Genomic DNA, 56,404 nt, shown 5'->3' on the forward strand with positions numbered 1-56,404 from the left:
GACTGCTCCGCGGCGGCCGCGACTTCGCTCGCCTTGCCGAGCACCGCACGTGTCGACGCCGAGCTGCGCAACGCCTGCTCGCGCAGCATATGCCCCTCGTCGGTCGCGGTCTCGACCATCGCCGCGATGCCGTCGCGGAACTCCGCCGCCAGCGTGTCGCGCGCGACCTGCGCGGTATGCATCTGGTACCGGTTATAGATCGCAACGGTGATCTCGCCCTCCAGCGCCGACAACCGCATCAGCGTGTCGATGAACACCGGCAGCTTCGGATCCGACCGATCGACCCGCCGCATCAACACGTCCAGTGCGGCACGATCGCTCGCGCTGATCATCGACAGCAGCGCCATTGGCGATACGTCGGCGACATACGCCGTCGCGACCGACCGCTCGATCGATTCGATCCAGGCGCGTCCACTCGTGTCGAGGAAGCGATTGCGCAGGAACGTGCAACCGATCTCGATCATCTGGTCGGTTTCGTGCGGCGCCCAGATCCGTTCGTCGGAAAAACACTGCAGCCATTGTTCCCAGAACGCCCTGGACACATGCGTGATCTCGGGCGCCAGCGCGGCCCAGACTTCGCGGCTCGCGCCGGTCAGCGATCCGTCGAAATCGAACACCCGCAGCCGCGCCATCAGGTCGACGGAGGCCGCGATCGAGCCGGGGGCCGGCAGGTCGTTGGTGGTCAAGACGGTGAACTCCGGATCGAATGTACGACGCCATCGCTACACGCCATGTCTTAAGGGCTGGTTAGGGATCGACGTCACGTCACGTGCATGGCCATCGTGTCCCGCACGGCATCACGCGCGCGGTGTCATGGGTTATCGGACCGGCCCCAATGGGTTGCATCGCAGCACGCGGTGGCTAATAGGTCGCCCAATCTATATATTCTGGACCAAGCTGTTCTTGGTTCGTCATCTTCTGGTTCGAGGACTCCGCCCTTGGCATCGCGCAATCCGGCACGCCCGCTTTCTCCCCATCTGCAGGTCTATAAATGGGGCCCGCACATGTTGGTCTCGATCCTGCACCGCGTGACCGGCAGCGGGATGGCGACCGTCGGCAGCCTGCTGCTCGTCTGGTGGCTCGCCGCGATCGCGTCGGGCGATCAGGCGTACGCGACCTTCGTCGACGTGTTCACCACCGAGACGGGCCGGCTCAACATCCTCGGCTATATCGTCGCGGTCGGGCTGACACTGTCGCTGTTCCAGCACATGATGACCGGCATCCGCCATTTCGTGCTCGATACCGGCGCCGGCTACGAACTGAAGCGGAACAAGATGGGCGCGCTCGCGACGATGGTCGCGTCTGTCGCGCTGACGGTCGTGTTCTGGCTCTACATGGGGATCAAGTAATGGGTTCGGGTACGGCAATCGGTCGCGTCCGCGGCCTCGGCAGCGCCAAGCACGGCGCGCATCACTGGTGGCAGCAGCGCCTGACGGCGGGCGCCAACCTGTTCCTCATGCTTTGGCTCATGATCTCGGTCGCGCGGATGCCCGGCTATGACTATGCCGCGGTCCATCTGTGGCTGCAATCGGCCTGGGTCGCGGTGCCGATGGCGCTGTTGATCCTGTCGGTCTTCTACCACTTCCGTCTCGGTCTGCAGGTCGTGATCGAGGATTACATGCACGACGAAAGCCGTGTCGTGACGATGATCCTCCTCAACCTGTTCACCTTCACGCTGGGCGGCATCGCCCTGTTCGCGATCCTGAAGGTCGCCTTCTCCGGAGCCCCCGCCTGATGTCTGCCTACAAGATCATCGATCATACCTATGATGCGGTCGTCGTCGGTGCCGGCGGCTCCGGCCTGCGCGCGACGATGGGCATCGCCGAGAGCGGCCTGAAGACCGCGTGCATCACCAAGGTCTTCCCGACCCGCTCGCACACCGTCGCTGCACAGGGCGGCATCGCAGCCAGCCTTGGCAACAACTCGCCGGATCACTGGACCTGGCACATGTTCGACACCGTCAAGGGTTCCGACTGGCTCGGCGACCAGGACGCGATCGAGTATCTCTGCCGCGAGGCCCCGCAGGCGGTCTACGAGCTCGAACACGCCGGCATGCCGTTCAGCCGTAACGAGAACGGCACGATCTATCAGCGTCCGTTCGGCGGTCACATGCAGAACATGGGCGAGGGCCCCCCGGTCCAGCGCACCGCCGCCGCCGCCGATCGCACAGGCCACGCGATGCTCCACGCGCTGTATCAGCAGAGCCTGAAGTACAACACGGACTTCTTCGTCGAGTATTTCGCGCTCGACCTGATCATGGAAAACGGCGTCTGCCGCGGCGTCATCGCGCTGTGCATGGAAGACGGCTCGATCCACCGCTTCCGCAGCCACCAGACCGTGCTCGCCACCGGCGGCTACGGCCGCGTCTATTTCTCGGCGACCTCGGCGCACACCTGCACCGGCGACGGCAACGCGATGGTGCTCCGCGCCGGCCTGCCGCTCCAGGACATGGAGTTCGTCCAGTTCCACCCGACCGGCATCTACGGCGCGGGCGTGCTCATCACCGAGGGCGCACGCGGCGAGGGCGGGTACCTGACCAACTCCGAGGGCGAGCGCTTCATGGAGCGCTATGCCCCGTCGGCGAAGGACCTCGCCTCGCGCGACGTCGTCAGTCGCTCGATGGCGCTCGAAATGCGCGAAGGCCGCGGCGTCGGCAAGAACGGCGACCACATCTTCCTGCATCTCGATCACATCGATCCCAAAGTGCTCGCCGAGCGCCTGCCGGGCATTACCGAGACCGGCAAGGTCTTCGCCGGCGTCGATCTCACGCGCCAGCCGCTACCGGTCACGCCGACTGTGCATTACAACATGGGCGGCATTCCGACCAACTTCCACGGCGAAGTCGTCAACCTCGTCGACGGCAACCCCGACGCGGTCGTCCCTGGCCTGTTCGCAGTCGGCGAAGCAGCGTGCGTTTCGGTCCACGGTGCCAACCGCCTCGGTTCGAACAGCCTGATCGATCTCGTGGTGTTCGGCCGCGCGACCGGCCTGCGGATCAAGGACACGCTGAAGCCCGGCACCGCGCACGCGCCGCTGCCCAAGGGTTCGGAAGACCTCGCGCTGACGCGTCTCGATCATTTCCGCAACGCGAGCGGCGGGTCGCCGACCGCGCAGATCCGTCTCGACATGCAGCAGACGATGCAGAAGCATTGCGCGGTGTTCCGCGACACCGAGCTGCTCAACCAGGGCGTCGAGAAGATGGCCGGGATCTACAGCCGGATGACCGACGTCGCCGTGAAGGATCGCAGCATGATCTGGAACACCGATCTGGTCGAGACGATGGAACTCGACAATCTGATCGGCCAGGCGGTCGTCACGATGAACTCGGCGGCCAACCGCACCGAGTCGCGCGGCGCACACATGCACGAGGATTTCCCCGAGCGCGACGATGCGAACTGGATGAAGCACACCATCACCACCTTCAATGGCTGGGGCGGCAAGGGCGGCGAGACCAAGATCGATTTCCGCCCGGTCCACGACTACACGCTCACCGACGACATCGACTACATCAAGCCCAAGAAGCGAGTATACTGATGACGTGGGCCATCATCGCGATCGGGTTCCTCGTGCCCGTCGCGGTGGGGCTCCTGACGCGTTTCCAACCGATGATCGCCGGCTTCCTATGGCCGGTGGTCGTCGCGGTAGTGACCGCGATCTACGTCTTCGCCATCGAACCCCGCGGTGTGGGCGAAGAACCCCAGAAGATCGCGATAACCTTCTACGCGCTCTTCTCGCTGGTGGGCGGCGTCCCCGGCGGCTTGGTAGGCTGGATCCTCCAGCACAAGCGCCTGACGCGAGACGCGTAACACCGTCTGCCCCTCCTTGTTCTCCCGCGAAGGCGGGAGCCCAGTCTGGATCCCCGCCTTCGCGGGGAAACAAGCGTCAGGCGTCCCCAAGGACAAGACCGTCGGCCATATACACCTCGCGCTAAACCGCGAACATCTCCCCAAGCACCTCCAGCACCGCGCGAAGAGTCCGCGCATCGATCCGCCCCATCCGCTTGATCAACCGCCCGCGATCAATCGTCCGCATCTGATCCGGGAGCACCAGCCCGCTCGTCCCCTTGAACGTCACCGCGACCCGAAACGGCGCGGGGTGGCTCCCCGTCGTCAACGGCGCGACGATCGCGGTCCGCAGGTGATCGTTCATCTCGTCCGGTGAAACGACCAGGCAAGGCCGCGTCTTCTGGATCTCGCTCCCGACCGTAGGATCGAGCGCAGCGAGCCAGATCTCACCCCGCTTCACGCGTAGGTCACCACGTCAGTTTCGCATCGTCGGCAATGCCAAGGCCAAGCCACTCCAGTTCCTCACCGGTCGCCGCAAGGCCTGCCGCGGCCTCCGCCCAACCATCGCGCGCAACGCGTTCGGCGGGCGTCACGATCAGCTTTCCATCCTCGACGCGCAAATCCATTGCCGCCCCGGTTGTGGCGCCGATCGCCCCGAGGATCGATCGGGGGACAATCATCCCAGTGGAGTTGCCCATCTTCCGCAACGACGTCCGCATCTTCAGCTCCTCTTCACCACGAAGATACCACCGCTGAACCGTACTAACAATGTTCGAACACGTGCCCCGAAATATTGATGTGCCGCAACTCATCCGGAACCCACTCCCCCCGCAAAAGTTTGCCGCGGCATGACCGACACATCCCCCGCCTCGAACGCCCGCAACTATCCGCTGCTGGCCGCCCCACACATCCACCTCCACGGCCCCGTCGACGACGCGATGTACGACACTTTCAAGTCGCAACTCGTCGCCGCCCCCACCGAAGGCCCGCTGGTCGTCTCGATCACCACGCTCGGTGGCGACCCCGAAGTCGCGCGCGCGATGGGGGACAACATCCGCCTGCTCCGCGAATATACCGGCCGCGAGACGCTGTTCCTCGGCAAGGTCGCGGTCTATTCCGCCGGCGCGACCTTCATGTCCGCCTTCCCTGTCGACAGCCGTTTCCTCACGCGCAACAGCCGCATCATGATCCACGAGCGCCAGATGCAGAGCACGATCGAGCTCAACGGCCCGCTCAACACGCTATCCTACACGCTCAAGGCGAAGCTCCACGAGATCGAGGACTCGATCAACATCCAGGAGGAAGGCTTCCGCGCGATCGTCGAGGGCTCGAAGGTGTCGCTCGAGGACCTCAAGAAGAAGGCCCCCTCCAACTGGTACATCGAAGCCGAGGAAGCGCGCGACCTCGGGCTTGTCCTTGACATCATCTGACCCGGCGCGAGCAGGCAACGCGACAGCGGGTGTGACGCATGTTGCACCCGCGAAGCTAAGGATTTGCGGGGAGGGCCCCTGTCATGTATCGGCTCTGACAACCTATAATCACACCACGGACGGACCGCTCGCAATGGCCGAATTCTCGCTCCCGAAAAACAGCGTCGTCAAGAAGGGCGTCAAGCACGCCTCGACCAGCGGGGGTAAGCGTCTCAAATCGTTCAAGGTCTATCGCTACGATCCGGACAGCGGCGAGAACCCGCGCTACGATAATTTTGAGCTCGATCTCGACGACACCGGCCCGATGGTGCTCGACGCGCTGATCAAGATGAAGAGCGAGCAGGATTCCTCGCTCACCTTCCGCCGGTCGTGCCGCGAGGGCATCTGCGGCTCGTGCTCGATGAACATCAACGGCAAGAACGGCCTCGCCTGCACCACCGCGATCGAGGATTGCAAGGGCGAGGTCCAGATCACCCCGCTGCCGCACATGGACGTGATCAAGGACCTGGTCCCCGACTTCACGCATTTCTACGCGCAATATTCGTCGATCAAGCCGTGGCTGCAGACCGTCACTCCCCCGCCCTCGGGCAAGGAGCGCCTCCAGTCGCCGGAAGACCGCTCGAAGCTCGACGGCCTGTACGAGTGCATCCTGTGCGCGTGCTGCTCGACCTCGTGCCCGAGCTACTGGTGGAACGCCGACAAGTTTCTCGGCCCCGCGATCCTGTTGCAGGCCTATCGCTGGCTTGCCGACAGCCGCGACGAGATGACCGGCGAGCGCCTCGACGAGCTCGAGGATCCGTTCCGCCTGTATCGCTGCCACACCATCATGAACTGCGCGAACGCGTGCCCCAAGGGGTTGAACCCCGCCAAGGCGATCGCCGAGATCAAGAAGATGGAAGCCGAACGGATCGTCTGATCCCTTCGGTTGGGGGAGGGGCCTACCTTTCCCGACTTTTTTGGGGGGGGGTAAGACCTGCCTTCCCCCCACCCCGTTCGTGCCGAGTAGAGATCGAGCGTAGTCGAGAGCTCGTATCGAGGTACATGTCCTTCGATACGCCATCTCGACAAGCTCGATGCCTACTCGGGACGAACGGAATTTATGACTGACAAGCCCCATTTCGTAGAAGCCGAAGACCCCTCCAACCCCGGCTGGCGCAGCTGGTCGCTCTCCGACCCGACCCGCTTCAACACGCTGCTCGGCCCCATGCTCTACCGCGTCGACGGCCACACTGTCCGCGTCCGCATCACCCCCGAGCATCGCCATTCGAACCTCCAGAACAACGTCCACGGCGGCGCGCTCCTCGCGTTCATCGACGTCGCCTTGTTCGCAGCCGCAAGAGGCTTCGGCCTGATCACCGCCGGCACCGCGGTCACGCTCGATCTCAACACGCAGTTCATCGGCGGCGGCCGCATCGGCGAGCCGATCGAGGCGCAGGTCGAGGTGCTCAAGGAAACCGGCCGCCTCTTGTTCCTCCGGGGCCTCGTGGTGCAAGGGGACGACGAAACGAAGATCGCCGCCTTCTCGGCCACGATCCGCAAGCCGACTGCCAGATAGCACCGGCATTTCTCTGTTCTCCCGCGCACGCGGGAGTCCAGGAGCCACACATACAACGCCTGGGGGCCTGGGCCCCCGCCTGCGCGGGGGAACGGAAATGACGGTACTCAAAGCCTACGAAGCGCTCGTAGCGTCAGGCGAACTCCGCCCCGACCCCGAACAAGCCGCCGCCGCCGCGCGCCTCAACACCCTCGCGACCGAACTCGCCACCCCCAAATCCACCGGCTTCTTCGCGCGCTTCTCCAAGAAACCCGACCCCCGCGGCGTCTACCTCTGGGGCGGCGTGGGCCGCGGCAAGTCGATGCTGATGGACCTGTTCTTCGCCAACGCCCCAGTCGACAAAAAACGCCGCGTCCACTTCGGCGAGTTCATGCTCGAGGTCCACGCGCGCATCGCCGCCGAGCGCCGCAAGGAAGTCGGCGACCCGATCGTCCCCGTCGCCACCGCGATCGCCGACGAGACCCGCCTGCTCGCGTTCGACGAGATGATGGTCACCAACAGCCCCGACGCGATGATCCTGTCGCGGCTGGTGACCTCGCTGCTCGATTCCGGCGTGACGATCGTCACTACATCGAACCGCCCGCCCGCCGATCTCTACAAGAACGGCCTCAACCGCGAGCATTTCCTGCCCTTCATCGCGACCATCGAACAGCGCCTCGACGTACTCCCGCTAAACGGCCCGGTCGACTATCGTCGCGACCGTCTCGGCAGCCAGGACACATGGCTCGTCCCCAACGGCCCCGAGGCGACCGCGCAACTCTCCGCGGCGTTCTTCCGCCTCACCGACTTCTCGACCGACGACAGCGAGCACGTCCCGGCCGAAGACCTGATCGTCCAGGGCCGCACGCTGCGGGTGCCGAAATCGCTCAAGGGCGTCGCGGTGTTCAGCTTCAAGAAGCTGTGCGGAGAAGCCCGCGGCGTGGCCGACTACCTTGCCATCGCGCGGAAATTCCACACCGTCATCCTCGTCGGCATCCCCAAGCTCGGCCCCGAGAACCGCAACGAGGCGGCGCGCTTCGTCGCGCTGATCGACGCGCTGTACGAGCACAAGGTCAAGCTCCTCGCCGCCGCCGATGCGCAACCCGGCGACCTCTACGAAAGCGGTGACGGGCGCTTCGAGTTCGACCGCACGATCAGCCGCCTCGAAGAGATGCGCTCCGAGGATTATCTCGCCGAGGGCCACCTCTAAGGCTCTGCCGTCATCCTGACGAAAGTCAGGATCCAGAGCCACAGGCGATGTCGTTCGTTACTCTGGATCCTGACTTTCGTCAGGATGACGAAGCAGGTAGGCCTTATTGCACATGCGAACGAGTTGCAATAACAACCCGCTTTTGTCCTTTTTGCGGTTGCCGTAGCGGGATAATGCGCGTAACCGGCGTCACCAATCACCCCGCACATCAGACGGAGACGGATTGGAATGGCTCGCAAGAAGATCGCGCTGATCGGCGCCGGTAACATCGGCGGTACGCTCGCGCACCTCGCAGCACTCAAGGGCCTTGGCGATATCGTCCTGTTCGACGTCGCCGAGGGCATCCCCCAGGGCAAGGCACTCGACCTGTCGCAGTGCGGCCCGGTCGAAGGCTTCGACTCGCAGATCACCGGCTCGAACGACTACGCCGACATCGCCGGCGCGGACGTCATCATCGTCACCGCCGGTGTGGCCCGCAAGCCCGGCATGAGCCGCGACGACCTGCTCGGCATCAACCTCAAGGTCATGAAGGCCGTCGGCGAGGGCATCAAGGCCAACGCCCCGAACGCGTTTGTGATCTGCATCACCAACCCGCTCGACGCGATGGTGTGGGCACTCCGCGAATTCTCCGGGCTGCCGCACCACATGGTCGTCGGCATGGCCGGCGTGCTGGATTCTTCGCGCTTCAGCCACTTCCTCGCCGACGAGTTCAAGGTCTCGGTCAAGGACGTCACCAGCTTCGTGCTCGGCGGCCACGGCGACACGATGGTCCCGGTCATCAGCTACTCGACCGTGTCGGGCATCCCGGTTCCCGATCTCATCGCGATGGGCATGTCGAGCCAGGAAAAGATCGACGCGATCGTCAAGCGGACGCGCGGCGGCGGCGGCGAGATCGTCGCGCTGCTGAAGACGGGCTCGGCCTATTACGCGCCGGCGACCAGCGGCATCGCGATGGCGGAGGCGTATCTGTACGACCAGAAGCGCGTGCTTCCGGCGGCGGCGTATGTGTCGGGCGAGTACGGCTTGGACGATCTGTATGTCGGCGTGCCGGTGGTGATCGGGGCTGGCGGCGTCGAGAAGATCGTCGAGATCAAGCTGGACGATGAAGCGAAGCAGAACCTCACCGTGTCGGTCGATGCGGTCAAGGAGCTGATCGTGGCCTGCAAAGGCATCGATGGTTCGCTGAACTGATTTGAAGAATTGAACTGATTTGAGGTGAGGTAAGGATCGTACCACCCCGGCGAAGGCCGGGGCCCAATTGGGAAGGCCCCGCTGATGGAAGAACAAGCGTTCGTCTACATCATGGCAAGTGGGTTTAATGGCACGATCTACCTCGGCTCGACGCTGAACCTGGCGAAGCGCGTGTGGGAACACCGCAACGCCGTCGCCGCCGGGTTCACGAAGAAATACGACTGCAAGCTGCTCGTCTGGTATGAGTTAGCCGGTAGTTGGGAAGCCGCCCGGCAGCGCGAGCTGCACATGAAGGAGTGGAAGCGAGACTGGAAGCTGCGTGAGATCAACGGTTTCAATCCCTCTTGGGACGACCTTTACGATCGCATCGCACGACCATGACCGCTTTCCCAATTGGGCCCCGGCCTTCGCCGGGGTGGTAAGGAACGAGACAAGATGAGCATCCTCGTCGACAAGAACACCAAGGTCATCACGCAAGGCATGACCGGCGAAACCGGCAGCTTCCACACCAAGATGGCGCTGGAATACGGCACGCAGATGGTCGGCGGCGTCACGCCCGGCAAGGGCGGCACCACGCACCTCGACCTCCCCGTCTACAACACCGTCGCCGAAGCCAAGGCGATGACCGGCGCGACCGCGTCGGTCATCTACGTGCCGCCCCCCTTCGCCGCCGATTCGATCCTTGAGGCGATCGACGCCGAGATCGAGCTGATCGTCGCGATCACCGAGGGCATTCCGGTGCTCGACATGGTCAAGGTCAAGCGCGCGCTGTCGGGTTCCAAGTCGCGGCTCATCGGCCCGAACTGCCCCGGCGTGCTGACCCCCGGCGAGTGCAAGATCGGCATCATGCCCGGCTCGATCTTCAAGAAGGGCTCGGTCGGCGTTGTCAGCCGTTCAGGCACGCTCACCTATGAGGCGGTGTTCCAGACGTCGAACGCAGGCCTTGGTCAGACGACCGCGGTCGGCATCGGTGGCGATCCGGTCAACGGCACGAACTTCATCGACGTGCTCGAGCTGTTCCTCGCCGATGACGAGACGCAGTCGATCATCATGATCGGCGAAATCGGCGGCGACGCAGAAGAGCAGGCGGCACAGTTCCTCCGCGACGAAGCAAAGCGCGGTCGATCGAAGCCGATGGCAGGCTTCATTGCCGGTCGTACGGCGCCTCCTGGTCGTCGCATGGGCCATGCCGGCGCGATCGTGTCGGGCGGCAAGGGCGACGCGGAGAGCAAGATCGCGGCGATGGAAGCTGCCGGGATCAAGGTCTCGGAAAGCCCCAGCCTGCTCGGCGAGACGCTGCTGAGCGTGTTGAAGGGCTAAGTTAGAGTAAGATTGTTCCCCCGCGAAGGCGGGGGCCCAGTCTGGGTCCCCGCCTTCGCGGGGACACAAAGAGGACGGTTGTGATGGGCTACGAAGGCCAGGATTTCAGCGATATCGCAGCCGGCGTCAGCCCGGCGTTCGTGGAGACGCTCTACGCTAAGTTCAACGCGGATCCGGCCTCGGTCGAATCCGGTTGGCGCGCGTTCTTTGAGGGTCTCGAAGGTTCCGCGCAGGGCCCGAGCTGGGAGAGCGCCCGCTGGCCGCTCACCACCACGGATGACCTGACCGCAGCGCTCGATCCGACCCAGATGGAGCCCGCGCCCAAGCCCGGCAAGGGCGGCAAGCCGGCCCCCGCCGCAGCAGCGCCCGCACCCGTCTCGAAGGAAGAGATCGCCAAGGCTGCAGCCGACGCGATCCGCGCGCAGCTGCTCGTCCGCACCTACCGCGTCCGTGGCCACCTTGCCGCCAACCTCGATCCGCTCGGCCTCTCCAAGCGCGAGATGCCCGAGGATCTGAAGACCGAATATCACGGCTTCTCGGACGGCGACATCGACCGGAAGGTTTATCTCGGCGGCACGATGGGCTTCGAATGGGTCTCGATCCGCGAGCTCGTCGACACGTTGCGCAAGAACTATTGCGGCAATGTCGGCCTCGAATACATGCACATCTCCGACGTCGAGGAGCGCCGCTTCCTCCAGGAGCGCATGGAGGGCCAGGACAAGGCGATCGAATTCTCCATCGACGGCAAGAAGGCGATCCTCACCAAGGTGATCGAAGCCGAGCAGTGGGAGAAGTTCCTCGGCAAGAAGTACGTTGGCACGAAGCGCTTCGGGCTAGACGGCGGTGAGTCGATGATCCCTGCGCTTGAAAGCGTGATCAAGTATGGCGGCCAGATGGGCGTCCGCGAGCTCGTCATCGGCATGGCGCATCGCGGTCGCCTCAACGTGCTCGCCAACGTGATGGCCAAGCCGTTGCGCGTGATCTTCCACGAATTCGCCGGCGGTTCGGCCAATCCGGACGACATCGGCGGCTCGGGCGACGTGAAGTATCACCTCGGTACCAGCACCGATCGCGAGTTCGACGGCCACAAGGTTCACATGAGTCTGGTCGCCAACCCGTCGCATCTCGAAGCCGCCGACCCGGTCGTGCTTGGCAAGACGCGCGCGATCCAGACGCTTAACAACGATCTCAAGGATCACGTGGCAAGCCTGCCCGTGCTGATCCACGGCGACGCGGCGTTCGCGGGGCAGGGTATCGTCTGGGAGTGCCTCGGCTTCTCCGGCATCCGCGGCTACAACACCGGCGGCTGCGTCCACTTCATCATAAACAACCAGGTCGGCTTCACGACCTCGCCGCAGTTCGCGCGCTCGTCGCCTTACCCGTCGGACGTCGCCAAGGGCGTCCAGGCGCCGGTCTTCCACGTCAATGGCGACGATCCCGAGGCGGTCACCTTCGCGACCAAGATGGCGATGGAATTCCGCCAGAAGTTCCACCGCGACATCGTGATCGACATGTGGTGCTATCGCCGCTTCGGCCACAACGAGGGCGACGAGCCGTCCTTCACGCAGCCGCTGATGTACGACATCATCCGCAAGCACCCCGGCGTCAGCTCGGTGTACGGGGATCGCCTGATCAAGGAAGGCGTGATCGACCAGCCCTGGATCGACGAGAACGTGAAGCAGTTCACGCTCCGCCTCGAGGGTGAGTTCGAAGCCGGGTCGTCGTACAAGCCCAACAAGGCCGACTGGTTCGGCGGTCGCTGGACCGGCCTCAGCGCGCCCACCGATGGCGCGTCGGCACGCCGCAACGTCGAGACGGGTCTCAGCACGAAGCTGTTCGACTCGCTCGGCCGCACGCTGACCACGATCCCGGACAGCGTGAAGATCCACAAGACGCTCAACCGCGTGATCGATGCCAAGCGCGAGATGTTCAAGTCGGGCAAGGGCTTCGACTGGGCGACAGGCGAGGCGCTCGCATTCGGCGGCCTGCTCTCGGAAGGGTACGGCGTCCGTCTGTCCGGCCAGGATTCGGGCCGCGGTACCTTCTCGCAGCGCCATGCCGTCTGGGTCGACCAGACCGACGAGCACAAGTACGTGCCGTTGCAGGAGATCGAGCACGGGCGTTTCGAAGTGCTCGACAGCCCGCTCAGCGAATATGGCGTGCTCGGGTTCGAGTATGGCTACGCGCTCGCCGACCCGAAGACGCTCGTCCTCTGGGAGGCGCAGTTCGGCGATTTCGTCAACGGCGCGCAGATCATGATCGATCAGTTCATCACGTCCGGCGAGTCGAAGTGGCTTCGCGCCAACGGCCTCGTGATGCTGCTCCCGCACGGCTATGAAGGGCAGGGGCCTGAGCATAGCTCGGCACGTCCCGAGCGCTTCCTGCAATCGTGCGCGGACGACAACATCCAGGTCGCGAACTGCACCAGCCCAGCGAACTATTTCCACCTGCTGCGCCGGCAGATGCACCGTAACTTCCGCAAGCCGCTGATCGTGATGACGCCGAAGTCGTTGCTGCGTCACAAGCTGGCCGTTTCGAACGCCGAGGATTTCCAGGGCGACAGCCACTTCCGCCGCCTGTTGTCGGATACCAATCCGGCCGCCGACGTTGATACGAAGCGTCTGGTCCTGTGCACCGGCAAGGTCGCGTATGACCTGATCGAGGCACGCGATGCGGCGGGCGACACCGACACGCAGATCGTCCGCGTCGAACAGCTCTATCCCTTCCCCGGCAACCCGATCGCCGAGCGCGTCGCACGGATGCCGAACCTGGAAGAGATCGTCTGGGCGCAGGAAGAGCCGAAGAACAACGGCTATTGGTTCTTCGTCGAGCCGCTGATCGAGGAGGCGCTGGCAACGGTCGACTCCCGCGTGAAGCGCGCGCGCTATGCGGGGCGCAACGCCTCGGCCTCGCCCGCGACCGGCTTGATGAAGCGTCACCAGGCCGAACAGGGGGCGCTCGTCGCCGACGCGCTCGGCCACTCCGTCCGCGACGAAATCCGCCGCACCCGCGCAAACTGATTGAACCCGGACCCTGTTTTCCTGCGAAAGCAGGAACCCAGGGTCCGGCAGAGTAACCCTAGGCCCCTGCGTCCGCAGGAGCACAAAAGGTAGAAGCAAACATGGCAACCGAAGTCACCGTCCCCGTCCTGGGTGAATCGATCACCGAAGCCACCCTCGGCGAGTGGCTGAAGCAGCCCGGCGACCCCGTCGCGGTCGACGAGCCGATCGCCAGCCTCGAGACCGACAAGGTCTCGGTCGAGGTCCCGTCGCCGGTCGCCGGCGTCATGGGCCAGCACGCCGTCGCGGTCGGCGATACCGTGCAGGTCGGCGCAATGCTCGCCACGATCGACTCCGGTGACGGCGCCGCCGCGTCGGCCCCTACGCCCGCACCCGCCGCGACAGCAACGCCAGCCGCTGCACCAGCCAAGGACGAGTCCGGCGCAGGGTACGGCGACCAGCCCGGTGCCGGCACCAGCGACTCGCCCGCCGCGCTCTCCCCGTCGGTCCGCCGCGCGGTGCTCGAGCACGGCGTTGACCCCGGCACCGTCAAGGGCACCGGCCGCGACGGTCGCATCACCAAGGAAGACGTGACCGCCGCCGCGTCGAGCAAGCCCGCGCCTGCTCCCGCCGCAGCGCCCGCACCGGCAGCAGCCCCCGCCGCCGCTTCGGGTCGCGGCGAGGAGCGCGTCCGCATGACGCGCCTCCGCCAGACGATCGCCAAGCGCCTCAAGGAAGCGCAGAACACGGCCGCGATGCTGACGACGTTCAACGACGTCGACATGACCGCGGTGATCGAGGCGCGCGCCAAGTACAAGGACCTGTTCGAGAAGAAGCACGGCGTCCGCCTCGGCTTCATGGGCTTCTTCGTGAAGGCCGCGACGATGGCGCTGCGCGACATCCCGTCGGTCAATGCGTCGATCGACGGCGACGACATCGTCTATCACGACTATGCGGACATCTCGGTCGCGGTCTCGTCGCCGGGCGGCCTCGTCGTCCCCGTGATCCGCGATGCCGACCAGATGTCGGTCGCGACGATCGAGAAGACGATCGGCGACTTCGGCAAGCGCGCCAAGGAAGGCGCGCTCAAGATGGACGAGATGAAGGGCGGCACCTTCACGATCTCGAACGGCGGCGTGTTTGGCTCGCTGATGTCGACCCCGATCATCAACCCGCCGCAGTCCGCCGTGCTCGGTCTCCACCGCATCGAGGAGCGCCCGGTCGTCGTGAACGGCCAGATCGTCATCCGTCCGATGATGTACCTCGCGCTCAGCTACGACCACCGCCTGATCGACGGCCGCGAAGCCGTGACGTTCCTCGTCGCGCTCAAGAACGCGATCGAAGACCCGACGCGCATCCTGATCGACCTCTGACCCACAACGGCTCCTCGTTCTCCTGCGAACGCAGGAGCCCAGGGTTCCAGGCACAGCGCCACGTAACCCTGGATTCCTGCGTACGCAGGAAAACATGAGAGCCGGTTTCGTCTACCTCATGGCGAGCAGCCGCGACGGAACGCTCTACCTCGGCGTCACCAGCGACCTGCTCGCCAGAGCCTACCAACACCGCAACCGCCTGATCGACGGCTTCTCCAAGGAGCATGGCTGCATCCTCCTTGTGTGGTTCGAGGCGAGTGACGACATACAATCTGCACGGCAACGCGAGTTGCAGATGAAGAAATGGAAGCGGGCCTGGAAGATCGATCTGATCGAACAGACCAACCCGCACTGGAAGGATTTGTACGAGACGCTCTTCTGACCCGTTCTCCTGCGAACGCAGGAGTCCAGGACCACGAACGGCGCCTCCCGTAACCCTGGGCTCCTGCGTTCGCAGGAGAACGACGGAGATGAAGAATGGCTGACTACGACTATGACGTCCTCGTGATCGGTGCGGGCCCCGGCGGTTACGTCGCGGCGATCCGTGCAGCGCAGCTCGGCCTGCGCACCGCTTGTGCCGAATCGCGCGAGACGCTCGGCGGCACCTGCCTCAACGTCGGCTGCATCCCGTCGAAGGCGCTGCTCCACGCGTCCGAGATCTACGAGGAGGCCAAGGGGGGTCACCTCACCAAGTTCGGCATCGACTTCCAGGGCGTCACCTTGAATCTCGACCAGATGCACGCCGAGAAGGCCAAGGCCGTCAAGGAACTGACCGGCGGCGTCGAATTCCTGTTCAAGAAGAACAAGGTGACCTGGCTCAAGGGCAAGGCCGCGTTCCAGGACGCGCACACGGTCGACGTCGCGGGCCAGAAGGTCACCGCGAAGAACATCGTCATCGCCACCGGTTCGTCGGTCATGCCGCTCCCCGGCGTCACGGTCGACCAGAAGACCGTCGTCGACAGCACCGGCGCGCTCGAGATCCCCAAGGTCCCAGAGCACATGGTCGTCATCGGTGGCGGCGTGATCGGCCTCGAACTCGGCAGCGTCTGGCGTCGTCTCGGTGCGAAGGTCACCGTCGTCGAGTTCGTCGACCAGATCCTCCCCGGCTTCGACGGTGAAGTCCGCCGCGAGACCGCCAAGCTCTTCAAGAAGCAGGGCATGGAGCTGAAGCTCTCGACCAAGGTCACCGGCGTGACGGTCGCCGACGGCGTCGCGACCGTCACCGTCGAGCCCGCCGCGGGTGGCGCATCCGAGACGCTGACCGCCGACGCGGTGCTCGTCTCGATCGGGCGCAAGGCGAACGTCGACGGCCTCAATCTTGAAGCCATCGGCTTGGAGCTCAACAAGCGCGGCCAGATCGAGACCGACCACAGCTTCCGCACCAAGGTCGACGGCGTCTGGGCGATCGGCGACTGCATCCCCGGCCTGATGCTCGCGCACAAGGCTGAGGACGAAGGCGTCGCGGTGGCGGAAAACATTGCCGGCCAGACCGGCATCGTCAACGAGGACGTGATCCCGAGCGTCGTCTACACGATGCCCGAGATCGCCGGTGTCGGCCTCACCGAAGAGGCGGCGCGCGACAAGACCGAGATCAAGGTCGGCAAGTTCCCGTTCGCCGCGAACAGCCGCGCCAAGACCAACCGCGACACCGACGGCTTCGTGAAGATCATCGCCGACGCCAAGACCGATCGCGTCCTCGGCGTCTGGATCGTGTCGTCGCTGGCGGGCACGCTGATCGCCGAAGCCGCCATCGCGATGGAATTCGGCGCGACCAGCGAAGACATCGCCTACACGTGTCATGCGCACCCCACGCATGCCGAGGCGATCAAGGAAGCGGCGATGGCGGTGCAAGGCAAGCCCATCCATATCTGAGTACGACCGCGCGAAGGCCGTAGCGCAAGCTACGGCCGAGCATCTGGCGGTCGGACCGGCCGGCGCGGCCAAAAGCCGCGTCCGACGACAGGGGCTTTGCCCCTGTCCGGCCAAGCAAGGTTTCGCATCTGAAGTAAGTTCGAGAGGGCGTCAGTGGCAATCCACTGGCGCCCTCTCTGCGTTGCAGCGCGAGAGTTGAAGGTCCAGGCGAGGCGGCGAAGGTGGAGGAGGGGGCGACGGTTAAGTTCGATCGGGGGGATAGATGTTGCCGCAGTTCGCCAGTTCGCCCACGCCCCGTCCACCCGCAAAGCCCAACCCACCCCTTGCGTCATCCCGGCGAACGTCGGGATCCGCGGTTACGGCGGACCCAGCGATATCCCCCATCATTACCCGGCCCGCGACCATGGGTCCCGGCGTCCGCCGGGATGACGGGGGGCTAGGAGGCTAGGAGGCTAGGAGGCTAGGAGGCTAGGAGGGCAGGGGTGCGATCAAGTGCTAGCGTAAACCGTTACAAGCTCCAGATCTGCGAGTTCTTTGACGGCATCACCCACACCAAGCCCCAAGCTCCGCACCCCTCTCAAATTCACCTACCCACACCCCCATCCGTCATCCCGGCGAACGCCGGGACCCACGGTTACGGCGGACCCAGCGATATCGCCCCATCATCACCCGGTCCGCGACCATGGGACCTGACGTCCGCCGGAATGACGGGGGGAGGGAACGCAACAACTGGGCGCAATCTGGAGTGGCGTGCACGAAACGTCCGTCAAGCCAGAGCCACTCCGTCCCAAACGATACCGCCCGCCTCCTTGCTCTCCCGCAAAGGCGGGAGCCCAGTCTGGATCCCCGCCTTCGCGGGGAAACATTCTTGGCACGCCACCGCATACGCCCTGAGCATCGCTTATCACCTTCGGTGTCCGGCTCCTCATCGCACCACCCCCACCCCGCCCAACCCAAAATCCGCAAACTTCCGCCCCCCCCCCCCACCGGAACCAATCCTTAGCAAAGCCAACCTATTAGACCGCGTAACGAACGAACAAGCAGGTCTCCGTGGCGCTCGATCTCTCTACTCTCTACGTCGTCGCAGGCTTCGGCATGCTGGTCGCCGGGTTCATCCACCTCATCCCGCTGGCAACCGGTCGGTTCGGATCGTGGGCAGGGCTATGGGGCGCCGGCCACCTGATCGCCGGGTGCGGCGCGCTGATGGCGGTGCTCAACGATCGGATCGGCCTCCCCTGGGCGCTGAGCATCGGCAACCCCGCGGTGGTGATGGGCTATGCACTGATCGCCGGCGCGGTCGTGAAGTTCAGCCGTCCCGACGCGCGCCTGACGTCGATGCTAGCGACCGCCGCGGTCCTTGGCCTGCCCCTCTGGTTCACGCACGACCCAGCGCATTTCCACCTCCGCGTCGCCTATCTCAGCGTCATCCGCGCCGGGTTCGACCTCGTCGTGGTGATCGTCGCCATTCGTCTCGCGCGTGGTGACTCGCTACAGACCGGCTGGATCGTCGCCGCGCTGTTCGCGGTCACCGTGCCGATGTTCCTCGGCCGCGCCTGGCTAGCTTACGGCGACCGCATCGGCACGCAGCTGACCGGTCGTCACGATGACTTCGGCGCATGGCTCGCGGCGGGGCAGATCGCCTTCATCATCTTCCGCGCCTTCTCGCTCCTGATCCTCCAGGCCGAGCGTGGCCAGAACCTGCTGCTAGATCAGATGGAGCGCGACTGGCTCACCGGCGCGTTCAACCGCGCCGGCCTGGACCGCATCGCGCAGACCTTCGCAGGCCGCCATGCGCCACGCACGCTGACGGTAATGATGCTCGATCTCGATCGCTTCAAGACGCTCAACGACACGTTCGGCCACGCCGCCGGCGACGCCGCACTCCGCAGCTTTGCAGAGATCGCCCACGACACCGTCGGCCGACAAGGCCACCTGATCCGTTGGGGCGGTGACGAGTTCGTCTGCGTGCTGCCCGACATCCCGGCGGCGCAGGCGACCGTGATCGGCAACCGTATCGCCACCCGGTTCGCGCAGGCCATGGCACCGCGCATGGCCACGCATGGCACGCTCGGGGTCAGCATCGGCGTCGTCGAGGGCGAGCCCGATACGCCGATCGTCGACCTCATCGCCGGCGCAGACCGCGCGATGTACCTGGCAAAGGGCGACCGCCGCCAACCTGCCATCTACATAAAGGCAGCCTGAGCCGCGCGTATTGGATCGCCCCGAAAGGGCCGCAACGCCACGCACGGCGTCGCGGTCCTGCACACTCAAGCGGCAGGCGGGTCCTTCTTCGCGGTCGGCTTGCCGAACCCGACGAACAATCGCTCCAACCCGACCGTGACCGAGTCCAGCACCTTCGCGAACTCCGGCGGCAGCGCGTTCGCCTCGCTCCGCGGTGGCTCCCGCGTCTCCCCGGCAAACGGACCATTGCCCTGCGACTTGGTCGGCTCGGCCGCCACGTCCGGCTCGACCTTCGACGCTGCAGGCTCAGCCTGTGCCGAGGACGAGGCAGGGGAAGGCGGGGCAGGGGGCGTCGGCGGCGTCGGAGGAGTCGGCCGGGCACTCGACTTCGCATCATGCTTCGAGATCGCCGTAGCCGCGGCCATCAGCCCCGCCGCGATCATCTGCCGCCCGACCGGCGTCCCCATCTGCCGCGCGATGGTAGCAGCGATCCCCGCGAACGGCGCGCCGCCTTCATGCTTGCGCCCCTCGTGCTTCCGGCCCTCATGCCTGTGCGCGTCATGCTTGTGCGCGTCATGCGCATGGTCCTCATGGCCCTCATGCCGATCACCCGAGTTACCCTGAGCCGCCGCCATCTCAGCCTCGCGCTCACGCCGCTTCCGCTCGTCCTTCTTCTTGCCCATGTCGTCCTCTGTACCATTCCGCGTCTGTGTGTACGAACAAGATAATACACCGATACCGGAGTGCAACCCCGGCGCCTTCGCCCCGTCCAGCCGTGACGGTGGCTCAGTTGCCGGACCACGCGCCCGGCAATCGCCACGTCACTTTTTGTGTCGCGTGGCTGACCATCGGCTTGCCGTCGAAGCCAAGCGCGGGCGTGTAGCGCGCATGCCGCAGGATCGCGCTGCAGGCCGCCTTGTCGAGTTCGACCTCGCCGCTCGTCACCACGGGCCGGCAATCGGCAACCCGCCCGTCGAGGCCGATCGTCCACAGGACCGTCGACGTCCCCTGCGCGCCCTTGCCGACGATCGTCCTCGGGTAATCGTCGGGTCCGATCCAGTATTCGGGCCGCGTCGTCGCCTTGGCAGGCTGGGCGATCTTCGCGCGCTCGGTCGGGTCGATGCCCCACTGCTTGGCCGTCGAATCATTGCATTTGGCCAGGGCCTCGAACGCCGCCTTCGCATTCGGCATCGCGAACGCCCAGCCCGACATCTTGTCCGGGGTGATGCGCAGCACGGCATCGGCGGGCAGCGTTTCGAACAGCGTGGCATCGACCTGCATGCGCGTCATCCGCTTCCCCGAAGCCTGGGTCGGATAACTCTCGTACCGGCTGTCATCCGATCCCCCGCCGACTATGCCGATCTTCGCCTGGCCCAGCCGCATCGTTACGCCACGATCGTTGGTGTAGACCATCAGTTCGAGCGTCGACGCCAGCGGCAGCCGACGCAGCGCGAGAATCGTCTCCGCCTTGCCGGTGCCATAGGTGCGGCCGAGCATGCAGGCGGTCGCGCCATAATCGACGTTCCACGTGCTCACCGGCGTCAACGGCACGGCCGCGGTCGGCTCGGCCAGCGCAGCGGCGGCGGCCAGCCCCAGCATCAGCGGCATCCGGAAATACTCGTCATCGTATCATCCCCTTGCACTGCATCCCGTTCGTCGGTTCTCTAAAATACGCCGCCCGGTTGCAAGCCGAGTCGACGCCTCGATCGCCCGTCGCGCAATCGGTCGCGCAATCGATCGCCCCGGATGAACTGGCACCCGGCCTCATGCATTCCTATCTCTCCCACTAGTCTCCCGATCAGAACAGAAGTAGAACCAGCCTCATGCTGACAAAGATTTCCGTACGCGGCGCGCGCGAGCACAACCTCAAGGACGTCGACATCGACATCCCCCGCGACACGCTCACGGTGATCACCGGCCTCTCGGGCTCGGGCAAGTCGAGCCTCGCGTTCGACACGATCTACGCCGAGGGCCAGCGCCGCTACGTCGAGAGCCTCAGCGCCTACGCCCGCCAGTTCCTCGAACTGATGCAGAAGCCCGACGTCGACCACATCGAAGGCCTCTCGCCCGCGATCTCGATCGAGCAGAAGACGACGTCGCGCAACCCGCGCTCGACCGTCGCCACCGTCACCGAGATCTACGATTACATGCGCTTGCTCTGGGCGCGCGTCGGCATCCCGTACTCGCCCGCGACCGGCGAGCCCATTGCCGCGCAGACCGTCAGCCAGATGGTCGACCGCGTCATGGCGCTCCCCGAGGGCACGCGCCTGTACCTGCTCGCCCCCGTCGTCCGCGGCCGCAAGGGCGAGTATCGCAAGGAACTCGCCGAGTGGCAGAAGGCGGGCTTCGCGCGCGTCCGCATCGACGGTACGATCCACGACATCGACGAAGCCCCCGCGCTCGACAAGAAGTACAAGCACGACATCGAAGTCGTTGTCGACCGCCTGGTGGTAGGCGGCGAAATTGCCACGCGCCTCGCGGAGAGCTTCGAAACCGCACTGAAACTCGCCGACGGCCTCGCCTATGTCGACCCGGCCGACCCGGTCGAACCGCACACCCCCAAGTCCGAAATCCTCGGCAACAACGCCCCCGACGGCCGCATCGTGTTCTCCGAGAAATTCGCCTGCCCGGTCAGCGGCTTCACCATCTCCGAGATCGAGCCACGCCTGTTCTCGTTCAACGCGCCCCAAGGCGCATGCCCTGCCTGCGACGGCCTCGGCGAGAAGCTACTGTTCGACGAAGACCTCGTCGTCCCCAACCACATGCTCAGCATCAAGAAGGGCGCGGTCGTCCCCTGGGCGAAATCCAACCCTCCGAGCCCGTATTACATGCAGGTCCTCGGCAGCCTCGCACGCGAATTCAAGTTCGACATCGAGACGCCCTGGTCCGACCTCCCGCCGGAGGTCCAGAGCACCATCCTGCACGGCTCGAAGGGCAAGCCCGTCACGCTCACCTTCATCGACGGCAAGAAGAAATACGACGTCTCCAAGCCGTTCGAAGGCGTCATCGGCAACCTCAACCGCCGCATGCTCCAGACCGACTCCGCCTGGATGCGCGAGGAGCTGAGCAAGTACCAGTCCGCCGCCCCCTGCGAAGTCTGCGGCGGCGCGCGCCTGAAACCCGAGGCGCTCGCGGTCAAGATCGCGATGAAGGACATCTCCTACGCCACGCATCTCTCGGTGGTCGACGCGCTCCAGTTCTTCACCGACATGCCGCAGCACCTCGGCGACCAGCAGAACGCGATCGCCGAACGCATCCTCAAGGAGATCGTCGAGCGGCTGGGCTTCCTCAACAACGTCGGCCTGGACTACCTAAACCTAGACCGCACCAGCGGCACGCTCAGCGGCGGCGAAAGCCAGCGCATCCGCCTCGCATCGCAGATCGGCAGCGGCCTGTCCGGCGTGCTCTATGTCCTCGACGAGCCCTCGATCGGCCTGCACCAGCGCGACAACGACATGCTCCTCAAGACGCTCCGCCGTCTGCGCGATCTCGGCAACACCGTGCTCGTCGTCGAGCATGACGAGGACGCGATCCGCACCGCCGACTACATCATCGACATGGGCCCCGGCGCCGGCGTCCGCGGCGGCCAGGTTGTCGCGCAGGGCACGCTGAAGCAGATCCTCAAGTCGAAGGGCAGCATCACCGCCGACTATCTCAACGGCACGCGCGAAGTCCCCGTCCCGGCAACACGCCGCAAGGGCAACGGCAAGAAGCTCACCGTCCACAACGCGGTCGCCAACAACCTGCGCGGCGTCACCGCCAGCCTGCCGCTCGGCACCTTCACCTGCATCACCGGCGTCTCCGGCTCGGGCAAGTCGAGCTTCACGATCGACACGCTCTACGCCGCCGCCGCGCGCGAGCTGAACGGCGCGCGAATCGTCCAGGGCAAGCACGACAAGATCACCGGCCTCCAGTATCTCGACAAGGTCATCGACATCGACCAGTCGCCGATCGGCCGCACCCCGCGCAGCAACCCCGCCACCTACACCGGCAGCTTCACGCAGATCCGCGACTGGTTCGCCGGCCTGCCGGAATCGCAGGCGCGCGGCTACAAGCCCGGCCGCTTCAGCTTCAACGTCAAGGGCGGCCGCTGCGAGGCGTGCCAGGGCGACGGCGTGCTCAAGATCGAGATGCACTTTCTCCCCGACGTCTACGTCACCTGCGACGTGTGCCACGGCGCGCGCTACAATCGCGAGACGCTCGAGGTGAAGTTCAAGGGGCATTCGATCGCCGACGTGCTCGACATGACGGTCGAGGACGCCGCCGAGTTCTTCAAGGCGGTCCCCCCGATCCGCGACAAGATGGCAATGCTGGTCGAGGTCGGCCTCGGCTACGTCAAGGTCGGCCAGCAGGCCACGACGCTCTCGGGCGGCGAAGCGCAACGCGTCAAGCTCGCCAAGGAACTCTCGCGCCGCGCCACCGGCAACACGCTCTACATCCTCGACGAACCCACCACCGGGCTCCACTTCGAGGACGTGCGCAAGTTGCTGGAGGTCCTCCACGCGCTGGTCGAGCAAGGCAACACGGTCGTCGTGATCGAACACAATCTCGACGTCATCAAGACCGCCGACTGGGTCCTCGACCTGGGACCGGAAGGCGGCGTCAAGGGCGGCGAGATCGTCGCCGAAGGCACGCCGGAGAAGGTCGCGAAGGCCAAGGGCAGCTTTACGGGGAAGTATCTTGCGCCGTTGTTGAAGGGGCGGGGCGAGATGGATAAGGTGGGAGAGAAATAAGGGGAAAAAGATGGCAGGGGACGAAGCAGTAGTCTCACGAAAGGTGCATTTTTTCCGGATCGAGCATTTCAGCGCGGTCGAAGGGCACCTTCCTGGCGCATTTCAACGAATTGCAAACCTGCCGTTTAACGAAACTGGTAGATATCAAAAGGATATCTCAGGGAACTCCAGATTTCTAGGGTACCCAGACCGGTTAGAGTACCCGCTACGGCTTCGTTTTGGGCGAACTAGAAAGGATCAGCTCCCTGACGTTGAGCGGGGTGGCCATTTAGAAACGCTAGAACTTAGTGAAGACGCGGGATTGATTGACGTTTGCCATCTGGTGGTCTTTGAAGACGGTCATGTGGCCGCCGAATTCAATCACGATGGCCCTCGTATCGCAAAATTGGGAATGTATCTTTTTGAAAAGGGCGGCAATCTACCGACGCCTCCGCGTTTTTTACCGCTCTTCGAGCGTGATATTGTAGAAGTTGTTGCACAACTCGAGAACGTTAGAGTTTTGGAAATCGAGGTCCCGCCGGAGACCTCGCAACTTTTAAGAGAGGCAGATGACAATATCGCCTCCGCGGTCGAAGCCTCTGCTAAAGCAGGTGCCTCCAAGTGGGTCAGTTTAACGTTAGCGGCGGATCCGACCTCTCATAAGCTTCTCCCGATAGCGACAGCGCTTGCTTCTATTATAAAAATTAGACCGCGTGAGCGGGAGTCGTTTAGGACGCTCAAGGCCACGGGCTATCTGGCTGGCTCGTCAACCGCTCGATACATCGACATCCTCGAAGAAAAACTAGTTTCGAGCGAAATATTTCCGAAAAATCATGAGCGCTCCCGGAGTATCCGAACAGAGGATGCTTATCGGCTGATTGAACAAGCTTATTGGGATCGTAAAGGCCGGCTAGCGGCCGCGGCTGTCGCTAACGAGCTATGGCAGGCGCATATTTCAGAAATAGGTTGGCTTACGACTACGCGCTCGGAATTGTCTCAGTTGTCGTTCACTTAATTGCAATCCATATTGATGGAACAATTTTCATCGCGCTATCTCAGGCGGATCTGAAAATCTTTACCCTTGGTATATTCGGAGCTGCGGTATCTCTACTGGGGTTTGTGTTAGCCGCTGGAACGTTTTTGATATCGCATGCGCAGAATGACGCGTTTGATATATTACGCCGATCTAAATCATTTAGAGAGCTGCCAAAACTTATATCATCTTCTATTTGGAGGCTGGCTTACTTATCAATTTGCAGTCTGCTGTTATTCGTATCTGGTAGTTCTATCCAGTCTTTCCTTCTTGGCGCTACCATTTTGTTGATTGTGCTTGCAGGCTCCGCCTTGGCAGCGTTGACGTACATTATTATGAAGATGTTGGCCGTTCCTCTCCATAGATAATTTAGCGGGCATGATAACGGCGCCAGTGGATTCTGTTTGTGGCCGATTTATTTGAACGCTGCCGCAGCGATATTAGCCTCCGTGGAGTCGCATGTTGCTACAGGTCCACGGCCGTCCGCAACGCAGCATTGATCCGCCCCTGCCACCCCGGCCCGCTTTCGCGAAACTTCGCCAGCACATCCGGATCGAGCCGCAACGTCACCTGCTGCTTGGCGCGGTCGCGCAGCGGCGGACGGCCCTTCACGACGCCGTTCGGCCCCAGATAGCCCGTCGCCGGCCGGATCACCTTTCCACCAATCGCCAATTCCGCATGTTCGAACATCTCGTCCGTCCATTCCGGCGCGTCGTCGTTAGGATCAAGCGAGGTAGCGTTCAAATCGCGTGCGTTCTCGGGCATTGGCCTTCCTCATCGATATGACGCGCCGACCGTCTTCGGCATCGGCCCATATTACCACGACCATGCGATCTTCGAGCATGCCGATCGTCGAATATCGCCGCTCGGGATACGCGACGCGCTCGTCCTCGAACTCGAACACCGTCCCCGCAAACACCTTGCCCGCATCGGCGAAATCGAGCCCTCGCTCCGCCAGCGTCCAAGCGCGCTTTACCAGGTCGAAGCTGATCTCCACATCCGACCCTTTATGTAACTACAACAATGCCACCGTCAATGCGAGCATAGCGTGGCATCACGCTCAGCAAGGGTAGTCGCATCGGTAACGGACGCATCTCGGTCGCTGGCGCAAAGCGGAACCCCTGCCACCGACCGTCCGTTTCCGAGGCTGCATCAAAGGACATTCCCATGACCAAGCCTCACCCTCACAAGCCCGCCCCCAGCCCCAAGCCAAACGCCAAGACGTTCGGCATCAACGCGCTGTCGATCGGGGCCGCGGCGATCGGTCTCGGGGGCGCGTTGCTGGCGGTGTTCCTGCGGTCGAAGGCCAACCCCGCCGAGCATGCCGCGCCCGATCTCGCGCTCGGCAAGCCCCGCCCGGGTGCGACCGATCGCGCGCCGGACGCCTTCCGCCCCGATCCCACCGCGGTCCCCACCAAGGCCGAGCGCGAGTCGCTGCGCCCCGCCACCGGCCCGGCGCCGTCGTTCGCCGCGGATCGCGGTTCGACGCTCGGCTGACACGCCTTCCTGATCCTCCCCCGCCAGGGGGAGGTGGCTGGCGCTCGCCAGACGAAGGGGGAGGGGGCGACCACGTAGGTTCCGTGCCCTCCCCCTCCGTCACCTGCGGTGCCACCTCCCCCTGGCGGGGGAGGATCGGAAAAGCCCAACGGTCGACGCTAATCCCGACGCCACCACCCCCGCTCCGTCACCCCGGACTGGTTCCGGGGTCCACGGTCCACCGAACTTGATAGCGGCGTTGTGCGGAACGGTGGATGCCAGAACAAGGCTCTCCTGAGCAAAGCCAAAGGGTCCGACATGACGGGGGGATAACCTCTCTCCTTGTTCTCCTGCGAAGGCAGGAGCCCAGGATCAAGCAGGGCAGCGATCGTGGCTCCTGGGCCCCCGCGTGCGCGGGGGAACAAGATCGCAGTCCAGGCACCGAGCCATCCCGCAACCACCCCACGAAACCGCTGTCCTACACACCCCGATCCGGCATACCTGATCGGTCCTCTCCGCAACGAGGATCGATCATGGCGAACGCACCCACCCCGGCCGACCCGCCTCCATGCTATATCGCAACGCGCGCCGCGCCCGCCCCGCGGCCGCGCTACGAACCCCCAATCCCCGACCATCTCCCCGACGCGGTCCGCCACGTCATCGCCTGGCAAGCGCATGTCGACGCCGGCCGGATCGGCACTCGCATCCCCGTATCGCCCGAGATCGCCGCCAACCGCGACCGCTGGACCGCGCTCGCCCGGACCATGCGCAAGTGACCGCCGCTCTCCAGAAGCCCGGCATCGATCAAGCCACCGAGCAACCCGGCGAACTCGAAACCCCCTCGCAAACCGCCCCCGATCACCCCGCACCCCCGCAAGCCGACCCCGCCGCGCAAGCCGATCACGCCCCGCGCGCCTACATCCCAGCCACCCCGACCCGCTACACCCAGCGCAGCGACGGCTGGACCCCGGATCGCCAGCGCGGCTTCCTCGAACGCATCGCCGAGGGCGCCACCGTCGACGAAGCCACCGCCAGCGTCGACCTCTCGCCCGGCCGCCTACACGCTGCGTCGCCGCGCGGCAGGCGCTGCGTTCGCGCTCGGCTGGGACGCCGCCAAGCTGGTCGCGCGACCGATCGTCGCCGAAACCCTCTTCCTCCGCGCGATCGCCGGCCAGACCGAGCGCGTCACCAGGCCGGACGGCGAAGTGATCGAGCGCCACCGCTACGACAACCGCCTCGCCATGTCCTTGCTCAACCGCCTCGATCGCCACGCCGACGCCACCGAGACCGCCAACGCCGCCACCCGCATGGTCGCCGCCGAATTCGACGCCTTCCTCGACATCATCGCGCGCGACGCCGGCCCCGCCCGCGCCGGCCTGTTCCTCGGCGAACGTCTCGACGCCGACGCGATACAGGCGGGGGCAGGAGCGGGGCCAGGAACCGGGTCAACGCCAGGCGCAGCCGAAGCGGCGATGGCGCCGATCCTCGCGCTCGCCCGCGCCGACCGCTGGTTGCGCAGCGCCGCCGGCGTAGCCTCCGGGATCGACCTCACCGATCTCGATCCCGCCGCCCGCGCCGACTGGACCGCCGAGCAATGGTCGCGCGCCGAAGCCGCCGGACTGCTGCAACTGGCGCCGAGCCCCGCGGCCGAACCGGCACCCGATCCGGCGCTCGATCCGGACTTGAGGCCCGCTGTCGAAAGCGCGCCAGCGTCTGCACTTCCTGTACTTCACTTTGACCAGGATGGTCGCGACGGCGATCATCCGGTCTGGTTCGACTCGATTTCGCAGGGCTGGCGGACCTGTTTTCCGCCGCCGGATCCGTATTTTAACACCGAAGACGGCCTGTTCGGCGAAGACACGTACAGCCGCGAGTGTTCGGACGAAGAGGCGATCATCCTCGACGCGCCACGCGACCGCGAGATCGCCGAGCGGACGATCACCGAGGGCGTCGACCGCGATACATGGTTCGTCGCCTATGCGATCGACGGCGGTCTCGTCGACGAAGCGGGCGCCGAGGCGGCCGGCGCCACCGACGCGGATCGCATCACCACGTTGGCGGCGAGTTTCGATCCTCTCGGCTGCGACGAACCGGTCGCACCGGCGCCCGGCGCGCGCGCGGGTCTCGATCCCGGCCAGCCGCAGCGCCCGGACGTTCCGTCGCCCCCGGTCGCGGCGCCTGCACCCAAATCCCCGATCGGGCGTTCTCCCGCCGTCAGACTCTTATACGACAGGGACCCCCATGAGCATCTTCAGCAAGATCAAGTCCGCAATCTTCGGTGAGAAGGGCCCGCTCGGCAGCGGCCATTTCGGCACGCCCAAGGCCGACGCACCAGCTCCCGCGCCGCAGACCACTGCCGCACAGCCCGCGCCGACGCCAACGCCCGCTGCTCCGACTCCGCAGGCTGCTCCCGCAGCACCCGCCCAGGCTGTCGACGTCGAGGCCGTCCTCTCGGGCATCGCCTCGAAGAAGGGTTCCGACCTCAACTGGCGCACCTCGATCGTCGACCTGATGAAGCTGCTCGATCTCGATTCGAGCCTCGACAACCGCAAGGAGCTTGCCACCGAGCTCGGCTATACGGGCGCCAAGGACGGCAGCGCCGAGATGAACATGTGGCTGATCAAGGCCGTGATGCGCGAGCTGGCAAAGAACGGCGGCACCGTGCCCGCCAACCTCAAGGATTGATCTGAGATAGGCGTCGGCAACCAAATGCCGGCGCCGATCATTACGCTTCCAGTATCAACCCTCTGAAAGGACACGAAATGCGCGTTGCGATGCTGGGCCTGCTGGCCGCCTCTACCATGGTTGCCGGCTGCGTCGGCGACGGAGGCAGCCGCTACGGCGTCGACCCGCGCTATCGCTCCTACGACTATAACCGCGTCGATCCTGCCTACGGCGGCTATGATGCCGGTCGCTATTACCGCGACGATGCGCGGTATCGCGAGCGCCGCTTATCGCGCAACGACCGCGTCTATCGTGGCAATGACGGTCGGTATTATTGCCGCCGCAACGACGGCACCACCGGCCTGATCGTCGGCGGAGTCGCGGGCGGCGTGCTTGGCAACGTCATCGCCCCCGGCGGTTCGGGCTTGCTCGGTACCGTACTCGGTGCGGCCGGCGGCGCGCTCGCCGGGCGTGCGGTGGATCGCTCCAGCAACGACACCCGCTGCCGTTAAATCCCTCGACCGGCGTCGAAATATCGGCGCCGGTCGTTCTAAATCATCGTCGTCGATGGCGGCTCGCGCGAAAATATTATCTGCTTAAATCGACGCAGTTCTTGACCCATTTTACCGGCAAGATTTGCAATTCCGGCTGTCTTGGCCCATATAGCGCTCAGCTACAGTCGCATATCGACGGTTCTTGGCGCTTTGCGGCACCTTTCTCCTTCTTTCCCTGCTCCGCGGCACGGGTCGCCCGAACGTCGGGTTACTCTCTACTAAGAAGGAGCCACCTCATGGCTATCACCGGAACCGTCAAGTTTTTCAACGCCGACAAGGGCTATGGCTTCATTGCGCCGGATGGCGGCGGCAACGATGCATTCGTGCACATCACCGCGGTTGAGCGCGCCGGCATGCCGACGCTGAACCAGAACCAGCGCGTCACCTATGAGCTTGAGCCCGACAAGCGTGGCAAGCAGTCGGCCGTGAACCTCCAGCCAGCCGATTGATCTCGCTGGCGGATTATTGTCCGCCAACGTGATCTCGGTTGCGATGCGGCGGCCATCATGGTCGCCGCATCACCCCTTTGAAATTTCCCGCAGGAGCGCACCAGCATGGCCGATAATCCAGAATTTTACCGGGCCCGCGCTGATGAAGAGCGTCGCAACGGCGATGCCGCCCTCCTCGACAACGTCCGCGATCGCTGCCGCCGCGCCGAGAAGGCGTGGGACGACATGGCCTCACGCGCCGAACGCACCCAGATCCTCCGCGCCGCCCGCGAAGCCGCCCCCCCCGGTGGCGAGCGCATGATGATCGGCACCCCGTCGATGGTCCCCGCCGAATAGGCTGGATCTCCGAGGCTCGATTTGTTTGAAGGGAAACCCGGGTGCAGCGATGCACCCGGGTTTTTCTTTGTGGTCTATAGACAGAATGGTTCGCGCAGAGGCGCAGGAAGTGCAGAGGTTCTAGCAGAACTGCAAGTTCTATAAAACAGATGCAAGGTCCGCAACCTAACCTGATTCCACCGCACCCTCCGCGTTCTCTGCGCCTCTGCGCGAAACAACTTATTCATCCAATAAGCTGCCCAGCACGGGATGCGCGAGAGGACCGCTAATGGAGGCGGGTGACACAGCACCATGGAACCGGTCGCGGTGACTTACTTCAAAGGCTTACCCGAATCCTTCCACCGGTCGAGGATCTGCGATTCTGGCGGCAGCATGTCGGAAGCAGTCGGTATTGCCGGAGCCTGAGTAGCGGGCTTGGCCTGCGCAACAGCCGCCACCACTGTAACCGGCACTGGGACGGAGACAGCCCCGGCCGTGGCAGCCGCGATCATCTGCGGTGTGGGCGGCGCAATCGGTTGCACGGACAGATGCGGCCCAGGCACCGGTTCGCCTCCAGCGTAGCGCTGGTTAAACGCAGCCGAAGTACCCCAATACCCCTTCCACCGATGGAAGAAATGCGCGCCGACGACGTCGGTCATCACCATGCTCCGGTTCCACGCGGGCGTCACGGCGTAGGTATGATAGTGCGTCGCCAACCCGACCGGCGCATAGACGTAACCGGCGAGTGCCATGCCGGCCGCGCGCGCCGCGCGGAACCATGCGGCGCGCGCCGGCACCCGCGTCATCGCGCCGTCGCACGCGAAGCTGAACTGGCAGCCGGCATGTTCCGAGCCTTGGTACACCACGCCGCATACCGTTCCCGGGAAAGCAGGATGTCGGGCGCGGTTAAGTATGACCTGTGCGACTGCCTGTTGGCCGGCATCGGGTTCGGACGCGGCTTCGTAATAGATCGCCGCAGTGAGGCATTGCAGCGCGCGGTCGCGGTCCAGCGCCGATGCGCCGGCCATCGAGAAGGGGCGTGCCGGAACGATGCCCGCATCGAGCGTCGCACCGGCCGGGATCGGCAGATCCGGCAGGTCGATGGTCCCCGTAACACCCGCCGCAGGGGCGGCGATCTCCTGCTCGGCCAGCGCAGGGGCGGGGGCTGAGACCTTTACCGAGGATGCGGTACTCGCGCGCTCGCTCGCCGCTTCACGCGCCGACATCGCCCGGAGCGCAGCGTGGGCAGAGATTCCGGCACCTATGATCAACAACGTGACGACCATCGCCGCCCAGATGCGTTTCATCAACCGAACCGTCTGCAACCTAACGCGCAATCGCTTTCCTCGTACTTGCCTGTCGAGCCGGACATAGCCGATCTGGCCGGACCGATCGCGCACGGATTCAGTCCGTCCCACCGCGGGACGGACGGTCACCGTAGCAGCAAGCGCTTACCGTAAGGTTGCGGTGTCGAGCTTCAGCGCGGCTTCGGGAATGACCTCGACGTTCGGATAGGCTTTGCGCAGCGGTTCGATGAACTGCTTGGCGTCACCGACCACGACAATGCTCGCCGCCTTCGGGTCGAGCAGCGCGACGGCCGCCGCCTGCACGGCCGCCGGATCGACGGCACCCACCGCGCCGGTGTAGCGCTGGAGTTCGCCGAGCGGCACGCCGTTCTGGACATACGCGCCGAGAATTCCGGCAACCCCCGACGTCGTTTCGATCCCGCGCCCGAAATTGCCGACGAGCACGGCCTTGCGCGTGTCGAGTTCTGCGGCGGGCACCGGGGACGCCCCCATCCGCGTCATCTCGGCAGCGATCAGCGTCACCACTTCGGCAGCGGTCGGATTCTTGGTCTGCGTCCGCGCCGCGACCGTGCCCTGCGTCTTTCCCGCGTCGAGCCCGCTGCTCGCGCCATAGGCCAGCCCGCGCTTGATCCGGATTTCCTGGTTCAACCGCGACGAGAAGCCGCCGCCAAGGACGGTATTGCCGACCGCGAGCGGATAATAGCGTGCATCCGACCGCGCGATCGCCGGCCGCGCGACGACCACGCCAGCTTGACCTGCCTCGGGCATGTCGACCACGATCACGCGCGGCTTCGGATAGACGACCTCGGCCACAGCAGCCGGAGCCCCGCCGACGGATTTCCAAGAACCGAATTGCGCCTCCGACAACGCCTTCGCCCGCGCCGCGGTGACGTCGCCGACCATGATCAGCGTTGCCTGGCCCGGCTGGAAACTCCGCGCATACGCTGCCGTGATGTCGGCGCGCGTGATCGCCATCAATGACAGCGGCGTGCCCCCGTTCGGTGCACCATAGGGTGATGCCCCCAGCACCGCGCGATCCGCAACCAGACCGGCGACCTGCGCCGGATCTTTTAGCGCCAGCGTCACCGCGTCGACCTGCTGCGTTCGCGCGCGTTCGATCTCCTCGGGCGCAAAGGCCGGGTTGATCGCGACGTCGGCGAGGATCGCCATCGCCGGCGCAAGCTGGTCCGACTTCACCGTCACGTCGACCGCTGCGCCATCGCTGCCAGCCGAACTGCCGATCGACCCGCCAAGTCCCTCGACCGCACGCGCGATCTGTGTCGCCGACCGCGTCTTCGTACCCTTGGTAAGCAGGTCCGCCGAAAGGCTACTGACGCCCGCACGGTTCTGGGGATCGGTTGCTGCGCCGCCTGCAGTCACCAGATACGCGGTGACGATCGGCAGGTCGTGCCGCTCCACCGTCACCAAACGCATGCCGTTCGCTAGACGCGTTTCGACCGGCTGCGGGATCGTCGGCGATACCGGTGCGCTCGGCGCAGGCGGCTGGACCCGCTGCCCGTCCGGCGCAGGAGTTACGATCTTGATATTCGCCGGCGCCTTCAGGTCGGCAACCTGCACCGTCGGTGCAACCGTGATTGCATCCGCGACACCGCCCGCAGGCTTGGCCGCGAGTGGCATGTACCGGATCGTCGCCGACTGGTTATCGCCAAGATATTTCCGCGCAACCCGCTGGATATCCGCTGCCGTCACCCGCGCGATGGCCGCCAATTGCTTGTCAGCCGCCTGCGGATCGCCGTCGACCAGCACTGCAGACGCCAACGTGCTCGCCTTGCCCTCGGCAGTCTCGCGCGACTGGATCGACTGCGTCAGGATTTCGTTCTTCGCCTCGGCCAGTTCGGCAGCGGTCACCGGCGCATCGCGGAACCGGGCGGTCTCGCGCTTCAGTGCAGCCTCGCCCGCCTCGACCGTCTTGCCGCCCGCGAGGATCGCGTAGACGACCATGTTGCCGGTCGCCTGCTTGGTATCCAGGAACGCCTCCGCCGACTGCGCTAGCTGGTCGCGGTACACGACGCTCTCGTACAGCCGCGAACTCTCGCCCGTCGCCAGTACCGCCTTCAGCACCGTCAACGCGGCGATATCCGCATCGCGGTCGGCCGGCACATGATAGCTGACCAGCACCGCAGGCAACGGCGTGTTCGGCTCGTACACGGTGCGCGTCACCGCCTTGGTCCGCGCAGGCTCGGCCACCGTCACGCGCGGGATAGCCGCCGCGGGCTTCTTTATCCCCGCGAAATACTGGTCGACCCAGCCGTTCAACTGCGCTGGATCGAAATTGCCCGAGACGACGAGGATCGCATTGTCCGGCCGATAATAAGTAGCGTGGAACGCCCGGACGTCGTCGATCCCGGCGGCTTCCAGATTTTCCAGGCTGCCGATCGTCCCACGCGCATAGGGGTGCGCGGAATAAGCAATCGCGGGGTAATAAAGTGAGAACAGCTTGCCGTACGGCCGCGATAGCGTGCTCTGGCGCAGCTCTTCCTTCACCACGTCGCGCTCCGAGCCGAAGCTCTTGGGCTCGACGACGAGGCTCGCCATCCGGTCCGCCTCCGCAAACAGCAGCCGCTGGAGGTGGTTGGCCGGGATCACCTCGAAATAATTGGTATAGTCGTCGTTGGTCGACGCGTTGTTATACCCGCCGACGTCCTCGGTCAGCCGGTCCATCTGCTCCGACACGAGATTGCGCGTCGACTTGAACATCAGATGTTCGAACATGTGCGCGAACCCGGACTTGCCCTTGGGATCGTCCTTCGAGCCGACGTCGTACCAGACCTGCACCGACACGTTCGGCGTACCGGTATCGCGGATCGCATACACGCGCAGGCCGTTCGGCAGCGTGCGCTCGGTATAGGCGATCGGCTTCACCGAAACCTGTGTCGGGGCAGGTGCGGTCTGCGCCCCCACCGCTACCGGGAAAGAAGCTGCGGTCAGCAGCAAAGCGGAGCGGAGGAGGCGCATGAAAATCCTTACTTGTTGCGGTTCGCGAACAGCACCGCGCCCGCGATCGCCGCCGAGCCGATGCCGACGCCCAGGCCGATCTTCGCGAGCGGCCAGCTCTTGGCCTTCTCGGCGGCGTTGTGCGCGGCGGCTTCGGCCTGCAGCTTCGCCTCCTTCGCGGCGGCGAGGATTTCGTTCGGGGTGTCGCTGTCGATCTTGATCGTCACTTGGGCTCTCCTTCACTCTTCCGGGCATACACGCCACGGAAATCATTCGCGAACTGCGTCAGCGTGCCCGAGGCGATCGCCGCCCGCAGATCCGCCATCAGCGTTTCGTAGAACCAGATGTTATGCTCCGTCATGAGCATCGCGCCAAGCATTTCGCCCGACCGTACCAGATGATGCAGATACGCGCGGCCCCAGGTCGCGCAGACCGGGCAGGGGCACGCGGGATCGAGTGGTCCCATATCCTCGGCGAACTTCGCGTTTCGGATGTTGATCGGGCCGGTGCGCGTGAAGGCCTGGCCGGTGCGACCCGACCTAGTTGGCATCACGCAATCGAACATGTCGATACCACGCTCAACCGCGCCGACGATGTCGTCGGGCTTGCCGACCCCCATTAGATAGCGCGGCTTGTCGACCGGCAACTGGTCCGGCGCGAAATCGAGGCAGCCGAACATCGCCTCCTGCCCCTCGCCGACCGCCAGGCCGCCGACCGCATAGCCGTCGAAGCCGATATCGATCAGCGCATCGGCCGACGACTTCCGGAAGCCCTCGTTCAGCGCACCCTGCTGGATGCCGAAGATCGCGTTGTTCTCGGCATGGTCTTCGCCCGCATCGAACGCCGCGCGCGACCGCTTCGCCCAGCGCATCGATCGCTCCATCGCCGCGGCCTGCACCTCTCGCGTGGAAGTCGTCGGCACCAGTTCGTCGAACGCCATGACGATGTTCGAGCCGAGCAGCCGCTGGATTTCGATCGACCGCTCGGGGCTCAGCAGATGCCGCGTGCCGTCGAGATGCGACTTGAACGAGACGCCTTCCTCAGAGCGCTTGGTCAGGTCCGCGAGGCTCATAACCTGATACCCGCCGGAGTCGGTGAGAATCGGCTTCGACCAGCCCGAAAACGCGTGCAGCCCGCCCAGCCGCGCGACCCGCTCGGCACCCGGGCGCAACATCAGGTGATAGGTGTTGCCGAGGATGATGTCCGCGCCCGCACCGACCACGTCGGCTGGCTTCATCCCCTTGACGGTCGCGGCGGTGCCGACCGGCATGAACGCGGGTGTACGGATGTCGCCGCGCTGCATCGCGATGACGCCGGTACGCGCCTTGCCGTCGGTGGCAGAGATGGTGAAGTCGAAGCGGGGACGAGTCATATCAACGTTTCTTGCGGATGCCGTAGCGATCGCCGGCCGGCGCGCCGCGGATGGTGATGAGTTCGGCGCGGGTCAGCACGCCATCCTTGTCGCGATCGAACCGCGCGAAGAACTGAGTAAACCGCGCCTGGAGTTCGGCCAGCGTGATCCGGTTATCGCCATCGCGATCGACCTCGAACGGGCTCGGCAATGCGTTACGATCGCCGAGCCACGCCTGCGCCCAGTCAGCAAAGGCAATGTACCCGATCGATCCGGTCGCAGCACCCTCGGCGGTCGCATAGCTCCGCGCGATGCCCGCGGTTAGTTCGGCCTGCGTCACGCGGCCATCACCGTTCGCATCGCACGCGGCGATGAATAGCGCAGCCGGCTCGGCGAAAATCGTTGCAGGCGGTTGCGGCGTACCCGCGGGCGGCGGTGCGGCAACGATGGCCTGGATCAGAGCGAGAGCGAGCAGCATGCCGCCCGTCATGGCAGCAGAAGCGAGGCGTCGCCATAGCTGTAGAAGCGATACTTCCCGGCGATCGCATGCGCATACGCCGCCTGCATCCGCTCGCGCCCCATCAGCGCCGACACGAGCATGAACAACGTCGAGCGTGGCAGATGGAAATTGGTCATCAAGCCGTCGATCCCGCGAAACCGATAACCCGGCGTGATGAAGATCGCGGTGTCGCCGTCGAATGGGCGGATCACGTCGTCCTCGCCCGTCGCGCTCTCGATCAGCCGCAGCGACGTTGTCCCGACCGCGATCACGCGACCACCGCGTGCGCGGACCGCGTTGAGCCGATCGGCGGTGGCGGCATCGATCCGGCCCCATTCGGCGTGCATCTTGTGCTCGGTGGTGTCGGTCGCCTTCACGGGGAGGAACGTCCCCGCGCCGACATGCAGCGTCAGCGTCGCATGCTCGATCCCCGCCGCCTCGAGCGCCGCCATCAACTTCGGCGTGAAGTGCAACGCCGCCGTCGGCGCTGCGACCGCGCCCGGCTCGGACGCGAACATCGTCTGGTAATCGTCTGCATCCCGTTCGTCGGTCGGACGCTTGCCGGCGATATACGGGGGCAGGGGCATGTGGCCCGCGCGCTCCAGCAACAGCTCGACCGGCTCGTCGCCCGCGAACACCAGCGCGTAGCTCCCATCGTCCTCGCGATCGACCGCCGCTGCGCTGACGCCGTTGCCGAACTCGATCACGTCGCCATCGCGCAACCGCCGCGCGTTGCGAATGAACGCGCGCCACCGTCGCGGCCCCTCGCGCTTGTGCAGCGTCGCGCCGATCTTGGCATCGCCCCGCCGCCCGTCGAGCTGCGCCGGGATCACCCGCGTATCGTTGAACACGAGCATGTCGCCAAGCCGCAGCAGCGACGGCAGGTCGGATACGCCCGCATCGCGGGTCGCGTCACCTTCGAGCACCAGCATCCGCGCGGCATCGCGCGGCGCCGCGGGGCGGAGCGCGATGTTGTCGGTTGGTAGGTCGAAGTCGAAAAGGTCGACGTTCAACGTGGAGTCACTTCTTTGCAGGAGCCTTCTTTACCGGCGCCTTGCGAGCGGCCGGTGCGAGCTTCGGCTTGGCAGCGTCAGGCCCCGAAGCCGTGCCCGGCAACGTCACCGGTGCACCGAGCGCGGGGGCAGGCGGCCCAGCCATATACGCCGGAGGATTGTCCGCCGCGATATACGCATGGACGATCCGCGACGGGTTCGCCGGCGGCTCGCCACGCTCGATCGCGTCGACATACTGCATCCCGTCGAGCACGCGACCGAACACAGTGTACTTCTTGTCGAGACTGAGCCGCGGCTGGAACACGATGAAGAACTGGCTGTTCGCGCTGTCCTCCTTGTCCGACCGCGCCGCCGAGACGGCACCACGGACGTGCGGCAGGTAGTTGAACTCCGCCTTCACGTCGGGGAGCGTCGAGCCACCGGTGCCGTCGCCCTTGGGATCGCCGCCCTGCGCCATGAAGCCGTCGATCACGCGGTGAAACGCGAGGCCGTCATAGAAATGCTGGCGGGTCAGCGTCTTGATCCGCTCGACCATCAGCGGCGCGACGTCGGGCCGCAGCCAGATCGTGACGCGCCCACCGGTCGACAGATCGAGCAGCAGCAGGTTCTGCGTATCCGTGGTCAGGGGCGGGGTCGCGCGAACGGCAGGCGCCACGACTTCCTTCTTCTGCGCTGCACCAGCCGGTACCGTGACCAGGCACCCGAGCAACGCGAACATTCCGACGAAAAAGCGCATCAAATTCCCACTCGAAAGAGGCCCGGCGCAACCAGGCTGCCGCCACTTAGAGCAAATCCCCGCTTGCGCCAATCTGAACGTGATGGGGCTGCAGACGGCAGTCGCCTAACACGATCCGTCATCCTGACGAAAGTCAGGACCCAGGGTAACCGAGCACCGCCCTTTATGGCTCTGGGTCCTGACTTCCGTCAGGATGACGAAGAAGGTCAGCTACCCTTGCGGCCGATCTTCTCGACCCGCGCTACCACTTCGGCACGCACCGACTCTGGCACGAACTTGGCGATATTCCCGCCGTACAGCGCGATCTCCTTCACCAGCCGGCTCGCGATCGGCTGCAACGCTACGTCGGCCATCAGGAACACCGTCTCGACGCGCGGATTGATCTGCTGGTTCATCCCCGCCATCTGATACTCGTACTCGAAATCGGCGACGGCGCGCAGGCCGCGGACGATCACTTTCGCTCCCTGCCGCTCGGCAAAATCCATTAGCAGCGAATCGAACTCCACCACCTCGATATCGCCGTCGACGTCGGCCACCTCGCGGCGCACCGTCGCCATCCGCTCCTCGATCGTGAACATCGGCGACTTCGAGGGATTGGTCGTCACCCCGATCACCAGCCGGTCGACCAGCTTCGCGCCGCGCCGGATGATGTCCATGTGACCCAAGGTAACGGGATCGAAGGTCCCGGGGTAAACGCCAATCCGTGCGGTCATGTTGAGCTCCCCGGTGGTAGACTTAGCGGTCGCGTTCGAGCACGAAACGGGCGATATCCCGCAACAGGTCGGCTTCCTTGCCATAGCTGTGCAGATGCGCGACCGCCTGGTCGACGAGCATCCGCGCCTGTTCGCGCGCGCGCTCGGGCCCGAGCAGCGAAAGGAACGTCTCCTTGCCCGCGACCTCGTCCTTGCGCAGCGACTTGCCCACGACCGCCTCGTCGCCCTCGGCATCGAGCAGGTCGTCGGCGATCTGGAACGCGAGCCCTAGGTCATGCGCGTAGCCACGCAGGCCGACGCGGCCCTCCGGTGGCAGCCGCCCGAGAATCGCGCCAGCCTCGACCGACGCCGAGATCAGCGCGCCCGTCTTCATCTGCTGCAACCGGGTCACGGTGTTGAGGTCGAAGCGCGTATTCTCCGCCTCGATGTCCATTTTCTGGCCGCCGGCCATGCCGTTGGGCCCGGACGCGCGCGCGAGGTCCATGACCAGTTCGATCCGAACGAACGGGTCAGTGTGCGTTGCCGGATCGGCCAGGATCTCGAACGCCATCGCGTGCAGGCAATCGCCCGCCAGGATCGCCGTCGCCTCGTCGAACACCTTGTGCACGGTCGGCTTGCCGCGGCGCATGTCGTCGTCGTCCATCGACGGCAGATCGTCGTGGATTAGCGAATAGACGTGGATCGCCTCGATCGCCGTCGCAGCCCGTGCGGAGCATTCCCGCGCCACGTCGAACAGATTGGCGGTCGCGAACACGAGCAAGGGACGCAGCCGCTTGCCGCCGCCGATCGCCGCGTGCCGCATCGCGCGATACAGGTCACCGCGCGGATCGTCCGGAATGGTCAGCAGCTGGTCGAATTGCCGGTCGATCTCCGCGGAGACCTCGGCAAGCGCGGCATCGAGCGTGACGGGCATCCCGCTCACCGCGTCAGCCCGCCGCGAACGGGCGGACGCCGGCAGGCTTGCCGTCGCCGTCGAGCCGGATCGCCTCGATCCGCGCCTGCGCCGCATCGAGCCGGTCGGCGCAACGCTGGCGCAGCTTGTTGCCGCGCTCGTACAGCTCGATCGCCTGCTGAAGCGGCGTGTCGCCACTTTCCAGCTTTCCGACGATAAGCTCGAGTTCCTTCAGTGCATCCTCGAACGCGAGGTCTTCGATCGGCGTGTCCATGCCGGCCGCTATGGCGCAGGCACGCGACGAGGGTCAAGGACGCGCGAGAGGGCGCCGGATATGCGGCACGCACCTACCGCAGGCGGTTGACGGTCCAGGTGTACAAGACCGAGACACCGACCAGTCCGAAATCGACGACGGCCTGCATCCGGTGGGGCGACGGGTCGCTCTTGTCGTGCGTAATCAGCCGGAAGTCTGCGGTCGGATGACGCACGGCGAGCGTCACGAGCGCAAGCCCCGCCGCTGCCAGCACAAGTTTCCGGTTCCGCATCGTCTATCTCCCAGGCGTGCGATCATGGCTCACACGTTGCCGTTTCGCAAGCGAACCGGCTTTAAGCGGCAATCGGCAGTATGCCTGCGTCGCGCGACCGATCGCGCCCGGCGCCCTTGGCTGCGAACAAGGCACGATCGGCGCTGCGATATAGCGCCTTCCAGTCCGATTCGCGCTGCAGCGGCCCCGTACAGCAGCCGATGCTCGCGGTTATCGCCATGTCGAACGGCATGCGCTGGCTGCGCAATCGCTCAAGGATCGTGTCGGGCAGGACCGGCGTGGTCGCGTCGATGAGGATGGCGAACTCTTCACCACCGATCCTCGCGACCAGAGCGTCGGGCGGCACCGCGTTGCGCAACACCCGCGCCACGACCCGCAGGACTTCGTCGCCGCCATCGTGACCGATCGTCTCGTTGACGTGCTTGAAGTGATCGACGTCCGCGATCAGCAGCATCTGATCGCCCGCCCGTCCGATCGCGCGATCCAGGAACGCACGGCGGTTGAGCAACCCTGTCAGCGGCTCGGTATCCGCCAGCAACCGCGCCGCGATCTCCTGTTCACGCGCGTCGTCGCGTTCGACGCTGAGCAGCCGGATTCGGTACGCGATCGCCAGGCTGGAGAGCAGCGCCTCCAGCATCATCGATATCATGGTCGAATTGTCGATCCAGAAGCTCCAAGACATCAGCCCCAGCGCACCTGCGATCCGGAGGCTGGCGAAGACGATGGGGGCGCCCCAGGCGAGCGTGAACATCCAGAGATAGCTGCTGCGAACCCGCCAGGCTCGGTACAGCACCGGCGGCACCAGCGCGATCAGCGGGATGTAACTGAGCGTCAGCAACCGATCGAGCCAGTAGATCTGCCACGGCGCCAGGATCGCAAACGCAATTCCGGCCGTGGCGAGCGTCGCGAGCGCCACGTTGCTGGCGGGGCGCGGCCAACCATCGAACACCGCACGCTCGAAAAAAGCGCGCGCGAAGACCAGGACCATGCCCGCACAGATCGCCAGCAGGCATACGTTAAGCTTCAAGCGGACGTTGTTGTCGAGCGACGGCACAAGCTGGCCCAGCGCGGCCGACGACGAAAAGGCGTACCCGAGCAAGCACAGCACCAGCAGGCAATAGACCGGCTGGAACGACTGTCGAAGCGCCCCCCACAACGCCAGATTGTAGACGATCAACGCGATCGCCATCCCGCCGAAGCTTGCATACAACGCCGAAAGGATGATCTCGCTCTCTGCGGCTTCCGCGGCCGTTGCGAGCGTCGGCCCGAGTACGACGCCGCGCAAATTCGCCGAACCCTCGACGTGCCAAAGCAGGCGGATGGGGGGCGCAACGTGCGGCGGCAGCGTGAGAGAGAGGGTTGCGCCGATCATGAGATGACGGCCGGACGTGCGACTGGTGAACCCGGTACGGCGGATTGCGCCGTCTGCATAAAGAACGAAGAGCGTGACGCGATCCTGCCAGACGCTCGCGGTCAGGGCACGCAGATCAGGGATGTGCGTCAGGTTCGTCGGCAAAACCTGCGACAGAACCCAGAAATCGCCGGAACCATAGGCCGACTGGGGGGTGGTGCAGTCGAACCGTGAAGGCGTTCGAAACAAGGCAGGTACGGAAAGCCCTGGGGTAGCCCGCATAATACAGACATCGAGCAGTTGCCCTGTCCGGGCCTCGGCCGGTGCAGCACCGAGCATCGCCAACGCCGTCGCAACGATGCCGATGAGCCAAGTGATACGAAACCCGAACGTCATGCAGACACCGTCTAAGCCGCCTTCGCCAATTAATGGTAAAGAGGCGCCCGTACGACGGCGTAATCAATCGGATTTCGACCATACTGGATCGATTTATGCCAATTTGGCTCGTAATTCGAACCACGCTATCGGCTTTGGGAGGTCGCTTCATCCTCACCGCCGATCGTGTCTCAAGGACAGAACCGGGCGCGAGCCGAAAGAAAATTGGTAGAATTTGGAGTGCTGTTCATCCAGCCACCTCAAATCAAACCTGGTCCAGCTCTCGCTGAACCAGGTTGATAATCGTTAGCTGGCGTCGACCGTCTCGGTCTTGCCCTTCTTCTTCGGCTTCTTCGGTGCAGCCGGCTCGATCGCGAACGACAGCGCGCCGTCCTTCATCTTCACCGTCACCTCGCCGCCATGAACCAGCTTGCCGAACAACAGTTCCTCGGCGAGCGGCTGCTTGATCTTCTCCTGGATCAGGCGGCCCATCGGCCGGGCGCCGTACAGCTTGTCATAGCCCTTGGTCGTGAGCCACGCCTTCGACTCGTCGTCGAGGACGATGTGCACACCGCGGTCCGCCAACTGGAGTTCTAGCTGGAGGATGAACTTGTCCACCACGCGCGCCACGACTTCGGTCGGCAGGTACCCAAACGGCACCACCGCATCGAGACGGTTGCGGAATTCCGGCGTGAACATCTTCGTCACGGCCACCTCGTCCTCGCCTTCGCGCGACAAATTGCCGAAGCCGACCGTCTCGCGCGCCATGTCGCTGGCGCCCGCATTCGTCGTCATGATCAGGATGACGTTGCGGAAATCGACCGACTTGCCGTGCTGGTCGGTCAGCCGCCCGTTATCCATCACCTGCAACAGGATGTTGAACAGGTCCGGATGCGCCTTCTCGATCTCGTCGAGCAGAAGTACGCAATGCGGGTTCTGGTCGATCGCATCGGTCAGCAGGCCACCCTGGTCGAACCCGACATAGCCGGGAGGCGCACCGATCAGACGACTGACCGAATGCCGCTCCATATATTCGGACATGTCGAACCGCTGGAGCGGAATGCCGAGGATCGTCGACAGCTGCTTGGCGACTTCGGTCTTGCCGACGCCCGTAGGCCCGGTGAACAGATAGTTGCCGATCGGCTTCTCCGGCTCGCGCAGACCCGCCCGCGCCAGCTTGATCGCCGACGACAGCTTCTCGATCGCCGCATTCTGCCCGAACACCACGCGCTTCAGATCCGTCTCGAGCGTGGCGAGCGCCAGCTTGTCGTCGGTCGAGACCGACTTCGGCGGGATGCGTGCCATCGTCGCGATGACCTGCTCGATCTCCTTCGGCGTGATCGTCTTCTTGCGCTTGTTCGGCGGCACCAGCATCTGCATCGCGCCGACCTCGTCGATCACGTCGATCGCCTTATCCGGCAGCTTGCGGTCGTTGATGTACCGCGCCGACAGCTCGACCGCCGACTTGATCGCATCGGGGGTGTACTTGACGTTGTGGTGATCCTCGAACGCCGAGCGCAGGCCGGCGAGGATCTTGATGGTATCCTCGATCGTCGGCTCGTTCACGTCGATCTTCTGGAAGCGCCGCAGCAGAGCGCGGTCCTTCTCGAAGTGATTGCGGAACTCCTTGTACGTCGTCGAGCCGATGCACCGGATCGTACCGCCCGACAAAGCAGGCTTGAGCAGGTTCGACGCATCCATCGCCCCACCACTCGTCGCACCCGCACCGATCACGGTGTGGATCTCGTCGATGAACAGCACCGCATCGGGCAGCTTCTCGAGCTCGTTGACGACCGCCTTCAAGCGCTCCTCGAAGTCGCCACGATACCGCGTCCCCGCCAGCAACGCGCCCATGTCGAGCGAGTAGATGACGGCCGGCAACAACACGTCGGGAACGTCGCCCTCGACGATCTTCCGCGCCAGGCCCTCGGCGATCGCGGTCTTGCCGACGCCGGGATCACCAACATAGAGCGGGTTGTTCTTCGACCGGCGGCACAGGATCTGGATCGTGCGATCCACCTCCGGCCCGCGCCCGATCAGGGGATCGACCTTGCCGTTCTTGGCCTTCTCGTTGAGGTCGACCGTGAATTGCTTGAGCGCGCTTTCCGTCTTGCCCTTCTCCTGTCCCTTGGCCGGCTTCTCGTCGTCCGCACCCTTCGGCGTAGATGCTTCGGTTGCCTGCTGTCCGCCCTTGCCGACACCGTGGCTGATGAAGCTGACCGCATCGAGGCGGCTCATGTCCTGCTGCTGCAGGAAATAGACGGCATAGCTCTCGCGCTCGCTGAACAAGGCGACGAGCACGTTGGCGCCGGTCACTTCGTCGCGGCCCGAGGACTGGACGTGCAGGATCGCGCGCTGGACGACGCGCTGGAACCCGCTGGTGGGGGAGGGGTCGGTCGCCGCATCGACCTTCAGCGCGTCGAGTTCGCTGTCGAGGTAATGCGAAACGGTGTTCTTCAGATCGCCGATCTCGACGTTGCACGCGGTCATGACCTTCGACGCATGTTCGTCGTCGATCAGCGCGAGCAGCAGATGCTCCAGCGTCGCATATTCGTGACGCCGGGACGATGCCGCCTCGAGCGCCTTGTGCAGCGTGGTCTCGAGGGCGGGTGCAAATGATGGCATTTACAATACTCCTGTCGGGCCGCGAGAACGCGAGCCCTTTGCCACTATGTCGGAACTGATATCGGTCGCATCAAGCACTTGAACCCGGCCTTGTCCGTTCCTGCGTCGGTTAAAGATCGGACGACCCGCATTACCCACGCCGTCATCCTGGGCTCGACCCAGGATCCAGAGCCATAAAGGCGGACGCTCGTAACTCTGGGCCCCTCCGTCTGCTGGGATGACGAAGCGGTGAGGCCATCCCACATCGGTCGAAAGGACAGTGCCGGTCGATGCCGTGGCCGCAATCAAAGGCACCGCGGCGGCGGTCACCGCCTGAAAAGATCGTCGGCGATGGCGCGGTGGCTGACGGCGCGATCCTTCTTGACTTGGCATCTGGCGATCTCGCCTTGCAGCACGGTTATGCGTGCATCGAGCTCGGCGACCGACAACGGATCGAGGTCCTGTCGCACGAGCGCGTCGAGCAGATCGTCGGGACGGGAGGGGGTGTCTTCCGGGTCCATAATTTCTGTAACGTTGACCCGCACCGGAGCGATGTCAATAAGGCGCGAAGTTCAAAAGGGACGTGACGAGCAGATGACCGCGATACCCGAAAACGATTCGAATAACTTAGGTTTGCCTGACGTCATGAAGGCGATCGATCCGGAGCAGCCCGGCGGTCCCGACGTCCTGGTGCTCGTCGACCGTCCCGTGCCGCAACCGGGGCCGGGCGAGGTGCTCGTCAAGGTCGCCGCTGCCGGGGTCAACCGCCCCGAGGTCATGCAGCGCCAGGGGAAATATCCGCCCCCGCCGGGTGCGCCATCGATCCTTGGCATGGAAATTTCCGGCACGATCGTCGCGGTCGGCGACGGCGTCGGCGACGAACAGATCGGCCAGCGCGTCTGCGCGCTGATCTCGGGCGGTGCGTATGCGGAATACGCGGTCGCGCCGTTCGGCCAGTGCTTGCCCGTCCCCGAAGCGCTGACGATGGTCGAGGCGGCGGCGATGCCCGAGACGCTTTTCACCGTCTGGACCAACCTCTTCGAGCGGGCCTACGCGATGGAGGGCGACACCGTCCTCGTCCACGGCGGCACCAGCGGCATCGGCACGATGGCGATCGGCCTCTGCAACGTGTTCGGTATCGACATCATCGTGACGGCCGGCTCGAAGGCGAAGTGCGAAGCGGCCTTGAGCCTCGGCGCGACCCACGCGATCGACTACAAGTCCGAGGATTTCGTCGAGCGCGTGAAGCAGATCACTGGCGGCAAGGGCGTCGCCGCGGTGCTCGACATGGTCGGTGGCGACTACGTCCCGCGCAACCTGCAATGCCTTGCGGAGGATGGCCGCCACGTGTCGATCGCGGTCCAGGGCGGCATGATGGCGACGGTGCCCCTGTTCGAGATCATGCGCCGCCGCCTGACGCTGACCGGCTCCACGCTCCGCCCGCGCGATACGGCGTTCAAGTCGCTGGTGGCGGACGAACTCGCGCGCACGGTGTGGCCGCACGTCGAAGCTGGCAAGCTGAAGCCGGTAATCGACCGCGTGTTCGCCTTCGCCGACGCACCGGCGGCGCACACGCGGATGGAGGCGGGCGACCACGTCGGGAAGATCGTGCTCACGATGGGGTGAGGGGGGTAAAGGCCTCCCATCCAGACTGCACCACCCCGGCGAAGGCCGGGGCCCAGGTGGGAACGCTGAGTAAGGGAGCGGCGCGCGTCGTTATTGCCACCTCTCCAACTGGGCCCCGGCCTTCGCCGGGGTGGTTTCCTTGAAGCGCTAACCGACCAAAAGCTGTTTCCCGCGAAGGCGGGAGACCAGTCTGCATTCCCCGCCTTCGCGGGAAAACAATCGATCCTCGTCCATGACTTGGAACAGTCACCGGACTGCGACCACCCTGTAACAATACTCGGCTAATACTCGCGACAAGGATAGTTTTGCGGGGGCAGGCTCATGAACGCCATCACGACGTTTTCGCCATCTAGCTTCGTTGGCGCCGACATCACCGATATCGCCGACTTCATCCATTCCCGGCCCGCCGTACCGGAGCCGGTCGTCGAGCGCCGCCAGTATCGCACGATCTGGATCTCCGACGTCCATCTCGGTACGCGCGGCTGCAACGCCGGGATGCTCAACGACTTCCTCGACCACGTCGACAGCGAGACGATGTACCTCGTCGGCGACATGATCGACGGCTGGCGGCTCAAGAAGAAATTCTACTGGCCCGCCGCGCACAACGACGTGATCTGGCGCCTGCTCAAGCGCGCCAAGCGCGGCACCCGCGTCGTCTACATCCCCGGCAACCACGACGAGGTGTTCCGCCAATATTCCGGCCTCGACCTGGGCGGCATCTCGATACGCCGCAACGCGATCCACGAGACGGCGGACGGTCGTCGCCTGCTGGTCCTTCACGGCGACGAGTTCGACGCGATCACGCTCGCGCATCGCTGGATCGCGCACATCGGCGACGCCGCCTACACGATGCTGATGGGCCTCAACCGCTGGGTCAACGGCGCGCGCCGCCGCATGGGCATGCCCTATTGGTCGCTGTCGAAGCACGCGAAAGCCAAGGTCAAGAACGCGGTCGCCTTCATCTCGCACTTCGAGGAAGTCGTCGCGCACGCGGCCGGCGTCCGCGGCGTCGAAGGCGTCGTCTGCGGCCACATCCACACCGCCGAAATGCGCGAGATCGCCGGCATCGCCTATTACAACGACGGCGACTGGGTCGAAGGCTGCACCGCCTTGGTCGAGCATTTCGACGGCCGCATGGAGCTGCTCCACTGGGGCGACGAAATCGCCGCTCGCGAGAAGGACAAGGTCATATCCATGGTCGCCTAACTTAAACCCTCTCCCCTGCGGGGAGAGGGCAAGCCGCGTCAGCGGCGCGGGTGAGGGCAAGTCCACAACGCTAGTGGAAGCGTGCCCTCACCCTCCCACCCGGCTGCGCCGGCCGGGCCCCTCCCTCTCCCCATGGGAGAGGGGCAAAACGGAGAAGACACGATGCGTATCGCAATCGTCACGGACGCCTGGAGCCCACAAGTCAACGGCGTCGTCCGCACCCTCCAGTCGGTCCAGCGCGAGCTCGAGTCCATCGGCCACGAGGTCCTGGTAGTCTCCCCCGAACGCTTCGCCTCGATGCCATGCCCGACCTACCCGGAGATCCGCCTCGCCTTCGCCCGCTCGGGTGCAGTCGGCCGCATGCTCGCCGCGTTCGGCGCCGACGCGATCCACCTCGCCACCGAAGGACCGGTGTGCCTCGCCGCTCGCAACTGGTGTCTCGCCCGCGCGCTCCCGTTCACCAGCGCGTATCACACGCAGTTCCCCGACTATATCGCCGCTCGCACCGGCGCGAACCCCGACTGGATCTGGCGCTACATCCGCTGGTTCCACCGCCCCGCGCAATCGATCCTGGTCTCCACGCCGTCTGTCGCGGCAACGCTCGCAACCCAAGGCCTGCATCAGGTCCGAGAATGGGGCAGGGGCGTCGACTTCGCCCAATTCGGCCTCGACGGCGCCCGCGATCCCGAGATGGCGGCGCTGCCCGGCCCGATCCTCCTCTATGTCGGGCGCGTCGCGGTCGAGAAGAATATCGAGGCATTCCTGTCCTCCGCACATCCCGGCACTAAGGTCGTCGTCGGCGACGGCCCCGCCCGCGCGACTTTAGCCCGCCGCTTCCCCAACGCCGTGTTCCTAGGCCAGCGCTCCGGCCTCGACCTCGCCGCCGCCTATCGCACCGCCGACGTCCTCGTCTTCCCGAGCCGCACCGACACGTTCGGCCTCGTCATGATCGAGGCGCTGGCATGTGGAACGCCCGTCGCCGCCTACCCGGTCACCGGGCCGATCGACGTCCTCGACGACCGCGTCGGCGCGATGCACGAGGACCTCGACACCGCGATCGCCACCGCGCTGACCCGCGACAGCGTGACCTGCGCCGCCTATGCCGCGCGCTACAGCTGGCCCGCCAGCGCGCGCCAGTTCCTCCACGCGCTCGTCCCCCTCGAAGGAAAGCTCATGGCCGCCTGAGCTTGTTCGCTTGCCTGTTGCCCCCGCGCGCACTAAGTCTCTCTCATGTCAGGCCGCTCCGAAAGGGGCGGCCCTTTCTATTTTTACGGAGTTTCCGCCGTGGCCCAGCCGCTCATGCCCCACGCGACCGCCGCCTGGATGGTCGACAATACCGCGCTCAGCTTCGAGCAGATCGCGGACTTCTGCGGCCTGCACATCCTCGAGATCCAGGCGATCGCCGACGACACCACCTCGACCAAGCTCACCGGCCGCGATCCCGTGCGCGCCCATGAAGTGACGCAGGACGAGATCGACAAGGGCGCCGCCGATCCCGATTACCAGCTCAAGATGATCAAGGGCCCCGAGCAGGTCCGCCGCACCAAGGGGCCGCGCTACACGCCGGTCTCGAAGCGCCAGGACAAGCCCGACGGCATCTCGTGGATCATCCGCAACCACCCGGAGATCACCGACGGCGCGATCTCGCTGCTGATCGGCACCACGCGCACGACGATCGCCGCGATCCGCGACCGCAGCCACTGGAACATCGCCAACATCACCCCGAAGGACCCGGTCACGCTCGGCCTGACCTCGCAGCGCGAACTCGACGCGGCGGTGGCGAAGGCGGCGAAGGCAGCCGGCATGGAAGCCCCGACCGACACCCGCCTCGAAGGTGACCGCGAAGTCCTGCTCCAGCAGCTCCGCGCCGAGCGCACCCAGGCGGCGGCGGACGCCCAGTTCGTGGCGGACGGCGGCGTCCTCCCCGTCAAGCCGCTGTTCGACGACCCCTTCAAGCGCTGACCGCACTTCCCCTCCTGCAAGCGGGAGGGGGCAGGGGGTGGGCTCGCGCTAACCTCGTGCTATATGGCTGGCGAGTGAAGCTAGCCGGGCAGGCCGAGGCCATATCCCGCGATAGCTGATGCGTCATTGTTCTCCCGCGAAGGCGGGAGTCTAGTCTGGGTCCCCGCCTTCGCGGGGAAACAAGCTTCCCTTGTTTCAAGCGGACAGGATCCGAAGCAGTCCGGGGTGACGGTGCGCGCGTAAATTCGCCCAAACCCAATCTGATCGTCCCCCGCCAGGGGGAGGTGGCTGGCTCTTGCCAGATGAAAGGGGGAGGGAAGCGCCAACCTCTGCACCGTGTCCTCCCCCTCCGACACCTTCGGTGCCACCTCCCCCTTGCGGGGGAGAATCGAGAGAAGGTCCGCTACCGTACAGCACTATCTCCGGCCACATCCAGTTGCTAACTGCAACGGATGGCAACCGCACCCGACACCGATTTCGCGCCAACCACCCACAAGGGCCTGACCTACCCCTTCGGTGGCGTAGAGCCCGCCTCGGGCGAAACGATGCAGGTCGCCCCCGGCATAGACTGGGTCCGCCTCCACATCCCCGGCCCCTTGCGTCACGTAAATTGCTGGCTCATGGCCGACACCGACGGCGAAGCCTTGGTCGACACCGGCATGAACACCGCGGCCGCGCGCGACGCCTGGAAAGCCATCTTCAATGGTCCCAAGGCGGACGTTCGCATCACGCGAATAATCGGCACCCACTTCCACCCAGACCATATCGGCCTCGCAGGCTGGATGTGCGACCACCACGCCGCCCCCCTGATCATGACCCGAGCCGAGTGGCTGACCGCGCGCATGCTCGCCGCCGACGCCCGCGACTCCGTCCCGCACGAAATGCTCGCCTTCTGGCGCGGAGCAGGCTGGGACGCCGCGCAGATCGACCATGCCACCGCCAAGGGCTGGGCCGGCTTCCGCAAGATCATCACGCCGCTTCCGCTCAGCTACACCCGCATCGAAGACGGCGACACGCTCACCATCGGCGCGCGCGACTGGCGCGTCGTCACCGGCTCCGGCCACTCCCCCGAACACGCGTGCCTGTACGACGAAGTCGGCGGCATCCTCATCGCCGGCGACCAGGTCCTCCCGCGCATCAGCCCCAACGTCTCGCTAGGCGTCACCGAACCGAACGCCGACCCGCTGGGCGAATGGTTCGCCTCGATCGCCAAGCTGAAGACGCTGCCCGCCGACCTGCTCGTCCTCCCAGGCCACGGCGACCCGTTCACCGGCCTCCACACCCGCCTCGACGCGATGGACCGCGAACACCGCGAGCGGCTCGACGAACTGGCCATCTTCCTCGCCGAACCCCGCCGCGCGGTCGACTGTTTCGGCCGCCTGTTCCGCCGCGCGATCGGGCCCGACGTGCTCGGCATGGCGACCGGCGAAGCGCTCGCGCACCTCCGCCGCCTCGAAGTCGAAGGCCGAGTGACCCGCGACACGCAAGATGGCGTATGGTGGTGGCGCGCGGCCTGAGTTAGCATGCGGCCGAATTCAAGAGGATAGCCCCATGTGCGACGAGCATACCGCAGACGATAACGAAGCGTATCTGGCCGGCGTCTCGCGCCGCCAGTTCGGCGTGATGACCGGCGCGATGGGCCTGACGATGCTCTTGCCCGCCCCTGCGAACGCCGCCGTCATCAAGGGCCGCGACGTTTCGATCGTCACGCCCGACGGCAAGGCCGACGCCTATTTCGTCGCCCCCGCCGCCGGCAAACATCCCGGCGTGCTGGTCTGGCCCGACGTCATGGGCCTGCGCCCCGCCTTCCGCCAGATGGCCGATCGCCTCGCGCAATCGGGGTATGCGGTGCTCGTCGTCAACCAGTTCTACCGCTCGACCAAGGCGCCGTTCCTGAAGCCCGGCGAATCCTACGACCAACCTGAAGTCAAAAGCCGCATCGCCCCATTCCGCGAAGCGCTCACGTCCGAAGGCACGGTTCGCGACGCGAAAGCCTTCACCGCCTTCATCGATGCGCAACCGCAGGTCGACCGCAAGCGCGGCATGGCCACCACCGGCTATTGCATGGGCGGCCCGATGGTCATGCGCACCGCCGCAGCGGTCGCGAACCGCATCCGTGCCGGCGCAACGTTCCACGGCGGCGGCTTCGTCACCGACAAGCCCGATAGCCCGCACCTCCTGATCCCGCAGATGAAGGCGCAATACCTCATCGCGATCGCCGCCAACGACGACGCCCGCGCCCCCACCGAGAAGGACACGCTGCGCACGGCGTTCGCCGCCGCGAAACTCCCCGCCGAGATCGAGGTCTACGAAGGCACGATGCACGGCTGGTGCCCGCCCGACTCGAAGGTCTACAATCCGGTCCAGGCGGACAAGGCCTGGGCGCGCATGCTCGCGCTGTTCGACAAGGTGTTGGTGTAGCGGAGGCTAGAAACCGAGCCCGGTATTCCGCTTCCTTGTTCTCCCGCGAAGGCGGGAGCCCAGACTGGGCTCCCGCCTTCGCGGGAGAACAACCTTGCTTCGCCAACAGCCCGCTTGACCGTGTCCCCGCTCCATGAGACCATCGTTCACGATCCGTTCTCAAGGAGAGTCGCGTGGCCCTGACCCTGTACACCAACCCGATGTCGCGCGGTCGCATCGCGCGCTGGATGCTCGAAGAGGTCGGCGCCGAGTACGAGACGGTCGTGCTCGGCTACGACACGACGATGAAGGCCGAGGCGTATCGCGCGATCAACCCGATGGCCAAGGTCCCCGCGCTGGTCCACAACGGCAAGACCATCACAGAATGCGCCGCGATCTGTGCCTATCTAGCCGAGGCGTTCCCCAAATCGGGCCTGGCGCCAAACGCAGATGAACGCGCCGACTATTACCGCTGGCTGTTCTACACAGCCGGCCCCGTCGAAGCGGCCGTTGGTAACCGCGCACTCGGTGTGGTGCCGGATGCCGCGCAACAGCGGATGATCGGCTATGGCAGCCTCGACCGCGTCATCGACGTGCTCGAACAGGCAGTTACCGCGCACTCGTACATCGCCGGCGACCGCGTCACTGCCGCCGACGTTTATGTCGGATCGCAAGTGATCTGGGGCATGCAGTTCGGGTGGCTGCCAAAGCGCCCGACCTTCACCGACTATGCCGCCCGTTTGATCGAGCGTCCGGCGTACAAGCGAGCTGGGGATCTGGACGACGCCCTGATCGCTGCCGCAGCCTAGGGTCGACCGGTGGTTTGCGGCGAGTCGGGCCTGACCTCGCGGTCCTGACGAAACACTGAATCCAGAGGCACGGAGGCCAGCTGTCGGTATTCTGCGTCCTGACTTTCGTCAGGACGACGACCGGGATTGGGCTGGCACGGCGCCGGTAGAAATGAGCTTCCTGGCAGAACCGGTTGCGTTCGCAGCCCAATGGCTTGCACCGGATCGACGTCACGCGGGTAGGGGACGATGAATGCTTCCGGCTAGAAATGGGCCCGAGTTACGAACACGACCAGTAGCAATGGCCCGCACAAACCTTGCCCTCCCGCTTCCCATGGCCAAGTAGCCGCGGGTCCCTTCCCTCTCCCGTCGGAAGAGGGAGAGACGCGAAGGCTGCGATAGGTGAGGGCACGACGCCGATTGAACTTGTCAGGCATCGGACGCTTAAATCGCGGGCTAGGCGCCTGACTAACGATGCCCAATTAAAGCTGAACCGGTATCTACTACTCAGCCCCCAGCCGACCCTAACAAACCCAGGTCAGGCTGCCCACTTCGCCAGCCAGTCGGCCAAGGCCTGCGGCCCCATCGACCGCGCATCCGCCAGCTCGGTCTCATGCCCAGCGTTCAACAGCTTGTTGCTCCGCGGATCGACCACCAGCACCGCTGGCACGCCCTTGAGTCGCCCCTTGATGCCGTAACCCGCCGCGATCTGACCGTTCTTGTCGAAGCGGCCGATATCGACCGTCACGACGACGAACTTGCTGTCCACGAAGCGCTTCATCTCGGGCAGGTCGATCGTCCCCGCCAGCAGGCGGCAATCGAGGCACCAGTTGCCGCCGAGATCGATCAGCAACCGCTTGTGCGTCTTCAGCGCGCGCGCCCGAGCCGCCGCGACCTGCGCATTGGCATTGGCCGCTTCGTCATACGGCAGCGGCAAAGGCTGGGGCAGCTTGTCGAAGCTCGTCGTGTTGACGTGCGGCGCCGCGACTTTCGCGCGGGGCGCGGCGGGGGCGGCCACGGCGGTTGCGAGCAAGGCAAGCGCGGCGAGACGGCGTATCGACATCATTCATATCCTCCGATCACGGCATTCAGGAAGCTCGGGAATGGTCCGTTCCAGCCATCCACCGGCGTTTCGGCGATCGGTTGGCGGCGACCACCGGTTGGATCCGCAGGGATGCGCTCCGTCCGTGGCGGTTCGACCTTCGCGGCTTCCGAACGAACAGCTTGCGTGCGAACTGGTTCCGACCTTACCGGCTCCGATAGCGCAGGTTCCGACCGCGCAGGCTCCGACCGAACGGGCGCCGCGCGAACCGGTTCGACATACGCCGGTTCGACCTGCACCGGCTCGACCCGTGCCGGCCCCGCAACGCGCGGCTTCACCGCAGGCACGGGCTCGTCGATAGGCGTACGCTCCCAGCGCGGACGCTTGGCCGCCGCAACCGGCTCCGCCGCAGCGAGCACTTCGGCGACGATCGCAGGGGCCACCGTATCCGCCCGTGGCACCCGCCGGGTACGTGGCCGATCCGACTCTTCGGCAGCCGCCGCCGCAACCGGTACCGGCGTAAACGTCTCGGACCGCGTGCCGCGACGCGGCCGTGCACGCCGCGCCGTACCATCGTCTTCGGTCGCAGCAGTAACTGCCGCCGTCTTCGGCTCGGCAACCTTCAGCCGCTCGATCGTCTGCCCGGTAAGCTTCTCGATATTGACGATATTCTCGGCATCGTCGGGCGCAACGAACGTGTACGCCGTCCCAGTCGCCCCGGCGCGACCCGTGCGGCCGATCCGGTGGACATAGTCGTCCGGGTGCCAAGGCGCGTCATAGTTGAACACCGTCGACACGCCCTTGATGTCGAGCCCGCGCGCCGCGACGTCCGACGCCACGAGTATCGTCACCGCGCCGGTCTTGAACAGCTCGAGCTCGGCCAGCCGCTGCGGCTGTTCCATGTCGCCGTGGATCTCGCCCGACTTGTAGCCCGCCTGCTTCAGCACCTTGTTGAGGTCGCGCACCGTCGTCTTGCGGTTGCAGAAGATGATCGCGTTGGTCACCTCTTCCTGCGCGAGAATGCGGCGCAGCGTATCGCGCTTGGCGGTCTGGCTCGGCACCGGCACCAGATACTGCTTGATGTTGAGGTTGGTCGACGCCGGGCGCGACACCTCGATCGTCTTGGGATTGGTCAGGAACTTGTCCGCCAGCTTCTTGATCGGCGGCGGCATCGTCGCCGAGAACAACAGCGTCTGGCGCTGTTTCGGCAGCTTCGTGCAGATTTCCTCGATGTCGGGGATGAAGCCCATGTCGAGCATCCGGTCCGCCTCGTCGATCACGAGTAGCGAGCAGCCGTTGAGCATGATCTTGCCGCGCCCGAACAGGTCCATCAGCCGGCCCGGCGTCGCGATCAGGACGTCGACGCCCTTTTCGAGCGCGGCCAGCTGGTCGCCCATCGACACGCCACCGATCAGCAGCGCCATCGAGAGGTTCGAGTTGACGCCGTATTTCTCGAAATTCTCGGCCACCTGCGCGGCGAGTTCTCGCGTCGGTTCGAGGATCAGCGAGCGCGGCATCCGCGCGCGGCTGCGGCCATGCGCGAGAATATCGATCATCGGCAGCACGAACGACGCGGTCTTGCCGGTGCCCGTCTGGGCGATGCCGATGATGTCGCGCATCATCAGCACGGATGGGATCGCGCCCGCCTGGATCGGGGTCGGCTCGGTATAGCCGGAGTCGGTGACTGCCTTCAGCAGTTCGTCGGAGAGGCCGAGATCGGCAAAACTCATGCAAATGTCCGGTAAATGGAGGGTGAAATGCACTGCCCTCAAGCGTTCCGGCGCTCGCCGATTTGGCGACAAATGTCAAGGAAACGCGGTGAAGTGAGGGTGGGGAGGGGGTTGCGAGCAGATTCTTAGTCACGCCGAGCGCGTTCCGCCGCTCACGGTTTCCCGGACATGAAAGATTTGAGCTGCAAAACGGCTACCACACCTAATGTTCTCCCGCGAAGGCGGGAGCCCAGTCTGGGTCCCCGCCTTCGCGGGGAAACATGCTTTGATCGGTTTCGGCGGCCAATCGGTAGTGTGTATCGGGCGGTGCAGATGGAGCTCGCGGAGTCTCGACTTGGCCTACCCGGCTTACTTCTTCTTCGCCCGCAAGCTCTTGAACCCCTCGATCTCGCAGCGTGCACCCGATCGCATCCGGATCGCATCGCGGTCCTTGCAGATCATTCCGTCCGGGCCCGGCCTCAAGTAAAACCCCGAATAATAATCGAGCGGCTTGCAGTCGCCGTCGAGCCGCGCGCGCAGCCGCGTCGTGTCGTCCATCACCAGGTCGACTGCGCCATCCTTGTTGAGCATGGCGCCGGCGATCTCGTCGACCGCGATACATTTCGGCCCCTTGTGCTCCTTCCACTCGGTCGGCGGCGCGTAGGTGCGGACGGGGGCCCGGCTCATCCGGGGCACGCGGATGATGATGCGTTCGTGGATCGAGACCTGCGCGATCTGCAGGCCATCAAGCTTGAATGGGGGCGAAGGAACATCGCGCATCGCCATGGCAAAAGGACCCGCGAGCGCGAGCAGGGTGGCGGGTATCGCGGGGTGAATCATGGTGTCTGGATCATGCTGACGTAATCGTTAGCGCCCATCGTTGAACGCGCGATGAATTTTGTCTAGCGCCTCGTACATGGCCGAAATTCAGTCAGCAATCCTGACGCCTTCGCAGGCGGCAATGCTCGAATCACTCTGCTCGCGGCTCGACGCGAAGGCGATCGTCACCGACCCCGTCGACATCGACCCGTGGCTGCACGATTGGCGTGGCCGCTTCCACGGCGTCGCGCCCGCAATGCTCGCGCCGACATCCGCCACCGAGGTCGCGCTGATCGTCAAGGCGGCCGCCGAGCACCGCGTGCCGCTGGTCGCGCAAGGCGGCAACACCTCGATGGTCGGCGGCGCGACCGCCCCCGCGGACGGCAGTGCGCTGATCCTGTCGTTGCGCCGGA

57 protein-coding genes (2 of these 57 only partly in view) are annotated in these 56,404 nt (G+C 65.1%); 33 read left to right on the top strand and 24 right to left on the bottom strand.

What is annotated here, in order from left to right; translation table 11 throughout:
• Positions 1 to 671 carry the start of a methyl-accepting chemotaxis protein gene (locus O6X71_RS13375; RefSeq protein WP_056061736.1) on the bottom strand. 673 nt of this gene lie to the left of the window's left edge, so 671 of the gene's 1,344 nt are visible here — the first part of the coding sequence; it begins with the start codon at positions 669 to 671; its stop codon lies off the left edge, out of view.
• Between the two features lie 267 nt (positions 672 to 938).
• Here O6X71_RS13375 and sdhC point away from each other — a divergent pair, with 267 nt between their 5' ends.
• From sdhC to O6X71_RS13395, 4 genes are read left to right on the top strand one after another with little or no spacing between them, the layout of a single operon-like run.
• Positions 939 to 1,349, top strand: coding sequence for a succinate dehydrogenase, cytochrome b556 subunit (sdhC, locus tag O6X71_RS13380; protein WP_353466300.1), 411 nt, complete (start codon positions 939 to 941; stop codon positions 1,347 to 1,349).
• Positions 1,349 to 1,735 (top strand): succinate dehydrogenase, hydrophobic membrane anchor protein, encoded by a 387-nt coding sequence (gene sdhD, locus O6X71_RS13385; protein ID WP_060524023.1) that lies wholly within the window; start codon positions 1,349 to 1,351, stop codon positions 1,733 to 1,735. The genes sdhC and sdhD overlap by 1 nt, the downstream gene beginning before the upstream one ends.
• Entirely contained in the window at positions 1,732 to 3,534 is a 1,803-nt protein-coding gene (gene sdhA, locus O6X71_RS13390; protein WP_120299368.1) for a succinate dehydrogenase flavoprotein subunit, read from the top strand. The genes sdhD and sdhA overlap by 4 nt, the downstream gene beginning before the upstream one ends.
• Complete coding sequence (locus tag O6X71_RS13395) at positions 3,534 to 3,806, top strand: hypothetical protein (protein WP_353466301.1); 273 nt, start codon at positions 3,534 to 3,536, stop codon at positions 3,804 to 3,806. Before sdhA ends, O6X71_RS13395 begins: the two co-directional genes overlap by 1 nt.
• Before the next feature lie 121 nt (positions 3,807 to 3,927).
• On the opposite strand, the gene O6X71_RS13400 is transcribed toward O6X71_RS13395, so the two are convergent.
• Positions 3,928 to 4,245, bottom strand: coding sequence for a type II toxin-antitoxin system PemK/MazF family toxin (locus O6X71_RS13400; RefSeq protein ID WP_353466302.1), 318 nt, complete (start codon positions 4,243 to 4,245; stop codon positions 3,928 to 3,930).
• A 7-nt stretch (positions 4,246 to 4,252) separates the two neighbouring features.
• Positions 4,253 to 4,504, bottom strand: coding sequence for an AbrB/MazE/SpoVT family DNA-binding domain-containing protein (locus O6X71_RS13405; RefSeq protein WP_353466303.1), 252 nt, complete (start codon positions 4,502 to 4,504; stop codon positions 4,253 to 4,255).
• Positions 4,505 to 4,633: 129 nt separating this feature from the next.
• Between O6X71_RS13405 and O6X71_RS13410 the strand changes: the two genes are divergently transcribed.
• From O6X71_RS13410 to O6X71_RS13465, 12 genes are all read left to right on the top strand, one after another.
• Entirely contained in the window at positions 4,634 to 5,215 is a 582-nt protein-coding gene (locus O6X71_RS13410) for a ClpP family protease (protein ID WP_192239456.1), read from the top strand.
• Positions 5,216 to 5,348: 133 nt separating this feature from the next.
• Positions 5,349 to 6,131: a succinate dehydrogenase iron-sulfur subunit gene (locus O6X71_RS13415; RefSeq protein WP_056060672.1), complete on the top strand. Its 783-nt coding sequence runs from the start codon at positions 5,349 to 5,351 to the stop codon at positions 6,129 to 6,131.
• Between the two features lie 183 nt (positions 6,132 to 6,314).
• Positions 6,315 to 6,770 (top strand): PaaI family thioesterase, encoded by a 456-nt coding sequence (locus O6X71_RS13420; protein ID WP_353466304.1) that lies wholly within the window; start codon positions 6,315 to 6,317, stop codon positions 6,768 to 6,770.
• A 97-nt stretch (positions 6,771 to 6,867) separates the two neighbouring features.
• Entirely contained in the window at positions 6,868 to 7,959 is a 1,092-nt protein-coding gene (gene zapE, locus O6X71_RS13425; protein ID WP_353466306.1) for a cell division protein ZapE, read from the top strand.
• A gap of 228 nt (positions 7,960 to 8,187) precedes the next feature.
• Positions 8,188 to 9,150 (top strand): malate dehydrogenase, encoded by a 963-nt coding sequence (gene mdh, locus O6X71_RS13430; RefSeq protein WP_353466308.1) that lies wholly within the window; start codon positions 8,188 to 8,190, stop codon positions 9,148 to 9,150.
• An 84-nt stretch (positions 9,151 to 9,234) separates the two neighbouring features.
• Entirely contained in the window at positions 9,235 to 9,531 is a 297-nt protein-coding gene (locus tag O6X71_RS13435) for a GIY-YIG nuclease family protein (RefSeq protein WP_353466309.1), read from the top strand.
• Positions 9,532 to 9,585: 54 nt separating this feature from the next.
• Positions 9,586 to 10,470 carry a succinate--CoA ligase subunit alpha gene (gene sucD / locus O6X71_RS13440; protein ID WP_056047458.1) on the top strand — a complete coding sequence of 295 codons (885 nt, stop codon included), beginning with the start codon at positions 9,586 to 9,588 and terminating at the stop codon, positions 10,468 to 10,470.
• Positions 10,471 to 10,553: 83 nt separating this feature from the next.
• Positions 10,554 to 13,490 (top strand): 2-oxoglutarate dehydrogenase E1 component, encoded by a 2,937-nt coding sequence (locus O6X71_RS13445; RefSeq protein ID WP_353466310.1) that lies wholly within the window; start codon positions 10,554 to 10,556, stop codon positions 13,488 to 13,490.
• Between the two features lie 101 nt (positions 13,491 to 13,591).
• On the top strand, positions 13,592 to 14,842 hold the full coding sequence (gene odhB / locus O6X71_RS13450; RefSeq protein WP_353466311.1) for a 2-oxoglutarate dehydrogenase complex dihydrolipoyllysine-residue succinyltransferase: 1,251 nt from the start codon (positions 13,592 to 13,594) through the stop codon (positions 14,840 to 14,842).
• 94 nt (positions 14,843 to 14,936) lie between these two features.
• Positions 14,937 to 15,224, top strand: coding sequence for a GIY-YIG nuclease family protein (locus O6X71_RS13455; protein WP_353466312.1), 288 nt, complete (start codon positions 14,937 to 14,939; stop codon positions 15,222 to 15,224).
• Between the two features lie 95 nt (positions 15,225 to 15,319).
• The gene (lpdA, locus tag O6X71_RS13460) at positions 15,320 to 16,714 is read left to right on the top strand and encodes a dihydrolipoyl dehydrogenase (protein WP_353441149.1); all 1,395 of its coding nucleotides are present in this window, start codon (positions 15,320 to 15,322) and stop codon (positions 16,712 to 16,714) included.
• A gap of 1,050 nt (positions 16,715 to 17,764) precedes the next feature.
• Entirely contained in the window at positions 17,765 to 18,916 is a 1,152-nt protein-coding gene (locus O6X71_RS13465) for a GGDEF domain-containing protein (RefSeq protein ID WP_353466313.1), read from the top strand.
• Positions 18,917 to 18,981: 65 nt separating this feature from the next.
• Here the strand turns inward: O6X71_RS13465 and O6X71_RS13470 are convergent, their stop codons facing one another.
• Together O6X71_RS13470 and O6X71_RS13475 are read right to left on the bottom strand one after the other, a co-directional pair.
• Positions 18,982 to 19,578, bottom strand: a complete 597-nt coding sequence (locus tag O6X71_RS13470; RefSeq protein ID WP_353466314.1) for a hypothetical protein — start codon at positions 19,576 to 19,578, stop codon at positions 18,982 to 18,984.
• A gap of 103 nt (positions 19,579 to 19,681) precedes the next feature.
• Positions 19,682 to 20,503 carry an energy transducer TonB gene (locus O6X71_RS13475; protein WP_353466315.1) on the bottom strand — a complete coding sequence of 274 codons (822 nt, stop codon included), beginning with the start codon at positions 20,501 to 20,503 and terminating at the stop codon, positions 19,682 to 19,684.
• Between the two features lie 215 nt (positions 20,504 to 20,718).
• Between O6X71_RS13475 and uvrA the strand changes: the two genes are divergently transcribed.
• On the top strand, positions 20,719 to 23,628 hold the full coding sequence (gene uvrA / locus O6X71_RS13480) for an excinuclease ABC subunit UvrA (RefSeq protein WP_353466316.1): 2,910 nt from the start codon (positions 20,719 to 20,721) through the stop codon (positions 23,626 to 23,628).
• A gap of 10 nt (positions 23,629 to 23,638) precedes the next feature.
• The gene (locus O6X71_RS13485; protein ID WP_353466317.1) at positions 23,639 to 24,622 is read left to right on the top strand and encodes a hypothetical protein; all 984 of its coding nucleotides are present in this window, start codon (positions 23,639 to 23,641) and stop codon (positions 24,620 to 24,622) included.
• 483 nt (positions 24,623 to 25,105) lie between these two features.
• Here O6X71_RS13485 and O6X71_RS13490 read toward each other — a convergent pair whose 3' ends face one another.
• Together O6X71_RS13490 and O6X71_RS13495 are read right to left on the bottom strand one after the other, a co-directional pair.
• On the bottom strand, positions 25,106 to 25,405 hold the full coding sequence (locus tag O6X71_RS13490; protein ID WP_353466318.1) for a BrnA antitoxin family protein: 300 nt from the start codon (positions 25,403 to 25,405) through the stop codon (positions 25,106 to 25,108).
• Entirely contained in the window at positions 25,365 to 25,637 is a 273-nt protein-coding gene (locus O6X71_RS13495; RefSeq protein WP_353466319.1) for a BrnT family toxin, read from the bottom strand. The genes O6X71_RS13490 and O6X71_RS13495 overlap by 41 nt, the downstream gene beginning before the upstream one ends.
• Before the next feature lie 170 nt (positions 25,638 to 25,807).
• On the opposite strand from O6X71_RS13495, the gene O6X71_RS13500 reads away from it, so the two are divergent.
• The 7 genes from O6X71_RS13500 to O6X71_RS13530 all read left to right on the top strand — a co-directional run bounded on the left by O6X71_RS13500 (position 25,808) and on the right by O6X71_RS13530 (position 30,119).
• The gene (locus O6X71_RS13500; RefSeq protein WP_353466320.1) at positions 25,808 to 26,137 is read left to right on the top strand and encodes a hypothetical protein; all 330 of its coding nucleotides are present in this window, start codon (positions 25,808 to 25,810) and stop codon (positions 26,135 to 26,137) included.
• A gap of 512 nt (positions 26,138 to 26,649) precedes the next feature.
• On the top strand, positions 26,650 to 26,892 hold the full coding sequence (locus O6X71_RS13505; protein WP_353466321.1) for a hypothetical protein: 243 nt from the start codon (positions 26,650 to 26,652) through the stop codon (positions 26,890 to 26,892).
• 429 nt (positions 26,893 to 27,321) lie between these two features.
• Entirely contained in the window at positions 27,322 to 28,398 is a 1,077-nt protein-coding gene (locus O6X71_RS13510) for a hypothetical protein (protein WP_353466322.1), read from the top strand.
• A complete protein-coding gene (locus O6X71_RS13515) occupies positions 28,358 to 28,801 on the top strand; it encodes a DUF3597 domain-containing protein (protein ID WP_353466323.1) in 444 nt (147 codons plus the stop codon). The genes O6X71_RS13510 and O6X71_RS13515 overlap by 41 nt, the downstream gene beginning before the upstream one ends.
• 77 nt (positions 28,802 to 28,878) lie before the next feature.
• The gene (locus O6X71_RS13520) at positions 28,879 to 29,292 is read left to right on the top strand and encodes a glycine zipper 2TM domain-containing protein (RefSeq protein ID WP_156362209.1); all 414 of its coding nucleotides are present in this window, start codon (positions 28,879 to 28,881) and stop codon (positions 29,290 to 29,292) included.
• 278 nt (positions 29,293 to 29,570) lie between these two features.
• Positions 29,571 to 29,783: a cold-shock protein gene (locus O6X71_RS13525; protein ID WP_031394996.1), complete on the top strand. Its 213-nt coding sequence runs from the start codon at positions 29,571 to 29,573 to the stop codon at positions 29,781 to 29,783.
• 105 nt (positions 29,784 to 29,888) lie between these two features.
• On the top strand, positions 29,889 to 30,119 hold the full coding sequence (locus O6X71_RS13530) for a hypothetical protein (protein ID WP_056060610.1): 231 nt from the start codon (positions 29,889 to 29,891) through the stop codon (positions 30,117 to 30,119).
• A gap of 311 nt (positions 30,120 to 30,430) precedes the next feature.
• Here the strand turns inward: O6X71_RS13530 and O6X71_RS13535 are convergent, their stop codons facing one another.
• The 14 genes from O6X71_RS13535 to O6X71_RS13600 all read right to left on the bottom strand — a co-directional run bounded on the left by O6X71_RS13535 (position 30,431) and on the right by O6X71_RS13600 (position 44,960).
• Entirely contained in the window at positions 30,431 to 31,405 is a 975-nt protein-coding gene (locus O6X71_RS13535) for a cell wall hydrolase (protein WP_353466324.1), read from the bottom strand.
• A 144-nt stretch (positions 31,406 to 31,549) separates the two neighbouring features.
• Entirely contained in the window at positions 31,550 to 34,381 is a 2,832-nt protein-coding gene (locus tag O6X71_RS13540; RefSeq protein ID WP_353466325.1) for a M16 family metallopeptidase, read from the bottom strand.
• A gap of 8 nt (positions 34,382 to 34,389) precedes the next feature.
• The gene (locus O6X71_RS13545) at positions 34,390 to 34,587 is read right to left on the bottom strand and encodes a hypothetical protein (protein WP_197978314.1); all 198 of its coding nucleotides are present in this window, start codon (positions 34,585 to 34,587) and stop codon (positions 34,390 to 34,392) included.
• Positions 34,584 to 35,732: a tRNA guanosine(34) transglycosylase Tgt gene (tgt, locus tag O6X71_RS13550; protein WP_353466326.1), complete on the bottom strand. Its 1,149-nt coding sequence runs from the start codon at positions 35,730 to 35,732 to the stop codon at positions 34,584 to 34,586. Before tgt ends, O6X71_RS13545 begins: the two co-directional genes overlap by 4 nt.
• Before the next feature lies 1 nt (position 35,733).
• Positions 35,734 to 36,189 carry an EF-hand domain-containing protein gene (locus tag O6X71_RS13555; protein WP_353466327.1) on the bottom strand — a complete coding sequence of 152 codons (456 nt, stop codon included), beginning with the start codon at positions 36,187 to 36,189 and terminating at the stop codon, positions 35,734 to 35,736.
• Between the two features lie 8 nt (positions 36,190 to 36,197).
• A complete protein-coding gene (gene queA / locus O6X71_RS13560; protein WP_353466328.1) occupies positions 36,198 to 37,223 on the bottom strand; it encodes a tRNA preQ1(34) S-adenosylmethionine ribosyltransferase-isomerase QueA in 1,026 nt (341 codons plus the stop codon).
• A 7-nt stretch (positions 37,224 to 37,230) separates the two neighbouring features.
• On the bottom strand, positions 37,231 to 37,959 hold the full coding sequence (locus tag O6X71_RS13565; protein ID WP_056060592.1) for a peptidylprolyl isomerase: 729 nt from the start codon (positions 37,957 to 37,959) through the stop codon (positions 37,231 to 37,233).
• A 206-nt stretch (positions 37,960 to 38,165) separates the two neighbouring features.
• Positions 38,166 to 38,672, bottom strand: a complete 507-nt coding sequence (gene coaD / locus O6X71_RS13570) for a pantetheine-phosphate adenylyltransferase (RefSeq protein ID WP_353466329.1) — start codon at positions 38,670 to 38,672, stop codon at positions 38,166 to 38,168.
• A gap of 22 nt (positions 38,673 to 38,694) precedes the next feature.
• Entirely contained in the window at positions 38,695 to 39,585 is an 891-nt protein-coding gene (locus O6X71_RS13575) for a polyprenyl synthetase family protein (RefSeq protein ID WP_353466563.1), read from the bottom strand.
• A 13-nt stretch (positions 39,586 to 39,598) separates the two neighbouring features.
• On the bottom strand, positions 39,599 to 39,838 hold the full coding sequence (locus O6X71_RS13580) for an exodeoxyribonuclease VII small subunit (RefSeq protein WP_056060585.1): 240 nt from the start codon (positions 39,836 to 39,838) through the stop codon (positions 39,599 to 39,601).
• Positions 39,839 to 39,911: 73 nt separating this feature from the next.
• Positions 39,912 to 40,109 carry a hypothetical protein gene (locus tag O6X71_RS13585; protein WP_353466330.1) on the bottom strand — a complete coding sequence of 66 codons (198 nt, stop codon included), beginning with the start codon at positions 40,107 to 40,109 and terminating at the stop codon, positions 39,912 to 39,914.
• Between the two features lie 61 nt (positions 40,110 to 40,170).
• Positions 40,171 to 41,856, bottom strand: coding sequence for a GGDEF domain-containing protein (locus tag O6X71_RS13590; RefSeq protein ID WP_353466331.1), 1,686 nt, complete (start codon positions 41,854 to 41,856; stop codon positions 40,171 to 40,173).
• A 285-nt stretch (positions 41,857 to 42,141) separates the two neighbouring features.
• Entirely contained in the window at positions 42,142 to 44,460 is a 2,319-nt protein-coding gene (clpA, locus tag O6X71_RS13595) for an ATP-dependent Clp protease ATP-binding subunit ClpA (protein WP_056060577.1), read from the bottom strand.
• A 305-nt stretch (positions 44,461 to 44,765) separates the two neighbouring features.
• Positions 44,766 to 44,960: a DUF1192 domain-containing protein gene (locus O6X71_RS13600; protein WP_056047521.1), complete on the bottom strand. Its 195-nt coding sequence runs from the start codon at positions 44,958 to 44,960 to the stop codon at positions 44,766 to 44,768.
• 124 nt (positions 44,961 to 45,084) lie between these two features.
• On the opposite strand from O6X71_RS13600, the gene O6X71_RS13605 reads away from it, so the two are divergent.
• The 7 genes from O6X71_RS13605 to O6X71_RS13635 all read left to right on the top strand — a co-directional run bounded on the left by O6X71_RS13605 (position 45,085) and on the right by O6X71_RS13635 (position 52,442).
• Positions 45,085 to 46,065: an NAD(P)H-quinone oxidoreductase gene (locus O6X71_RS13605; protein ID WP_353466564.1), complete on the top strand. Its 981-nt coding sequence runs from the start codon at positions 45,085 to 45,087 to the stop codon at positions 46,063 to 46,065.
• Between the two features lie 321 nt (positions 46,066 to 46,386).
• On the top strand, positions 46,387 to 47,271 hold the full coding sequence (locus tag O6X71_RS13610; RefSeq protein ID WP_353466332.1) for a UDP-2,3-diacylglucosamine diphosphatase: 885 nt from the start codon (positions 46,387 to 46,389) through the stop codon (positions 47,269 to 47,271).
• A gap of 162 nt (positions 47,272 to 47,433) precedes the next feature.
• Positions 47,434 to 48,456 (top strand): glycosyltransferase family 4 protein, encoded by a 1,023-nt coding sequence (locus O6X71_RS13615; RefSeq protein WP_353466333.1) that lies wholly within the window; start codon positions 47,434 to 47,436, stop codon positions 48,454 to 48,456.
• A gap of 99 nt (positions 48,457 to 48,555) precedes the next feature.
• Positions 48,556 to 49,233, top strand: a complete 678-nt coding sequence (locus O6X71_RS13620) for a DUF1013 domain-containing protein (RefSeq protein ID WP_055873545.1) — start codon at positions 48,556 to 48,558, stop codon at positions 49,231 to 49,233.
• A gap of 452 nt (positions 49,234 to 49,685) precedes the next feature.
• Entirely contained in the window at positions 49,686 to 50,750 is a 1,065-nt protein-coding gene (locus O6X71_RS13625; protein WP_353466334.1) for an MBL fold metallo-hydrolase, read from the top strand.
• Positions 50,751 to 50,784: 34 nt separating this feature from the next.
• Positions 50,785 to 51,654, top strand: coding sequence for a dienelactone hydrolase family protein (locus O6X71_RS13630; protein WP_353466335.1), 870 nt, complete (start codon positions 50,785 to 50,787; stop codon positions 51,652 to 51,654).
• 173 nt (positions 51,655 to 51,827) lie between these two features.
• Positions 51,828 to 52,442 carry a glutathione S-transferase family protein gene (locus tag O6X71_RS13635; protein ID WP_353466336.1) on the top strand — a complete coding sequence of 205 codons (615 nt, stop codon included), beginning with the start codon at positions 51,828 to 51,830 and terminating at the stop codon, positions 52,440 to 52,442.
• Between the two features lie 517 nt (positions 52,443 to 52,959).
• Here O6X71_RS13635 and O6X71_RS13640 read toward each other — a convergent pair.
• The 3 genes from O6X71_RS13640 to O6X71_RS13650 form a co-directional block, all read right to left on the bottom strand.
• Positions 52,960 to 53,484, bottom strand: coding sequence for a thioredoxin family protein (locus tag O6X71_RS13640; RefSeq protein WP_353466337.1), 525 nt, complete (start codon positions 53,482 to 53,484; stop codon positions 52,960 to 52,962).
• Entirely contained in the window at positions 53,484 to 55,193 is a 1,710-nt protein-coding gene (locus O6X71_RS13645; RefSeq protein ID WP_353466338.1) for a DEAD/DEAH box helicase, read from the bottom strand. The genes O6X71_RS13640 and O6X71_RS13645 overlap by 1 nt, the downstream gene beginning before the upstream one ends.
• A gap of 348 nt (positions 55,194 to 55,541) precedes the next feature.
• Complete coding sequence (locus O6X71_RS13650) at positions 55,542 to 56,012, bottom strand: hypothetical protein (RefSeq protein ID WP_353466339.1); 471 nt, start codon at positions 56,010 to 56,012, stop codon at positions 55,542 to 55,544.
• A 76-nt stretch (positions 56,013 to 56,088) separates the two neighbouring features.
• Between O6X71_RS13650 and O6X71_RS13655 the strand changes: the two genes are divergently transcribed.
• Positions 56,089 to 56,404, top strand: the 5' portion of a protein-coding gene (locus tag O6X71_RS13655) for an FAD-binding oxidoreductase (RefSeq protein ID WP_435368488.1). The gene runs 1,157 nt beyond the window's last position; the window shows 316 of its 1,473 coding nt (coding positions 1-316); it begins with the start codon at positions 56,089 to 56,091; its stop codon lies beyond the right edge, outside the window.

The sequence above is a fragment of the Sphingomonas faeni genome, assembly GCF_040407505.1.
Classification (GTDB): Bacteria; Pseudomonadota; Alphaproteobacteria; order Sphingomonadales; family Sphingomonadaceae; genus Sphingomonas; species Sphingomonas faeni_E.

What these genes read in the sequence shown, in the direction of transcription:
- sdhD (WP_060524023.1), top strand. Translation starts at nt 1,349, where the DNA reads ATGGGTTCGGGTACGGCAATCGGTCGCGTCCGCGGCCTCGGCAGCGCC.
- O6X71_RS13395 (WP_353466301.1), top strand. Translation starts at nt 3,534, where the DNA reads ATGACGTGGGCCATCATCGCGATCGGGTTCCTCGTGCCCGTCGCGGTG.
- O6X71_RS13405 (WP_353466303.1), bottom strand. Translation starts at nt 4,504, where the DNA reads ATGCGGACGTCGTTGCGGAAGATGGGCAACTCCACTGGGATGATTGTC.
- O6X71_RS13410 (WP_192239456.1), top strand. Translation starts at nt 4,634, where the DNA reads ATGACCGACACATCCCCCGCCTCGAACGCCCGCAACTATCCGCTGCTG.
- O6X71_RS13415 (WP_056060672.1), top strand. Translation starts at nt 5,349, where the DNA reads ATGGCCGAATTCTCGCTCCCGAAAAACAGCGTCGTCAAGAAGGGCGTC.
- O6X71_RS13420 (WP_353466304.1), top strand. Translation starts at nt 6,315, where the DNA reads ATGACTGACAAGCCCCATTTCGTAGAAGCCGAAGACCCCTCCAACCCC.
- zapE (WP_353466306.1), top strand. Translation starts at nt 6,868, where the DNA reads ATGACGGTACTCAAAGCCTACGAAGCGCTCGTAGCGTCAGGCGAACTC.
- mdh (WP_353466308.1), top strand. Translation starts at nt 8,188, where the DNA reads ATGGCTCGCAAGAAGATCGCGCTGATCGGCGCCGGTAACATCGGCGGT.
- O6X71_RS13435 (WP_353466309.1), top strand. Translation starts at nt 9,235, where the DNA reads ATGGAAGAACAAGCGTTCGTCTACATCATGGCAAGTGGGTTTAATGGC.
- sucD (WP_056047458.1), top strand. Translation starts at nt 9,586, where the DNA reads ATGAGCATCCTCGTCGACAAGAACACCAAGGTCATCACGCAAGGCATG.
- O6X71_RS13445 (WP_353466310.1), top strand. Translation starts at nt 10,554, where the DNA reads ATGGGCTACGAAGGCCAGGATTTCAGCGATATCGCAGCCGGCGTCAGC.
- odhB (WP_353466311.1), top strand. Translation starts at nt 13,592, where the DNA reads ATGGCAACCGAAGTCACCGTCCCCGTCCTGGGTGAATCGATCACCGAA.
- O6X71_RS13455 (WP_353466312.1), top strand. Translation starts at nt 14,937, where the DNA reads ATGAGAGCCGGTTTCGTCTACCTCATGGCGAGCAGCCGCGACGGAACG.
- lpdA (WP_353441149.1), top strand. Translation starts at nt 15,320, where the DNA reads ATGGCTGACTACGACTATGACGTCCTCGTGATCGGTGCGGGCCCCGGC.
- O6X71_RS13470 (WP_353466314.1), bottom strand. Translation starts at nt 19,578, where the DNA reads ATGGGCAAGAAGAAGGACGAGCGGAAGCGGCGTGAGCGCGAGGCTGAG.
- O6X71_RS13475 (WP_353466315.1), bottom strand. Translation starts at nt 20,503, where the DNA reads ATGCCGCTGATGCTGGGGCTGGCCGCCGCCGCTGCGCTGGCCGAGCCG.
- uvrA (WP_353466316.1), top strand. Translation starts at nt 20,719, where the DNA reads ATGCTGACAAAGATTTCCGTACGCGGCGCGCGCGAGCACAACCTCAAG.
- O6X71_RS13485 (WP_353466317.1), top strand. Translation starts at nt 23,639, where the DNA reads ATGGCAGGGGACGAAGCAGTAGTCTCACGAAAGGTGCATTTTTTCCGG.
- O6X71_RS13490 (WP_353466318.1), bottom strand. Translation starts at nt 25,405, where the DNA reads ATGCCCGAGAACGCACGCGATTTGAACGCTACCTCGCTTGATCCTAAC.
- O6X71_RS13500 (WP_353466320.1), top strand. Translation starts at nt 25,808, where the DNA reads ATGACCAAGCCTCACCCTCACAAGCCCGCCCCCAGCCCCAAGCCAAAC.
- O6X71_RS13505 (WP_353466321.1), top strand. Translation starts at nt 26,650, where the DNA reads ATGGCGAACGCACCCACCCCGGCCGACCCGCCTCCATGCTATATCGCA.
- O6X71_RS13515 (WP_353466323.1), top strand. Translation starts at nt 28,358, where the DNA reads ATGAGCATCTTCAGCAAGATCAAGTCCGCAATCTTCGGTGAGAAGGGC.
- O6X71_RS13520 (WP_156362209.1), top strand. Translation starts at nt 28,879, where the DNA reads ATGCGCGTTGCGATGCTGGGCCTGCTGGCCGCCTCTACCATGGTTGCC.
- O6X71_RS13525 (WP_031394996.1), top strand. Translation starts at nt 29,571, where the DNA reads ATGGCTATCACCGGAACCGTCAAGTTTTTCAACGCCGACAAGGGCTAT.
- O6X71_RS13530 (WP_056060610.1), top strand. Translation starts at nt 29,889, where the DNA reads ATGGCCGATAATCCAGAATTTTACCGGGCCCGCGCTGATGAAGAGCGT.
- O6X71_RS13535 (WP_353466324.1), bottom strand. Translation starts at nt 31,405, where the DNA reads ATGAAACGCATCTGGGCGGCGATGGTCGTCACGTTGTTGATCATAGGT.
- O6X71_RS13540 (WP_353466325.1), bottom strand. Translation starts at nt 34,381, where the DNA reads ATGCGCCTCCTCCGCTCCGCTTTGCTGCTGACCGCAGCTTCTTTCCCG.
- tgt (WP_353466326.1), bottom strand. Translation starts at nt 35,732, where the DNA reads ATGACTCGTCCCCGCTTCGACTTCACCATCTCTGCCACCGACGGCAAG.
- O6X71_RS13555 (WP_353466327.1), bottom strand. Translation starts at nt 36,189, where the DNA reads ATGCTGCTCGCTCTCGCTCTGATCCAGGCCATCGTTGCCGCACCGCCG.
- O6X71_RS13565 (WP_056060592.1), bottom strand. Translation starts at nt 37,959, where the DNA reads ATGCGCTTTTTCGTCGGAATGTTCGCGTTGCTCGGGTGCCTGGTCACG.
- coaD (WP_353466329.1), bottom strand. Translation starts at nt 38,672, where the DNA reads ATGACCGCACGGATTGGCGTTTACCCCGGGACCTTCGATCCCGTTACC.
- O6X71_RS13575 (WP_353466563.1), bottom strand. Translation starts at nt 39,585, where the DNA reads ATGCCCGTCACGCTCGATGCCGCGCTTGCCGAGGTCTCCGCGGAGATC.
- O6X71_RS13580 (WP_056060585.1), bottom strand. Translation starts at nt 39,838, where the DNA reads ATGGACACGCCGATCGAAGACCTCGCGTTCGAGGATGCACTGAAGGAA.
- O6X71_RS13585 (WP_353466330.1), bottom strand. Translation starts at nt 40,109, where the DNA reads ATGCGGAACCGGAAACTTGTGCTGGCAGCGGCGGGGCTTGCGCTCGTG.
- O6X71_RS13590 (WP_353466331.1), bottom strand. Translation starts at nt 41,856, where the DNA reads ATGACGTTCGGGTTTCGTATCACTTGGCTCATCGGCATCGTTGCGACG.
- clpA (WP_056060577.1), bottom strand. Translation starts at nt 44,460, where the DNA reads ATGCCATCATTTGCACCCGCCCTCGAGACCACGCTGCACAAGGCGCTC.
- O6X71_RS13600 (WP_056047521.1), bottom strand. Translation starts at nt 44,960, where the DNA reads ATGGACCCGGAAGACACCCCCTCCCGTCCCGACGATCTGCTCGACGCG.
- O6X71_RS13605 (WP_353466564.1), top strand. Translation starts at nt 45,085, where the DNA reads ATGAAGGCGATCGATCCGGAGCAGCCCGGCGGTCCCGACGTCCTGGTG.
- O6X71_RS13610 (WP_353466332.1), top strand. Translation starts at nt 46,387, where the DNA reads ATGAACGCCATCACGACGTTTTCGCCATCTAGCTTCGTTGGCGCCGAC.
- O6X71_RS13615 (WP_353466333.1), top strand. Translation starts at nt 47,434, where the DNA reads ATGCGTATCGCAATCGTCACGGACGCCTGGAGCCCACAAGTCAACGGC.
- O6X71_RS13625 (WP_353466334.1), top strand. Translation starts at nt 49,686, where the DNA reads ATGGCAACCGCACCCGACACCGATTTCGCGCCAACCACCCACAAGGGC.
- O6X71_RS13630 (WP_353466335.1), top strand. Translation starts at nt 50,785, where the DNA reads ATGTGCGACGAGCATACCGCAGACGATAACGAAGCGTATCTGGCCGGC.
- O6X71_RS13640 (WP_353466337.1), bottom strand. Translation starts at nt 53,484, where the DNA reads ATGTCGATACGCCGTCTCGCCGCGCTTGCCTTGCTCGCAACCGCCGTG.
- O6X71_RS13645 (WP_353466338.1), bottom strand. Translation starts at nt 55,193, where the DNA reads ATGAGTTTTGCCGATCTCGGCCTCTCCGACGAACTGCTGAAGGCAGTC.
- O6X71_RS13650 (WP_353466339.1), bottom strand. Translation starts at nt 56,012, where the DNA reads ATGATTCACCCCGCGATACCCGCCACCCTGCTCGCGCTCGCGGGTCCT.